Annotated in this window: 50 protein-coding genes and 1 pseudogene (2 of these 51 running past the window's edge); 25 read left to right on the forward strand and 26 right to left on the reverse strand. The window is 73.9% G+C overall.

What is annotated here, in order from left to right; translation table 11 throughout:
• Both hemG and hemQ read left to right on the forward strand, forming a co-directional pair.
• Window positions 1-1,299, forward strand: the 3' portion of a protein-coding gene (gene hemG, locus ACIP9D_RS13025; protein ID WP_350875201.1) for a protoporphyrinogen oxidase. 111 nt of this gene lie to the left of the window's left edge; 1,299 of the gene's 1,410 nt are visible here — the last part of the coding sequence; its start codon lies beyond the left edge, outside the window; its stop codon occupies window positions 1,297-1,299.
• A complete protein-coding gene (hemQ, locus tag ACIP9D_RS13030; protein ID WP_350875203.1) occupies window positions 1,296-1,997 on the forward strand; it encodes a hydrogen peroxide-dependent heme synthase in 702 nt (233 codons plus the stop codon). Before hemG ends, hemQ begins: the two co-directional genes overlap by 4 nt.
• 675 nt (window positions 1,998-2,672) lie before the next feature.
• Here hemQ and ACIP9D_RS13035 read toward each other — a convergent pair.
• The 4 genes from ACIP9D_RS13035 to ACIP9D_RS13050 all read right to left on the reverse strand — a co-directional run bounded on the left by ACIP9D_RS13035 (window position 2,673) and on the right by ACIP9D_RS13050 (window position 5,828).
• Window positions 2,673-3,746: a lytic polysaccharide monooxygenase gene (locus tag ACIP9D_RS13035; RefSeq protein WP_400449850.1), complete on the reverse strand. Its 1,074-nt coding sequence runs from the start codon at window positions 3,744-3,746 to the stop codon at window positions 2,673-2,675.
• Window positions 3,747-3,872: 126 nt separating this feature from the next.
• Window positions 3,873-4,325, reverse strand: a complete 453-nt coding sequence (locus ACIP9D_RS13040) for a GNAT family N-acetyltransferase (protein WP_350875205.1) — start codon at window positions 4,323-4,325, stop codon at window positions 3,873-3,875.
• Between the two features lie 37 nt (window positions 4,326-4,362).
• Complete coding sequence (locus tag ACIP9D_RS13045; protein ID WP_350875207.1) at window positions 4,363-5,388, reverse strand: EamA family transporter; 1,026 nt, start codon at window positions 5,386-5,388, stop codon at window positions 4,363-4,365.
• A gap of 179 nt (window positions 5,389-5,567) precedes the next feature.
• On the reverse strand, window positions 5,568-5,828 hold the full coding sequence (locus ACIP9D_RS13050) for a Prokaryotic metallothionein (RefSeq protein WP_350875209.1): 261 nt from the start codon (window positions 5,826-5,828) through the stop codon (window positions 5,568-5,570).
• Between the two features lie 160 nt (window positions 5,829-5,988).
• On the opposite strand from ACIP9D_RS13050, the gene ACIP9D_RS13055 reads away from it, so the two are divergent.
• The 3 genes from ACIP9D_RS13055 (at window position 5,989) to ACIP9D_RS13065 (ending at window position 7,760) form a co-directional block, all read left to right on the forward strand.
• Window positions 5,989-6,264, forward strand: coding sequence for an isoamylase early set domain-containing protein (locus ACIP9D_RS13055; RefSeq protein ID WP_350875211.1), 276 nt, complete (start codon window positions 5,989-5,991; stop codon window positions 6,262-6,264).
• A 105-nt stretch (window positions 6,265-6,369) separates the two neighbouring features.
• Window positions 6,370-7,107, forward strand: coding sequence for a lytic polysaccharide monooxygenase (locus tag ACIP9D_RS13060; RefSeq protein WP_350875213.1), 738 nt, complete (start codon window positions 6,370-6,372; stop codon window positions 7,105-7,107).
• A 71-nt stretch (window positions 7,108-7,178) separates the two neighbouring features.
• Window positions 7,179-7,760, forward strand: a complete 582-nt coding sequence (locus tag ACIP9D_RS13065) for a DUF305 domain-containing protein (RefSeq protein WP_350875215.1) — start codon at window positions 7,179-7,181, stop codon at window positions 7,758-7,760.
• A 118-nt stretch (window positions 7,761-7,878) separates the two neighbouring features.
• On the opposite strand, the gene msrB is transcribed toward ACIP9D_RS13065, so the two are convergent.
• Entirely contained in the window at window positions 7,879-8,283 is a 405-nt protein-coding gene (gene msrB, locus ACIP9D_RS13070; protein WP_350875217.1) for a peptide-methionine (R)-S-oxide reductase MsrB, read from the reverse strand.
• A gap of 47 nt (window positions 8,284-8,330) precedes the next feature.
• Between msrB and ligD the strand changes: the two genes are divergently transcribed.
• The 5 genes from ligD to ACIP9D_RS13095 all read left to right on the forward strand — a co-directional run bounded on the left by ligD (window position 8,331) and on the right by ACIP9D_RS13095 (window position 17,367).
• Complete coding sequence (ligD, locus tag ACIP9D_RS13075) at window positions 8,331-9,359, forward strand: non-homologous end-joining DNA ligase (RefSeq protein ID WP_350875219.1); 1,029 nt, start codon at window positions 8,331-8,333, stop codon at window positions 9,357-9,359.
• 262 nt (window positions 9,360-9,621) lie between these two features.
• Window positions 9,622-12,762, forward strand: coding sequence for an ABC transporter permease (locus ACIP9D_RS13080; protein WP_350875221.1), 3,141 nt, complete (start codon window positions 9,622-9,624; stop codon window positions 12,760-12,762).
• A 40-nt stretch (window positions 12,763-12,802) separates the two neighbouring features.
• Complete coding sequence (locus tag ACIP9D_RS13085) at window positions 12,803-15,508, forward strand: FtsX-like permease family protein (RefSeq protein ID WP_350875223.1); 2,706 nt, start codon at window positions 12,803-12,805, stop codon at window positions 15,506-15,508.
• Between the two features lies 1 nt (window position 15,509).
• Window positions 15,510-16,505: an ABC transporter ATP-binding protein gene (locus ACIP9D_RS13090; RefSeq protein WP_350875225.1), complete on the forward strand. Its 996-nt coding sequence runs from the start codon at window positions 15,510-15,512 to the stop codon at window positions 16,503-16,505.
• Between the two features lie 76 nt (window positions 16,506-16,581).
• A complete protein-coding gene (locus tag ACIP9D_RS13095; RefSeq protein ID WP_350875227.1) occupies window positions 16,582-17,367 on the forward strand; it encodes an ABC transporter ATP-binding protein in 786 nt (261 codons plus the stop codon).
• A gap of 95 nt (window positions 17,368-17,462) precedes the next feature.
• On the opposite strand, the gene ACIP9D_RS13100 is transcribed toward ACIP9D_RS13095, so the two are convergent.
• Complete coding sequence (locus ACIP9D_RS13100) at window positions 17,463-17,915, reverse strand: GNAT family N-acetyltransferase (protein WP_350875229.1); 453 nt, start codon at window positions 17,913-17,915, stop codon at window positions 17,463-17,465.
• 72 nt (window positions 17,916-17,987) lie between these two features.
• On the opposite strand from ACIP9D_RS13100, the gene ACIP9D_RS13105 reads away from it, so the two are divergent.
• Entirely contained in the window at window positions 17,988-18,503 is a 516-nt protein-coding gene (locus tag ACIP9D_RS13105; protein ID WP_350875231.1) for a potassium channel family protein, read from the forward strand.
• On the opposite strand, the gene ACIP9D_RS13110 is transcribed toward ACIP9D_RS13105, so the two are convergent.
• Both ACIP9D_RS13110 and ACIP9D_RS13115 read right to left on the reverse strand, forming a co-directional pair.
• Window positions 18,430-19,992 carry an alpha/beta hydrolase gene (locus ACIP9D_RS13110; protein ID WP_350875451.1) on the reverse strand — a complete coding sequence of 521 codons (1,563 nt, stop codon included), beginning with the start codon at window positions 19,990-19,992 and terminating at the stop codon, window positions 18,430-18,432. The two genes, ACIP9D_RS13105 and ACIP9D_RS13110, sit on opposite strands and share 74 nt — an antisense overlap.
• 51 nt (window positions 19,993-20,043) lie before the next feature.
• A complete protein-coding gene (locus ACIP9D_RS13115) occupies window positions 20,044-21,159 on the reverse strand; it encodes an ATP-dependent DNA ligase (RefSeq protein WP_350875233.1) in 1,116 nt (371 codons plus the stop codon).
• Between the two features lie 136 nt (window positions 21,160-21,295).
• Between ACIP9D_RS13115 and ACIP9D_RS13120 the strand changes: the two genes are divergently transcribed.
• On the forward strand, window positions 21,296-21,511 hold the full coding sequence (locus tag ACIP9D_RS13120; RefSeq protein WP_350875235.1) for a hypothetical protein: 216 nt from the start codon (window positions 21,296-21,298) through the stop codon (window positions 21,509-21,511).
• 64 nt (window positions 21,512-21,575) lie between these two features.
• Complete coding sequence (locus ACIP9D_RS13125; RefSeq protein WP_350875237.1) at window positions 21,576-22,079, forward strand: DUF1990 domain-containing protein; 504 nt, start codon at window positions 21,576-21,578, stop codon at window positions 22,077-22,079.
• A gap of 10 nt (window positions 22,080-22,089) precedes the next feature.
• On the opposite strand, the gene ACIP9D_RS13130 is transcribed toward ACIP9D_RS13125, so the two are convergent.
• From ACIP9D_RS13130 to ACIP9D_RS13175, 10 genes and pseudogenes are all read right to left on the reverse strand, one after another.
• Window positions 22,090-23,010 (reverse strand): DNA-3-methyladenine glycosylase 2 family protein, encoded by a 921-nt coding sequence (locus tag ACIP9D_RS13130; protein ID WP_350875238.1) that lies wholly within the window; start codon window positions 23,008-23,010, stop codon window positions 22,090-22,092.
• Window positions 23,011-23,137: 127 nt separating this feature from the next.
• Window positions 23,138-23,785: a hypothetical protein gene (locus ACIP9D_RS13135; protein ID WP_350875240.1), complete on the reverse strand. Its 648-nt coding sequence runs from the start codon at window positions 23,783-23,785 to the stop codon at window positions 23,138-23,140.
• A gap of 205 nt (window positions 23,786-23,990) precedes the next feature.
• Window positions 23,991-24,776 (reverse strand): zf-HC2 domain-containing protein, encoded by a 786-nt coding sequence (locus ACIP9D_RS13140; protein WP_350875242.1) that lies wholly within the window; start codon window positions 24,774-24,776, stop codon window positions 23,991-23,993.
• Window positions 24,773-25,459 (reverse strand): sigma-70 family RNA polymerase sigma factor, encoded by a 687-nt coding sequence (locus tag ACIP9D_RS13145; protein ID WP_350875244.1) that lies wholly within the window; start codon window positions 25,457-25,459, stop codon window positions 24,773-24,775. The genes ACIP9D_RS13140 and ACIP9D_RS13145 overlap by 4 nt, the downstream gene beginning before the upstream one ends.
• A gap of 170 nt (window positions 25,460-25,629) precedes the next feature.
• On the reverse strand, window positions 25,630-26,487 hold the full coding sequence (locus ACIP9D_RS13150; protein WP_350875246.1) for a fused MFS/spermidine synthase: 858 nt from the start codon (window positions 26,485-26,487) through the stop codon (window positions 25,630-25,632).
• Window positions 26,488-26,544: 57 nt separating this feature from the next.
• Window positions 26,545-27,535 (reverse strand): annotated as a pseudogene (locus tag ACIP9D_RS13155) (hypothetical protein); the annotation flags it as partial.
• On the reverse strand, window positions 27,532-30,006 hold the full coding sequence (locus ACIP9D_RS13160) for an SMC family ATPase (protein WP_350875250.1): 2,475 nt from the start codon (window positions 30,004-30,006) through the stop codon (window positions 27,532-27,534). The pseudogene ACIP9D_RS13155 and the gene ACIP9D_RS13160, both read right to left, overlap by 4 nt.
• Window positions 30,006-31,154 carry an exonuclease SbcCD subunit D gene (locus tag ACIP9D_RS13165; protein ID WP_350875252.1) on the reverse strand — a complete coding sequence of 383 codons (1,149 nt, stop codon included), beginning with the start codon at window positions 31,152-31,154 and terminating at the stop codon, window positions 30,006-30,008. Before ACIP9D_RS13165 ends, ACIP9D_RS13160 begins: the two co-directional genes overlap by 1 nt.
• 53 nt (window positions 31,155-31,207) lie before the next feature.
• Window positions 31,208-32,959, reverse strand: coding sequence for an ATP-binding protein (locus tag ACIP9D_RS13170; RefSeq protein WP_350875254.1), 1,752 nt, complete (start codon window positions 32,957-32,959; stop codon window positions 31,208-31,210).
• 179 nt (window positions 32,960-33,138) lie between these two features.
• Window positions 33,139-33,885 carry a pyrimidine reductase family protein gene (locus tag ACIP9D_RS13175; protein ID WP_350875256.1) on the reverse strand — a complete coding sequence of 249 codons (747 nt, stop codon included), beginning with the start codon at window positions 33,883-33,885 and terminating at the stop codon, window positions 33,139-33,141.
• 148 nt (window positions 33,886-34,033) lie between these two features.
• On the opposite strand from ACIP9D_RS13175, the gene ACIP9D_RS13180 reads away from it, so the two are divergent.
• The 6 genes from ACIP9D_RS13180 to ACIP9D_RS13205 all read left to right on the forward strand — a co-directional run bounded on the left by ACIP9D_RS13180 (window position 34,034) and on the right by ACIP9D_RS13205 (window position 40,760).
• On the forward strand, window positions 34,034-34,579 hold the full coding sequence (locus ACIP9D_RS13180; protein WP_350875258.1) for a plasmid pRiA4b ORF-3 family protein: 546 nt from the start codon (window positions 34,034-34,036) through the stop codon (window positions 34,577-34,579).
• Window positions 34,580-34,868: 289 nt separating this feature from the next.
• Window positions 34,869-36,179 (forward strand): extracellular solute-binding protein, encoded by a 1,311-nt coding sequence (locus tag ACIP9D_RS13185; protein WP_350875260.1) that lies wholly within the window; start codon window positions 34,869-34,871, stop codon window positions 36,177-36,179.
• 117 nt (window positions 36,180-36,296) lie between these two features.
• Window positions 36,297-37,280, forward strand: coding sequence for a sugar ABC transporter permease (locus tag ACIP9D_RS13190; protein WP_350875262.1), 984 nt, complete (start codon window positions 36,297-36,299; stop codon window positions 37,278-37,280).
• A 104-nt stretch (window positions 37,281-37,384) separates the two neighbouring features.
• On the forward strand, window positions 37,385-38,185 hold the full coding sequence (locus tag ACIP9D_RS13195) for a carbohydrate ABC transporter permease (protein ID WP_350875453.1): 801 nt from the start codon (window positions 37,385-37,387) through the stop codon (window positions 38,183-38,185).
• Window positions 38,182-39,627: a GH1 family beta-glucosidase gene (locus tag ACIP9D_RS13200; RefSeq protein WP_350875263.1), complete on the forward strand. Its 1,446-nt coding sequence runs from the start codon at window positions 38,182-38,184 to the stop codon at window positions 39,625-39,627. The genes ACIP9D_RS13195 and ACIP9D_RS13200 overlap by 4 nt, the downstream gene beginning before the upstream one ends.
• An 86-nt stretch (window positions 39,628-39,713) precedes the next feature.
• Window positions 39,714-40,760 carry a LacI family DNA-binding transcriptional regulator gene (locus ACIP9D_RS13205; protein ID WP_350875265.1) on the forward strand — a complete coding sequence of 349 codons (1,047 nt, stop codon included), beginning with the start codon at window positions 39,714-39,716 and terminating at the stop codon, window positions 40,758-40,760.
• A 14-nt stretch (window positions 40,761-40,774) separates the two neighbouring features.
• On the opposite strand, the gene ACIP9D_RS13210 is transcribed toward ACIP9D_RS13205, so the two are convergent.
• Together ACIP9D_RS13210 and ACIP9D_RS13215 are read right to left on the reverse strand one after the other, a co-directional pair.
• Entirely contained in the window at window positions 40,775-41,998 is a 1,224-nt protein-coding gene (locus ACIP9D_RS13210; protein WP_350875267.1) for an acyl-CoA dehydrogenase family protein, read from the reverse strand.
• A complete protein-coding gene (locus ACIP9D_RS13215; RefSeq protein ID WP_350875270.1) occupies window positions 41,998-43,077 on the reverse strand; it encodes a phosphotransferase family protein in 1,080 nt (359 codons plus the stop codon). Before ACIP9D_RS13215 ends, ACIP9D_RS13210 begins: the two co-directional genes overlap by 1 nt.
• A gap of 202 nt (window positions 43,078-43,279) precedes the next feature.
• Here ACIP9D_RS13215 and ACIP9D_RS13220 point away from each other — a divergent pair, with 202 nt between their 5' ends.
• The 3 genes from ACIP9D_RS13220 (at window position 43,280) to ACIP9D_RS13230 (ending at window position 47,029) form a co-directional block, all read left to right on the forward strand.
• Window positions 43,280-45,004, forward strand: a complete 1,725-nt coding sequence (locus ACIP9D_RS13220; RefSeq protein ID WP_400449914.1) for an alpha-keto acid decarboxylase family protein — start codon at window positions 43,280-43,282, stop codon at window positions 45,002-45,004.
• Between the two features lie 162 nt (window positions 45,005-45,166).
• Window positions 45,167-45,868: an amino acid-binding protein gene (locus tag ACIP9D_RS13225; protein WP_350875274.1), complete on the forward strand. Its 702-nt coding sequence runs from the start codon at window positions 45,167-45,169 to the stop codon at window positions 45,866-45,868.
• A gap of 111 nt (window positions 45,869-45,979) precedes the next feature.
• Window positions 45,980-47,029 carry a GNAT family N-acetyltransferase gene (locus ACIP9D_RS13230; protein WP_350875276.1) on the forward strand — a complete coding sequence of 350 codons (1,050 nt, stop codon included), beginning with the start codon at window positions 45,980-45,982 and terminating at the stop codon, window positions 47,027-47,029.
• 45 nt (window positions 47,030-47,074) lie between these two features.
• Here the strand turns inward: ACIP9D_RS13230 and ACIP9D_RS13235 are convergent, their stop codons facing one another.
• The 6 genes from ACIP9D_RS13235 to bioB form a co-directional block, all read right to left on the reverse strand.
• A complete protein-coding gene (locus tag ACIP9D_RS13235) occupies window positions 47,075-48,640 on the reverse strand; it encodes an aldehyde dehydrogenase family protein (protein ID WP_350875278.1) in 1,566 nt (521 codons plus the stop codon).
• A 336-nt stretch (window positions 48,641-48,976) separates the two neighbouring features.
• Window positions 48,977-49,729, reverse strand: coding sequence for an LPXTG cell wall anchor domain-containing protein (locus ACIP9D_RS13240; RefSeq protein ID WP_350875280.1), 753 nt, complete (start codon window positions 49,727-49,729; stop codon window positions 48,977-48,979).
• A gap of 249 nt (window positions 49,730-49,978) precedes the next feature.
• Window positions 49,979-50,938: a hypothetical protein gene (locus tag ACIP9D_RS13245; RefSeq protein ID WP_350875282.1), complete on the reverse strand. Its 960-nt coding sequence runs from the start codon at window positions 50,936-50,938 to the stop codon at window positions 49,979-49,981.
• A 93-nt stretch (window positions 50,939-51,031) separates the two neighbouring features.
• Window positions 51,032-51,544, reverse strand: coding sequence for a GNAT family protein (locus tag ACIP9D_RS13250; RefSeq protein ID WP_350875284.1), 513 nt, complete (start codon window positions 51,542-51,544; stop codon window positions 51,032-51,034).
• Between the two features lie 5 nt (window positions 51,545-51,549).
• Window positions 51,550-51,771: a hypothetical protein gene (locus ACIP9D_RS13255; RefSeq protein WP_350875286.1), complete on the reverse strand. Its 222-nt coding sequence runs from the start codon at window positions 51,769-51,771 to the stop codon at window positions 51,550-51,552.
• A gap of 11 nt (window positions 51,772-51,782) precedes the next feature.
• Window positions 51,783-52,778 carry a biotin synthase BioB gene (gene bioB / locus ACIP9D_RS13260; protein WP_350875288.1) on the reverse strand — a complete coding sequence of 332 codons (996 nt, stop codon included), beginning with the start codon at window positions 52,776-52,778 and terminating at the stop codon, window positions 51,783-51,785.
• Window positions 52,779-53,037: 259 nt separating this feature from the next.
• On the opposite strand from bioB, the gene ACIP9D_RS13265 reads away from it, so the two are divergent.
• The 3 genes in view from ACIP9D_RS13265 to ACIP9D_RS13275 are tightly spaced (at most 54 nt apart) and all read left to right on the forward strand, a layout consistent with a single transcriptional unit that may run on beyond the window.
• Window positions 53,038-54,174, forward strand: coding sequence for an 8-amino-7-oxononanoate synthase (locus ACIP9D_RS13265; protein WP_350875290.1), 1,137 nt, complete (start codon window positions 53,038-53,040; stop codon window positions 54,172-54,174).
• The gene (gene bioD, locus ACIP9D_RS13270; RefSeq protein ID WP_350875292.1) at window positions 54,171-54,905 is read left to right on the forward strand and encodes a dethiobiotin synthase; all 735 of its coding nucleotides are present in this window, start codon (window positions 54,171-54,173) and stop codon (window positions 54,903-54,905) included. Before ACIP9D_RS13265 ends, bioD begins: the two co-directional genes overlap by 4 nt.
• 54 nt (window positions 54,906-54,959) lie before the next feature.
• Window positions 54,960-56,414, forward strand: partial view of a histidine kinase gene (locus ACIP9D_RS13275; RefSeq protein ID WP_350875294.1) — the 5' portion only. Its footprint extends 105 nt past the window's final position; only the first 1,455 of its 1,560 coding nucleotides appear in the window; the start codon lies at window positions 54,960-54,962; its stop codon lies off the right edge, out of view.

Genomic DNA, 56,414 nt, shown 5'->3' on the forward strand with positions numbered 1-56,414 from the left:
CAGTCCGGCGCCCTCGGCGGCAAGCTGCGCACCGGCGAGCTGGCCGGTCAACCGGTGGAGTTCGGCGCGGAGTCCTTCCTGATGCGCGACCCGGCCGGCGGCGAGTCGGCCGCGGTGGCGTTGGCCCGCCGGCTCGGGCTGGCGGACCGGATCGTCCACCCCACCGTCGGGCAGGCCGCGCTCGCCGTCGACGGCGGGCTGCGGCCGATCCCGGGCGGCACCCTGGTCGGCGTACCCGGTGACCTGACCAAGGTGACCACGGTGGCGACGCCGGACGCGGACGCCGACCGGGACGACGGCCGCCCGCTGCTCGGCCCGGACGAGGACGTGTCGGTCGGCGCCCTGGTCCGGTCCCGGTTCGGCGACGAGGTGGTGGAGCGGCTGGTCGACCCGATGCTGGGCGGGGTGTACGCCGGCCGCGCCGACGATCTCTCCCTGGTCACCACGATGCCGGCGCTGGCCCGGGCGGGTCGGGTGGAGCACACCCTGGTCGCCGCGGTCCGCGCCGCGCAGGCTGCCGCGCCCCGCGCCCCGGGCGCCCCGGTCTTCGGCACCCTGGTCGGCGGGCTCGGCACCCTGGTCGAGGCGGCGGAGCGGGAGAGTGGGGCGACGATCCGCCGGGACGCGGCGGTCCGCGAGTTGCGCCCGACGCCGACCGGTTGGCGGCTCACCGTCGGCCCGACCCGGGATCCGGAGCACGTCGAGGTCGACGCCGTGGTGCTCGCCGTGCCGGCCCGGCCGGCCGCCCGGTTGCTCGGCGGGCCGGCACCGGAGCTGTCCGGCGCCGTGGGCGGGCTGGACTACGCCAGCGTCGCGTTGGTGACCCTGGCACTGCCCGCGCCGGAGCTGCCCGCGCTCTCGGGTTTCCTGGTGCCGGGCACCGAGGGTCTGCTGATCAAGGCGGCCACCTTCTTCACCACCAAGTGGGGGCACCTGCGCCGCCCCGACGGGCTGGCCCTGGTACGCGCCTCGGTCGGCCGGTACGGCGAGGAGGCGCAGCTCCAACGCCCGGACGAGGACCTGGCGGCCACCGTGCACCGCGAACTGTCGGCGGTGCTCGGCGCCCCGCTGCCCGCACCGGTCGACGGGCACGTGCAGCGCTGGGGCGGGGCGCTGCCGCAGTACCCGCCCGGGCACACCGACCGGGTGGCCGGCGTCCGGGCCGCGCTGCGGGCCGGCCATCCGACCCTGGCCCTGGCCGGCGCCGGTTACGACGGGGTCGGCATCCCGGTCTGCGTCCGCTCGGGTGAGACGGCGGCCGACGAGATCATCACTGCACGGGGAGGATCGGCGACATGACGGAGCAGAGCAACGCGGCCCGGCTGCGGGAGCTGAACGAGAGCATCCGCTACACGATGTGGTCGGTGTTCCGGGCCAGCAGCCCGCTTCCGTCCCTGCGGGACAACGTGACGGACGAGGTCGAGGGCCTCTTCGCGGAGCTGGCCGGCAAGGAGGTGGTGGTCCGCGGCACGTACGACCTGGCCGGCCTGCGCGCCGACGCGGACCTGATGATCTGGTGGCACTCGCCGTCCAGCGACGCCCTGCAGGACGCGTACCTGCGCTTCCGCCGCACCACACTGGGCCGGGCGCTGACCCCGGTCTGGTCGCAGACGGCCCTGCACCGGCCCGCCGAGTTCAACAAGAGCCACATCCCGGCGTTCCTCGCCGGCGAGGAGGCCCGCCACTACATCTGCGTCTACCCGTTCGTCCGCTCCTACGAGTGGTACCTGCTGCCCGACGCGGAGCGGCGCGAGATGCTCGCCGAGCACGGCAAGATGGCCCGCGGTTACCCGGACGTGCGCGCCAACACGGTCGCCTCGTTCGCCCTCGGCGACTACGAGTGGATGCTCGCCTTCGAGGCCGACGAGCTGCACCGGATCGTCGACCTGATGCGTGACCTGCGCGCCTCGGCCGCCCGTCGGCACGTACGCGAGGAGGTCCCGTTCTACACGGGCCGCCGCCGCTCGGTCGCCGACATCGTCAACTGCCTGGTCTGACGACGAAGCCGGCCCAGATCGGGACGTGGGCCAGCGCGGCGGTCCGCCTCGCCATGCTGTCGAACTGCTCCAAATATGAACCGCCCGACCCGCCCGACCCGCCCGACCCGCCCGACCCGCCCGACCCGCCCGACCCGCCCGACCCGCCCGACCCGCCCGACCGCCCGACCGCCCGACCGCCCGACCGCCCGACCGCCCGACCGCCCGACCGTCCGGCCGCTGGTCGCTGGTCGCCCGGCCGCCGGTCGCCGGTTGCCCGGCCGCTGGTCGCCCGGCCGCTGGTCGCTGGTCGCCCGGTCGCCGGTCGCCGGTTGCCCGGCCGCTGATCGCCCGACCGCCGGTCGCTGGTCGCCCGGCCGCTGGTCGCCGGTCGCCCGGTCGCTGGTCGCCGGCCGCTGGCCGCCGGCCGCCGGTCCGGACGGGTCCTGGCCCGCTGGTTGGGGCGCTCTGGACCGTTCGCGGCCCGGTTCATATCTGGAGCAGTTCGACAGCGACCGGAGGACGTCCGCTCGGGCGGGGAGCCGGTCGTCGCCGTCGAGCCGCCCTCGCGTCATGACCGCCAGCCGCGGCTGGTCGGCGCCGCCCTCCGCCGTCCCGTTTCGCGCCGGCACCGGGCCGGCCGGGGCCGCGCCCGGAGGGAGTGGGACGCGACCCCGGACGGGGACCCGATGGAGGTCAGCCGGTTCCGGTGCAGGTGAGCGCGGGTGCCGGGTTGCTGCCGTTCCACGAGCCGAGGAAGCCGAAGGTGGTGCTCGCCCCGGCCCCGAGGCTGCCGTTGTGGCCGACGTTGCGCGCGGTGACCAGTGACCCGGTGGTCGAGACGGTCGCGTTCCACGCCGAGCTGATCTGCTGGCCGTTGCCGTACGTCCAGCTCACCGACCAGCCGCGCAGCGCCGAGCCGCCGGCGGTCACCTGGACCTCACCCTGGAAGCCGCCCGTCCACTGCCCGGTGACCCGGTACGTCGCCGTGCAGGCCCCCGCCGGCGGCGGGGTGGTGGGCGGCGGCGTGGTCGGTGGGGGCGTGGTCGGTGGGGGAGTCGTCGGCGGCGGGGTGGTCGGTCCGCCGGAGAAGTCGACGTCGCTGCACAGGTAGTAGGACTGGTCCAGGTGGCTGGCCTGCCAGATGGTGTAGACGATGTGCCGGCCGGTACGACCCGGCGCGCTGGCCGGAATCTCGATCGACACCCCGCCCGTCTCCGGCTTCCACTGGGACGCCGGGGTGTTGCCGATCTGGCCGGCCAGTTCCAGGTCGTCCCAGCCCAGTGGCTCGGTGAGCGGGTTGAAGCCCTGCCGGGTCACGTACACCCGGATGTAGTCGGCGCCGTGACTGGCCTGGTCGAAGAAGCGGACCCGGAAGTTGCTGGCGACCGGCGTGGTCTTCCAGGCGCCGACCGTGTCGAGGGCGTTGTAGCGCCCGCTGGCGGTGCGGCCGCCGCTGCACAGCTGGCCGTTCGGGATGGCCGCCTGGTGGTTGCCGGCGACGCCCTCGCGGAACAGGCCGTTCCAGTTCCACATGGCGTTCGGGTCGGCCTGCCAGGCCTGCCAGCACATCGGATCCTCGGTGGCCATCCGGGGATTTTGGAAGTCGCTGCCCCAGCGTTGCCAGCAGCCGTAGTTGCGGGACGCCGGGTCGACCACCGACCCGTGCGCGGAGACGGGTCGGGCCAGGGCGGTGGTCAGCAGCAGGATGGCGGTCGCCGCGACGGCGAGCAGCCAGAGAATGCGGGGTGATCGGAGTGCAGTGGACACGAGGGCCCCCGGGGGAGAGGTCGGACGACGACGCCCGGACGGCCGGGAGTTGCCCCTCCCGAGCCCGCGCTCACGCGGCTCTCATGCTGGCTCCGCTGGGCAGACTCCCACATCTATCGGCATCGGTCAATGGCCGGGCTCCCGGCGCATCGGAATGTGCGGGATACCGTCCTCGACGTACTCCGGGCCGGCGACGGTGAAGCCGTGCCGGGCGTAGAAGTCGACCAGGTAGGACTGCCCGTCCAGCACGCAGGGACGCTCGCCCACCACGGCCAGCGCCTCGGCCATCAGGCGGCCGGCGTGCCCGCCGCCACGGGCCCGCGGGGCGACCACCACCCGACCGATGCGGGCCACGCCGCCCGGGTCGGCCAGGATGCGCAGGTACGCCAGCGGACCGTCGCCGCCGGTGAGCCAGAGGTGCCGGGTGCCGGGCTCGACGTCCCGCCCGTCGAGTTCCGGGTAGGGGCAGTCCTGCTCGACCACGAACACGTCGATCCGCAGTTTGAGCAGGTCGTGGAAGGTGCGGGTGTCGAGGTCGGCGAAGGCGGCGGTGCGTACCTCGATCGTCTGCGACGGCATCCTGCGATGGTAGGCCGCCGTCGCGGACGACCCGACGCTACGTCGCGACGCCCGGGCCCTCGCCGCCCTCGCGCCCCACGGCGGCGAGCCGGCCGGGCGGCGTGGCCGGCGACGGCGGTGGCGCCGCGGGTCGCTCCGGCGCCAGGTACGTCGCCGCGACCGCGGCCAGCAGCAGCACCCCGCCGATGATCACCGGGGCCGGCAGTGGCTCGTCCAGCAGGGCGACGGCGAGCGCCGCCGCGGTCAACGGCTCCACCAGCGTCAGCACCGCGGCGACGCTGCCCTCGGTGGTGCGCAGCCCGGCATAGAAGAGCGCGTACGCCAGCGCGGTGGTGACCACCCCGAGGTAGAGCAGTTGGGCCACGACCTCGGGGCGGGCCGGAACGGTGAGGCCCACGGCCAGGGCAGGTGGTGCCAGGGCCAACGCGCCGACGGTGGTGGAGATGGTGGTCAGCGTCATCGGCGCGGTGTGCTGCGAGACGTGCCGGCTGACGATGGTGGTAGCGGCGTAGCCGAGCCCGGACCCGGCCGCGGCGAGCAGTCCGAGCAGCGGTCGGGGCGCCGCCGCGGTGGGCTGCGTGGCGGCTCCGGTGATAAGGACCAGACCGGCGACCGCGGCCAGCAGCGTGCCCAGCCGGAGCGGCCCGGGCATCCGCCGGGCGCGGACGGACTCCCACGCCGCGGTGAGCACCGGGGCCAGGCCGAGGCTGACCACGGTGGCCACGCCGACCCCGGCCAGCGCCACGGCGGCGAAGTAGAGCGCCTGGTAGAGGCCGAGCCCGACGCCGGTGAAGAGCAGCGGTAGCGGTGCCGCGCGCAGCGCGGCCAGCATCGGCCGCAGCCGGGTCGCGGCGAAGGCCGAGAGTACGAGCGCGGCGATCGCGAGGCGATGGAAGCCGATGGCCACCGGGTTCAGCCCGGTGCCGTGGTGGACGAGGTGCACGACGATCCCGGTGGTGCCCCAGAGCACTCCGGTGACGGTGATCTGGATCAGGCCGGTGCGGACGTGCGCGCCGGGGGTGGCCGCCGAGCGACGGGCGGACGGCGTACGACGAGAGGACATGCGGGCGCTCCGAAAGGGGTGAACCGCGGACTGGGGACCACGTCGGCGGAGCGCGTACGGCGAGGTGACCGAGCCGGGTCAACCGGTCGGTCGGAGGCGCGGCGCTCCGGTCAGGAGCGCGGCGGGGGCAGAACGCCCGTGAACGGCCGCATCGGACGACCGTACCCCAGGCTGCCGTCTCAGGCGGGGCGGGCGCCGACCGCGTCGCGGATCTCGGCACCCTGGGCGCCCTCGACGGCCCGGGCGCAGTGCCCGGAGCAGAAGAACCGGCCGGAGACCTCGACGCCGTGCCCGACGATCTTGATCTCGCAGTGTTCGCAGATCGGCGCCAGCCGGTGGATCGCGCACTCGAAGCTGTCGAACGTGTGCACGTCGCCGCTGACGGTGCGCACCTCGAACGACATCCAGTAGTCGTTGCCGCAGCTCTCACAGGTTGCCACGAGAAACCCCCCGAATCAGTACATGTGCCCCCAGCCTGCGCCACTCCTGGTCTCGGGCGGGCGAAATGCCGTAAGCCGGTCCGGCCGGTGCGGCGTGTCGGCACCGGCGTGTCTGCCGTTAGGCCTGGTGACGACCCCGAAGCCCGCTGGAGGTCCCCCCGTGATCAAGCGCAACAAGCTCTTCGGCAACCTGACCCGGATCACCTTCTGCCTGCCCCGGGACACCCCGCCCGGCGCGGTCAGCGTGGTCGGCTGCTTCAACGACTGGGAGCCCGGCCGGCACGAGCTGGTGGCCCGCCGGGACGGCACCCGGACGGTGACGGTGCGGCTCCGCCCCGGCGTGTACCGGTTCCGCTACCTGGCCACCGGCGGGGTCTGGCTCGACGACGACACGGCCGACCGGGTCGACGAGCGCGGTTGCACCCTGGTGCTCTGACATCGCATCTGTGATTACCGATGTCTTTTATCGACAGGGGTCTTTACTGTTAATAAAGTTTAATTTATGTTGGGGGCATCGTCACCAGGCAACGGAGGTGCCACCATGCGTCGAAGAATCACCGTCCCGCTCGTGGCGGCGGGTGCCGTCGTGTCCTCGCTCGCCATCGCCGCCCCGGCCCAGGCACACGGCTACGTGTCCTCGCCGGCGAGCCGGCAGGCGCTCTGCGCGCAGAACCGGGTTCCGGACTGCGGCCAGATCAAGTACGAGCCGCAGAGCGTCGAGGGCCCGAAGGGGCTGCGCAACTGCCACGCCAACATCGCCCACTTCGCCGTGCTCAACGACGACAGCCGGGGCTGGCCGGCCACCTCGGTCGGCAGCACCGTGACCTTCACCTGGGTCAACACCGCCCGGCACGCCACCAGCAACTGGGAGTACTACATCGGCAACACCCGCGTCGCCGTCGTCAACGGTGGAGGCCAGCAGCCCGGCGCCACCGTGTCGCACACCGTGAACCTGGGCGGCTTCTCCGGCCGGCAGAAGGTCCTCGCCATCTGGAACATCGCGGACACCGCCAACGCGTTCTACTCCTGCATCGACCTGCAGATCGGCGGCGGTGGGTCGACGCCGCCGCCCACCACTCCGCCGCCGCCCCCGCCCACCCCGACGCCGACGCCCACGCCGACGAACCCACCGGCCGGCGGCACCTGGACGGCGGGCCGCGCCTACCAGGTCAACGACCAGGTCACCTACGGCGGGCGGAGCTACCGCTGCCGGCAGGCGCACACCGCCATCGCCGGCTGGGAGCCGCCGAACGTACCGGCGCTCTGGAGCCAGCTCTGACCGTACGGGCGCGGCTCGTCCCGGCATCGGGCCGCGCCCCCGTTCCCTCCCGCCGGAGTTCGGAGGACGGCATGACCCGCCGCTGGGTGCTGCCGCCGCTCGTCGCCCTGCTGCTGTCCGCCGGCTGCGCCGCGGGCCCGGCGTCGCCGCCCGCGGTGTCGCCGCCACCGACGTCCGCCACGTCCGCCCCGTCCGCCGTCGCGACCGCGCCGAGCGGCCTGGACGTGCTCTTCCTGACCATGATGGTGGCGCACACCGAGCAGACCCTGGAGATCGTCAGGCTGGTCCGTGACCGGCTCACCGACGCGCAGCTGCGGACCCTGGTCGCCGCGATCGACGCGACCGAGGCGGACGAACTGGCCACCATGCGCGCGTGGCTCGCCGCCGCCAGCCCGCCGGCCGGTTCCGGGCGGCACGTGCACGACGGGCACGGGGTCTCCGCTGACGAGCTCGCCCGGCTGCGGACGGCCACCGGCGCCGACGTCGACCGGGTGCTGCGCGAGGTGCTCACCGCCCACCAGCGGGCGGCGGCCGACCTGGCCCGCGCGCACCTGGCCGGCGGCACCGACCCCCGGATCCGCGACCTGGCCCAGCGCATCGAGCAGTCCCGCAGCGCCGAGGTGCGGTTGATGGCGGCGCCCACCGCCGGCTGACCGGCGCTGCGGTGCCGGTCAGCGGCGGCCGGTCAAGCAGCCGGTGTCAGCGGCGGCCGGTCAGCGGCGGCCGACGACGACGACGCCGACGGACGGCCGACCTCGGCGAGCCCTACGGTCAGCGCGGCTCCAGCCGGATGGAGACCGAGTTCACGCAGTGCCGGGTGTCCTTCGGGGTGAAGCCCTCACCGTGGAAGACGTGCCCCAGGTGGCTGTCACACCGGGCGCAGCGGATCTCGGTGCGAGCCATACCGAGGCTGCGGTCCTCGATCTCCTTGACCCGCCCCGGGATGGCGTCGTCGAAGCTCGGCCAGCCGCAGTGCGAGTCGAACTTGGTGTCGCTGGAGAAGAGCTCCAGCCCGCAGGCCCGGCAGTGGTAGACCCCCGGCGTCTTCGTGTCCACGTACTCGCCGGTCCACGGGCGCTCGGTGCCGGCCTCGCGCAGCACCCGGAACTCCTCCGGGGTCAGCCGGACCCGCCACTCTTCCTCGGTGCGGGGCAGTTCAGTGTCGTCAAGACTCACCCGCCAACGGTACGCCCGACGTCGCACCCGTCGCATATGGTCGCCAGATGGGCGGCACCACAAAGGCAAGCGTCACCGAGATCGAGGTCGCCGGGCGCACCGTCCGGCTGACCAGCCCGGACCGGGTGATCTTCCCGCAGCGGGGCTTCACCAAGGCCGACGTCTTCCACTACTACCTCGCCGTGGGCGACGGGATCATGCGCGCCCTGGGCGAGCGACCCACCACCCTGCAGCGGTTCCCCGAGGGCATCGAGGGGGAGATGTTCTTCCAGAAGCGGGTGCCCACCCGGGGCACGCCCCCGTGGCTGTCGACCGCCGAGATCAGCTTTCCCAGCGGCCGCAAGGCGGCCGAGCTCTGCCCGGCCGACCTGGCGCACGTGGCCTGGGCCGCGCAGATGGGCACCGTCGTGTTCCACCCGTGGCCGGTCCGCGCGGCCGACGTCGACCGCCCCGACGAGCTGCGCATCGACCTCGACCCGCAGCCCGGCACCGACTTCGCCGACGCGGCACAGGCCGCCGGTGAGCTGCGTGCCCTGCTCGACGAGCTGGGCGCCACCGGCTGGCCGAAGACCTCCGGCGGTCGGGGCATGCACGTCTACCTGCGCATCCACCCCCGCTGGACGTTCGTCGAGGTGCGCCGGGCCACCATCGCGCTGGCTCGCGAGCTCGAACGGCGCCGGCCGGAGCTGGTCACCACCGCCTGGTGGAAGGAGGAGCGCGGCAGCCGGGTCTTCGTCGACTACAACCAGATGGCCCGCGACCGGACCATCGCCTGCGCCTACTCGCTGCGGGCCAACGCCCGGGCCACCGTCTCCACCCCGGTCAGTTGGGACGAGCTGCCCGACGTCGACCCGGACGACTTCGACCTGGGCAGCGTCCCCAGCCGGCTGGCCGAGCGGGGTGACCCGCACGCCGACATCGACGAAACCCCGTGGGACATCACCCCGCTGCTCGAGTGGGCCGAGCGCGATGCCGCCGCCGGCCAGGGCGACCTGCCCTACCCACCGGATCACCCCAAGATGCCCGGTGAACCGAAGCGGGTCCAACCCTCCCGGGACCGCGACCGCCCCCGCTGACACCCCGCCCGCTCACCAGGCCGGCTGCCGGTTCCCGACCGAGTGGCCGACCGTCGCGCCGACGCCGCGCGGCCGGTGACGCCGGTTACGCACGGCCGCCCGCCGGCTCCATACCGGAATAACGATCAAGTAACGGGCGCGAACCTTTCCGGGCGCGTGACCGCTCTCCCTGATCGTCGGCCCGACCGGGGCCAGGGGAGGGCGTCGGATGAAGCTGGTGTGGAGGCGGGCCCGCGAGGCACGGGGGTTGCTTGCAGCGGCAGTGGTAGCCGCATTGGTCGCGGTCGCGTTGGTCACCGGTCTCGCCGACTACAGCCGCCGCTCGGTGACGGCCGGCCAGAAGGCGTTGCTCGCCGGCGCCCCGGTCGAGGAGCGCAGCCTGCTGGTGAGCGGCTCCGGCGGCCAGGACGCGGCCGAGTTCGCCCGTCGTGACCAAACCGTCCGGGACGGCTTCACCGCCGGCTTCGGCGGCACGCCGGTCGCCGTGGACGGCGCCCGCTACGGCAGCGGCCGGGAACTCACCGGCTCGCTGGGCTCGGTGAGCCGGAGCGGTGACGACCCGATCTTCGCGAACCTCGCCACCCTGGACGACCTGCCGGCGCACGCCGAGCTGACCGCCGGCGCCTGGCCCAGCCCGAAGGCGACCCCGCTGCAGGTCACCCTGCCGGAGAAGGTCGCCGGCGCGCTCGGGCTGACCGCCGGCGACCGGGTGCCGATGCTCGACCGCCGCTCCGGTCGGCCCAGCCAACTGCTGCTCGCCGGCACCTGGCGGCCGCGCGACGCCGCCGACCCGTACTGGCGGCTGGCGCCCGGCGTGGGCGCCGGCAGCGCCGCCGAGTCCACCACGTCGTACGGACCGTTCGTGCTGGACCCGGCCGACTTCGCGGTGACCTTCCCGGGTTCGGTCTCCGCGGCCTGGGTCGTCGAGCCGGACCTCACGGCTGTACCGGCCGACCGGCTGCCCGACCTCTGGGCGACGGTCAACACCGCGATCGCCGACGTGCCCGAGGCGGCCGGTCTGGGCTCCTCGGCGCAGGCCGTCACGGCGATGAACCGGCTGTTCGACCGGACCGCCCGGGCCGACCTGGTGGGACGCTCGTCCCTGGCCACCCCGCTGCTGCTGATCGTGGTGCTCGGCGGGTACGCCCTGGTGCTGGTCGCGGCGCTGCTGCACGAGGACCGGCGCAGCCAGACCGCGCTGCTGCGGGCCCGGGGCGCGGCGCGCCGGCAGTTGGCCGGACTCACCGCGCGGGAGGCCACCCTCGTCGTGCTGCCGGCCGCCCTGCTCGGGCCGCTGCTGGCCGGCGAGGCGCTGCGGCACGTCGACGCCGGCTCGACCGAGGGCCTGACCCTCGCCGGTGGTGACCCGACCCTGCTCTGGGCGGTGGCCGTGGCCACCGCGGCGGGCTGCCTGGTCGCGATGGTCGCACCCACCCTTCGAGGGGCGGGAACCTACGTGGCCGACATGGCGGCCCGGTCCCGGCCCAACCGCGCGGCGGCCGTCCAACGGGCCAGCTTCGATCTGGCGCTGGTCGCGCTCGCGGTGCTGGCCTGGGTGCAGCTGCGGCAGTACGACTCACCGCTGGCCGGCGCGGGGGAACGCCTCGGCCTCGACCCGCTGCTCGTCGCCGCGCCCACGCTCGGCGTGCTGGCCGGCGCGGCGGTGGCGCTGCGGCTGCTCCCGCCGGCCACCCGCTTCGCCGAGCGGTTCGTCAACCGTCGGCTCTGGACGGCGACCATGTTCGGCATGTGGCAGGCCGGCCGGCGCCCGCACGCCGGGCCGGTGCTGCTGCTCGCCCTCGCCGTGGGTGGCAGCACCCTCGCCTGGTCGCTGGTGAGCACCGGGGAACGGTCCCAGGTCGAGCAGGCCAGCCACAGCGTCGGCGCCGACCTACGGCTGACCGAACGCGCCGGGGTCGCGCCGCTCGGCCGGGCCGGCGAGCTGGCCGCGCTGCCCGGCGTGCAGCAGGTGCTGCCGGCCTGGCGCGACGAGATCCGCCTCGGCCGCGACAGCCTGTCCACGACCGTGGTCAGCCTGGACACCGCGAACGCGGCCGGGCTGGTGCGGCTCAGCGACCGGCTGGCCGATGAGCCGGTGTCGGCGCTGTACCAGCGGCTGGCCCGAGAGCGCGGCGCCCTCGCCGGGGTCGAACTGCCGGCCGGCACCCGGGCGTTGACCGGCACCGTGCGTACCCCCGTGCGGGACGCGGTGCAACCGCAGCAGATCGCCGTCTCGATGCTGCTGACCCGGGCGGACGGCCTGGCCTTCCGACTGCCGGCGGTCACCGCCCCGGGCAGCGGCCGGGCCGTCCCGTTCCGGGTCACGCTGCCCGAGGTCGGTGGCCAGCTGCGGTTGGCCGGGTTCGAGGCGGACGGCGGCGTCGCGGCCGGCACCGCGTACCAGCTCGACGTGACCGACCTGCGGCGGGTCGGCGCCGACGGCGCGGCACAGCCGCTCCAGCTCGGTGACGCGTGGACGGCGACCGACGGCGACCCCCGTAGCGTCACGAAGCTGTCCGCCACGCCCACCGGGCTGAGCGCCCAGTACCAGGTCAACCTGATGGCGGGCGGCCGGTTCGCGTTCCAGCCGCCGTCCCGGTTCGCCGTCGTGCCCACCGGCGAGAGCCCGCCGGTGCCGGCGCTGATGACCCCGGCGGTCCGCGACGCACTGAGCCTGCGCACCGGAGACACCGTCAACCTCGCCCTCTCCGGCGCGTCGGTGCCGGTGAAGCTGGTCGGGGAGATCGAATCGGTGCCGACCACCGCCGGCAACGGCATCCTGCTCGACCTGCCCGCCGCGGTGGACTGGCTGATCCGGGCCGAGGGCACCGTCCGGCCGGTGCCGGAGTGGTGGCTGGGCACCGACGACGGCGGGCACGCCGCGGCGCTGCGCGCCGTCGCCGAGCTGCCGCAGACGACCGTCGTCGACCGGCACGAGGTGGCCGAGGCGTCCGCCCGGGACCCGTACTGGCGGGGGGCGCGGACCGCGCTGCTCGCCGCCGCGCTCGGGTCGGTGCTGCTGGCCCTGGTCGGGCTGATGGTGGACGTGTGGGCCACCGCCCGGCACCGGCTGTCCGAGTTCGCCGTGCTGCACACGCTCGGCGCGACCCCGCGGCTGCTGGCCCGGGCGCTGCTGGCCGAGCAGACCTTCCTGGCCGGGATCGGGGTCGGCGTCGGGCTGCTGCTGGGTGCGGGGGTGGGCGCGACCATGGCACCGCTGGTCATCCTCACGCCGGCCGCCGGCCGGCCGGTGCCCGAGGCGGCCTTCACGCTGCCCTGGACGCCGATCGGGCTGACCGCCCTCGGCCTGCTGCTGGCGGCGCTCGCCTGCAGCGCGTTCATCGCAGTCGGCATCCGGCACCGGGTGGCGGCGGCACAGCTTCGGATCGGGGGAGAACGGTGACCGGGTGCAGCGGACGGACCGGACGCGCGGGGGTGGCGCGATGAGCATCGGCGCGGTCGCCCGCCGGGTCCGGGCGTACGGCGGGCAGTTCCTGCTCCTGGCGGCGCTGACGGCAGTCGTCACGCTGCTGATCAGCGGCGTGCCCCGGGCGGTGAACCGGCTCGCCGAGCAGGGCCTACGCGAACAGTTGGCTGCCGCGCCGCCGGCGCAGCGTGACCTGACCTACTCCACCGAACCGCTCACCGCGGCGAACAACGGCACCTCCCTCATCGAGGCCCAGCAGCGGGAACTCACAACGCTGCAGTCCCGGATGCCACCGATCGTGGGGGACCTCGTCGACGAACGGTGGTACGTCGCCGACGGCGAGCCGGGCCGGTTGACCGGCCCGGACCTGGCGGCCCAGAACCTCCTGGTCGACCTGATCCCGCGTGCGATGCCGGGGGTCGAGGAGGCCGGCACGCTCCTCGACGGTCGGTGGCCGCAGGGTGGGGCGGCCGGGCAGCCGGTGCAGATGGCGCTGGCCGACGACGTCGCCCGCAAGCTCAACCTGCGGGTCGGCAGCCGACTGCGCCTGGCCTCCCTGCAACGCCTGGCCGGCGGCCCGGCCACCGCGATCACGGTGGTGGGCGTGTTCCAGCCCCGCGACCGCGCCGCCGGTATCTGGGACACCCTGCCGCAGACGCTGCGGGTCACCGAGCCGCGGGGCGACGGCGAGCCGTTCGACGCCGTCGGGGTCGTCCACCCGGCCGCGCTGGACCGGCAGGCCGCCGCCGGATGGCCCACCCGGTTCAGCTGGCGCTACCGGCTGGGGGTGGACGGCATCGACGCGCGACGACTGGACCAGCTCATCGACGGCATCGGGGAGATGTCCCGGACCGCCCCGGAGGGGCGGAACCTGGTGCAGGGCGTGGACGTGCCGCTGCGGGCGTTCGCCGCCGCGCTCGCCTCCGCCCGTACCATCCTCGCGGTCGTCGGGGCCGGCGTCCTGGCGACGCTGGCCGGGCTGGTCGTGCTCGCCGCCACGCTGGCGGTGCGCCGCCGACGCCACGAGTTCGTCCTGCTGCGCGCCCGCGGCGGGGCGACCACCGCCGGTGTGCGCCGCAGCCTGGCCGAGTCGCTGCTGGTCGTCCTGCCCGCCGCCGCGATCGGGTGGCTGCTCGGCGGGCTGGTCCCGGGCCCGTCCGGCGGCACCCTGCCAGTCGCGGTGGCCGCAACCGTGCTGCTCACGTCGGCCCTGCCGGTGGCGGCCCTCGCCGTCGGCACCGGGGACACCGGCCGGCGCGACCTGATCCGGCTCCGCCCCTCCGCGCGCCGGGTGCTGGTGGAGGTGTGCCTGCTCCTGCTGGCCGGGCTGGCGGTCGTCCTGCTGAGGCGCCGGGGCCTCACGCTCGGCGAACTCGACCCGCTGCTGCTCTCGGTGCCGGTGCTGCTGTCGGTCGCGGCGGCGGTGTTGGCGCTGCGTGCGTACCCGTGGCCGCTGCGGCTGGCCAGTCGGCTCGCCGCCCGGACCCGCGGCAGCGTCACCTTCCTCGGCACCGCCCGGGCGGGCCGGTCGGTCGCGGCCACCCCACTGGTCGTGGTCGTCCTGGCGATCGCCACCGCGGCGTTCTGCGCGGTGGTGGCGGCCGGCGTCGAGACGAGCCGGGACCGGGCCGCGACCCGGTCGGTCCCCGCGGACGCCCTGATCCAGGGCGACCGGCTGGCCGCGGACACCGGGACCCAACTGGAGGAGCTACCCGGGGTGAGCGCCGCAGCGGCGGTCGCCTACCAGCCGGGGCAGCGCCTGCTGACGGACGCGAACGGTACGGACGCTCAGCTCGGCGTGGCCACCGTGCTGCTGGTCGACGGTCCGGCGCTGCAACGGCTGGCCCGGCAGAGCGGCACCGATGTGTCGGTGCCCGAGGCGCTGCTTACCCCGCGCGGTCCGGGCGGCCCGGTGCCCGCACTGGTCTCTCCGGCGCTCGCCGCCGACCTGGCCCACGAGGGTCTGGACGGCTCCGCCTTCATCGGCATACAGAGTCTGCGCTACGAGTTCCGGGTGGCCGAAGCGGTGGCGGACTTCCCGCTGCTCGGACCGGAGACCAACCGCTTCGTCATCCTGCCCTGGCAGGCGCTGCCCGAGCGGAGCAACGCCCCGGCGCCGACCGGCTTCCTGGTCGCCGGCGACGATCTCGACACCGAGACGCTGCGGCGGGTCGGCGACGAGGGCCAGTCCCGGTTCCAGAACAGCGGGATCGTCACCGGCGGCGAGCGGCCGCTCGGCGTGGAGGTGCTCACCTGGGAGCAGGCGCGGCGGCAGGTGGGCGGGGGCGGCGTGAACGGTCTGCTGGTCTTCGCCTTCGTCGCCGGGGCGGCCGGCGGAACGGTGCTCGGCCTGCTCGCCATCGCGTTCACCGTGCTCGCCGGGGCGCGAGCCCGCGGGCAGGTGCTGTCCCGGCTGCGTACCCTCGGCCTGTCCCGCCGGCAGTGGCGGGGCCTGCTGCTGGTCGAGTTGGCCCCGCTGGTCGGTGTCGCGGTGCTCACCGGCGCGGTGGTGGGTGCGCTGCTCCCGCTGCTGCTCACCCCGCTGCTCGGCCTGTCCGCCTTCACCAGCGGCATCCCGGTCCGGGTGGCGTTCGAGCCTGGTCTGGTGGCCGCGGTGGTCGTGCTCGGGGCCGTCGCCCTCGGCTTCGCGATCGCCGTCGAGGCCCTGAACAACCGCCGGCTGCGCCTCGGTGAGGTGCTCCGGCTCGGAGAGGAGAGCTGAGATGACCGCTACCGCCGAGACAACGGCCGTACCGGACCTGGCCGCCCTGCAACAGCGGGCCGCGCAGCGCGCGGCCGAGCGGGCCGGCGGTCGGGACCGGCTGCGCGGCCACATCGTCTGTGACGGGTTGGTCCGCATCTTCAAGACCGAGGGGGTGGAGGTGGTCGCCCTGCAGGGACTCGACCTGGTCATCGACCGGGGCGAGCTCGTGGCGATCGTCGGCGCCTCCGGCTCCGGCAAGTCCACCCTGCTCAACATCCTCTCCGGGCTGGACACCCCGACCGCCGGCATCGCCCGGGTGGCCGACTACGACCTGCTGAACCTCTCCGCCCGCCGGCGGCTGAGCTACCGCCGGCAGAAGGTCGGCTTCGTCTGGCAGCAGACCGGCCGCAACCTGCTGCCGTACCTGACCGCGTTGGAGAACGTGGAGCTGCCGATGCAGTTGGCCGGCCGGCGCGGCGGCCGGGCCCGGCGGCAGCGGGCCCGGGAGCTGCTCGACATGGTCGGGGTGGGCTACTGCGCCGACCGGCGGCCGGGGCAGCTCAGCGGTGGCGAGCAGCAGCGCTGCGCGGTGGCGGTCGCGGTCGCCAACGACCCGGAGGTGCTCTTCGCCGACGAGCCGACCGGCGAGCTGGACGAGGCCACCGGCGCGGAGGTCTTCACCGCGCTGCGCACCATCAACGCCGAACTGGGCGTCACCATCGTCGTGGTCACCCACGACCAGGCGGTGGCCGGCCAGGTCCGGCGGACCGTCGCGATCCGCGACGGCCGGACCGCCTCGGAGGTACGCCGGACCGCGCGGATCGGCGCGGACGGCAACACCGAGCTGGTCAGCGAGGAGTACGCGGTGCTCGACCGGACCGGACGGATGCAGCTGCCGGCCGCCTTCGTCGAGGCGCTGGCGATGCGGGACCGGGTTCGGCTCAACCTGGAGCCGGACCACGTTGAGGTGCGGCCCGGTGACCAGGCCCGCGCCGAACGGGAGGCGGAAGCATGAGCGTGCGTAGCGAGCGAATCATCAGGCGCAGTGCGGTCGAGCCTCTTGCCGGCACTCACCGAGGGGAGGTGTCGGCATGAGCGCGCGGAATGTGGCGGCGACCGGGCAGGCCCACCCCGGGATCGGCACGGCGACGTCCGGGGCGGCGGGGCCGTCGACCGGTTTCGTCGGCGAGGCCGGGCACCACGACGAGGTGCTCCGGGTCGAGGGGCTGAACCGGACCTTCGGCCGGGGTGAGCGCGCCGTGCACGCGGTGCGGGACGTGTCGTTCGTCGCCCGGCGGGGCGAGCTGCTCGCCGTCCGGGGCCGCTCGGGCGCGGGCAAGACCACTCTGCTGAACCTGGTCGGCGGGCTGGACCGGCCGGACAGCGGCCGGGTGGTGGTGGCCGGGCACGATCTGACCGACGCGGGCGAGCAGGAGCTGCTCGAGCTGCGCCGCGGCACCGTCGGCTTCATCTTCCAGACCTTCGGCCTGGTGCCGATCCTCTCCGCCGCGGAGAACGTCGGGGTGCCGCTGCGGCTGGCCCGGGTGCCGGCGGCGGAGCGGGAGGAGCGGGTGGCGATGCTGCTCGAACTGGTCGGGCTCGGCCGGCACGCGGCGCAGCGGCCGTACGAGCTCTCCGGCGGGCAACAGCAGCGGGTGGCCGTGGCCCGGGCCCTGGCCAACGAACCGGACCTGCTGATCGCTGACGAGCCGACCGGTCAGCTCGACTCGGAGACCGGCCGGTCGATCATGGATCTGCTCCGGGCGGTGGTACGCGCCCGGGGCACGACCGTCCTGGTCGCCACCCACGACCCGGCCCTGATCGAGCTGGCCGACCGCACCCTCACCCTCCGCGACGGCCGTCTGGTCGACGCCTGACCGCTTCCATCGTCGATCATGCAGTTGTGGTGGGCGGTGCACACCGTTTCGCGGCTTGTGCGCGGCACCACAACTGCATGATCGACGCGGGTCAGTCAGAGCGGGAGCTTCATGCCTTCGTGGCTGGCGACGAAGCCGAGGCCCAGATAGAAGCGGTGCGCGTCGTGGCGGGACTTGTCGGTGGTGAGCTGGACCAGGCCGCAGCCGCGCTGCCGGGCCTGGTCGATGGCCCAGGTCATCATCTGCCGGCCGATCCCGGCGCCGCGCAGATCGGAGCGGACCCGGACCGACTCGATCAGTGACCGCTCGGCGCCGTGCCGACCGAGGCCGGGAATGTAGGTGATCTGCAGGCAGCCGACCAGCTCACCGTCCGTCTCGGTCAAGATCAGGTGGTTGCGCGGATCGGCGGTGATCTCCGCGAACGCCCGCTCGTACGCGGCGTCGACCTCGGTGACGTCGCGGGTCCTGCCGAGCACGTCGTCGGCGAGCAGGGCGAGCACGGCGGGCAGGTCGGCCCGGACGGCCTCCCGGAAGATCACGTCAGCCATCCGCTGAGCCTGGCACAGCGGCCAGGGTCGATGGGTACACGCCGGTTGCCCTGAGCGGGCAGCATGACCGGCATGGACGTCCTGCTGCTGCCGTTCCGGTGGGTCTACCGGGCGCTGGTCTGGTTCGCCAACTCCCCTCGGACGCTGATCACCTCGTACCTGCTGATGATCGTGGTGGCCGGGGTGATCTACGGCGAGGTGGAGGCGCGCAGCCCGGCCGACGCGGTCTGGTGGGCGGTGGTCACCGCCTCCACCGTCGGCTACGGCGACATCTCACCGACGACCTGGCAGGGACGCACCCTCGCCGCACTGCTCATCTCGACCATGGTGCTGCTGGTCATCCCGCTGATCACCGCGCACTTCGCCAGCCGGCTGATCGTCGACGACGACGCCTTCGAGCACGAGGAGCAGGAACAGCTCAAGGCCGACGTGCGCCGGATGCGCGCCCTGCTGGAGCAGTTGGCCAGCCGGCACGGCATCGAGCTGCCGCCGGAGCCGCCAGCCAACCGGCCGGTCAGCGGGCCGGGCAGCGCAGCCCCTGTCTGGGAACGGTCAGCTCGATCACGTAGGCGTCGACCGCGTTGGTGATGCACGCCGTCTGCGGGTAGGCGGTGTGCCCCTCACCCTCCCAGGTGAGCACCCGGCCGACGCCGAGCATCGAGGCGAGCGCCCCGGTCTGCTCGTAGGGGGTGGCCGGGTCGCCAGTGGTGCCGACGACCACGATCGGCGGCGCGCCGGCCGCCGCGCCGGTCGGGTAGGGGTCACGCCCGCCGGGCCACTCGACGCAGCTGAGCATCCCGACCGCCAGGGCCGGCCCGAAGAGCGGATATTTCTCCCGCCACTCGGACTGCAACTGGCGGATCCGCGCCAGGCTCGGCTTCTCGTCCTCGTCCGCGCAGTTCACCGCGAGGTTGGCGTCGAACAGGTTGGAGTAACGGCCGTCGTCCTCGCGCCCGGCGTACGCGTCGGCGAGCCGGAACACCTCCGCCGGGTCGCCTCCCTCGAGCCGGTCGATCGCGCGGGCCAGCTCCTGCCAACCGGTCTCGGTGTAGAGCGAGGAGATGATCGCGTAGAAGACCCAACCCGAGGTGGCCTCCCGCCCGTTCGCGCCCCGGACCGGTGAGACCCGGGCCTTGTCGATCGCGGAGGTCACCGCGGCCCGGGCGTCGGGGGCGATCGGGCAGCGCCCGGCGTTCGCCGCGCACCAGCGGCTGAAGTTGCCGAATGCCCGCTCGAAGCCCTTGGCCTGGCTCTCCGAGCCGGCCACCAGCCCCTGCCGCGGGTCGACCGCGCCGTCGAGCACCAGCGCCCGGACGCGCTGGGGGTAGAGCTGGGCGTAGGTGGCGCCGAGCAGGGTGCCGTAGGAGTAGCCGAGGTAGGTGAGCTTGTCGTCGCCGACCGCGGCGCGGACCGCGTCGATGTCGCGGGCGGCCTGCTCGGTGGCGTAGAGCGGGAGCTGGTCGCCGTAGCGGTCGCCGCAGCCCTGGCCGATGCGGCGGTTGAGCGCGACGAAGTCGTCGAAGGTCGACTGACTGCGCGGGTCGGGGTCGGAGCCGAAGCTGGCGTCGAGGTCGGCGTCGGGGATGCACTTGACCGGGCTGGACCGGGCCACCCCGCGCGGGTCGAAGCCGACGATGTCGAACCGGTCGGTCACGGCGGCGGGCAGCCCACCGAACGCCGGCCCGAACGAGAGGTAGACGGCGGTGTCGACCCCGGACCCGCCGGGGCCGCCGGGGTTGATCACCAACGAGCCGATCCGGTCGCGCTGCTTCGTCGAGCGGGCCCGCAGCAGGGCGATCTCGAACGTCTCGCCGGCGCCCGGGCCGGTGGTGGCACCGGTGCCGGCGCCCCAGTTGCGCGGCACCGCGATCCGGGCGCACTCGTAGCGCATGTCTGGCGCGCCACGCCCGACCAGGTCGTTGGCGACCTCCGGACAGGCCTTCCAGGTCGGCGCGGTGCCCGGGGCGGCCGCCGCGCCGTCGGGCTCGGTGCGCGGCGCGAAGGTGGGCAGCGTGCAGCCGGCGGTGAGCAGGAGCACGACGGCGAGGCCGGCGATTATGCGGCGGACCCGGCGGATCCGGTCGGCAGTGCGGGACACGTGGGCCTCCGTGATCGTCTCGCCGACAGGCTACGCGGGGCCGGCGGTGGCCGGTGTCACGGTCGCCGTCGGGTCGCCGCGCAGCACCTGGTCGACGTCGAACCGGATTGGGCGGTCGAGCTGGTCGTAGCCGCAGGAACGGGGGTCGCGGTCGGGCCGCCAGCGCACGAACTGGGCGGTGTGCCGGAACCGGTCGCCCTCCATCGCGTCGTAGCCGACCTCGAGCACCAGCTCGGGACGGATCGGCTCCCACTCGAGGTTCTTGGTGCCCGTCCACCGGCTCACCCCGCCGGGGATGCGCTGGCCCCGCTCGTGGTCGCCGTGCACCCACGGGTGCTCCCCGCCGGTGTCCCGGTAGGGGGCCAGCTCCTCGAGCAGCTCGGCCCGGCGGGCCATGCTGAACGACGCGCTCACCCCGACGTGGTGCAGCAGGCCGTCGGCGTCGTAGAGGCCGAGCAGCAGCGAGCCGACCACCGGGCCGGACTTGTGCCAGCGGAAGCCGGCGACGACCACGTCGGCGGTGCGGGCGTGCTTGACCTTGAACATCAGCCGCTTGCCCGGCTCGTAGGGCAGGTCGGCCGGCTTCACGATCAGGCCGTCGAGGCCGGCGCCCTCGAAGACGTCGAACCAGCGGTGCGCGGTCTCCGGGTCGGTGGTGACCTGGGTGACGTGCATCGGCGGGCGGACGCCGGCCAGCGCCGCCTCGAGCCGGGCCCGGCGCTGCGGGTAGGGCTGGTCGATCAGGGTCTCGTCGTCGATCGCCAGCAGGTCGAAAGCGACGAAATCGGCCGGGGTGGTCTCGGCCAGCAGCTTCACCCGCGACGCGGCCGGGTGGATGCGCTGGCCCAGCAACTCGAAGTCGAGCCGTGGCTGCCCGCCCGGACCGTCGCGGCGGATCACGATCAGCTCACCGTCGACCGCACAACGCGCCGGCAGCTGCCGGCGGGCCTGCTCGACGACCTCGGGAAAGTAGCGGGTCATCATCTTGCCGCCGCGGCTGGACAGCTCCACCTCGTCGCCGTCGCGGAAGATGATGCAGCGGAAGCCGTCCCACTTCGGCTCGTAGGTCATCCCGGGTGCGGTGGGGATCCGCGGGACGCTCTTGGCCAGCATCGGCTCGACCGGCGGGTTGATCGGCAGCTCCACGGCGACCAGTCAACCAGACGGTACCGACAACCGTGAGGCAGATCACCGCCCGGCGCCTGGCGTGGTGTCCGCCGCCGTCCCGCCTCGTCACCACCGGGCGAATCAGGAAACCGCAGGTCAGAGCTACTTTCGCGGAATGTCGGAGTGGACGTGCGGCTGCTGCGGGCGCTACCGGGTCAGCGTGGAGTTGATCCGGGGCCGGTACCGCTACCGGCTGGTGCACCGGTATCCCCGACACTTCGGCGGCGGCAAGAACGTGCTCGGCGAGGTCGGCTCGATCGCCGAGCTGGCGGAGCTGCTGCGCCGTCGTACCCCGCTCACCCTCGCCGACCTGCGGGAGGCGGCCGCCTGACCCCGCACGGGCCGCGACCCGGCGGCCGTACGCTGGCCGGCAGGCGAGCGCGGAGGTAACCGGTATGCCGGCACTGACCTATCCGAACGTCGGCGCCACCCGCACCGGTGCGCTGCCGAGTGGCTGGCGGCACGTCCGCCACCGGACCCGGCTGCCGGACGGGTGCTTCGCGGCCGCGGCCGCGGCGGTGCTCGGCTGGCGGCTGCACCGGGCGGCCGGGATCCGGATCGAGGCGGACGCGCCCCGCGCGGCCCCCGGCGTGCGGGTCGTCTCCGGGCTGGGCCTCGGTCCGCTGCGCCTGCCCGCCCCGTGCGAGGTGGTCTGGGCCGCCGACGACGGGCAGCGGGCCGGCTTCGGGTACGGCACGCTGCCGGGGCACCCGGCGCGCGGTGAGGAGGCGTTCGTGGTCAGCCGCGACGACGCCGGCCGGATCTGGTTCGAGGTGATCGCGTTCAGCCGTCCCGCCGGCTGGCTGATGCGGGCGGCCGGCCCGCTCGGCCGGGCCTTCCAGCACGGCTACGCCTGGTGGCTCGGCCGGACCCTGCGCCGGCTCTGCGCCGCATCCTGATCCTGCCCGGTCAGAACCGGGCGAAGGAGCGGATCGGGGCGCGCGGCCCGTACTTCGGCGCCTGAATGCCGGCGGCCTCCAACAGCACGCAGACCCGCCCGCGGTGACCCCGGAACGGCTCCAGCAGCGTCAGCATCCGGGCGTCGTCGCCGCGCGGCTCGCCCGCGAGCGCCCAGGCGACCGTGTTCGGGACGTGGTAATCGCCCACGCTGACCGCGTCCGGGTCGCCGTACGCCACCCGGACCACCTCGGCGGCGGTCCACGCGCCGATGCCGGGCACGGCGGTCAGCCGGCGGGTCGCCTCGGCCGCGTCCGCGCAGCGCTCCAGCCGGTCCGCGACGGCGGCGGCCCGGCGCAGCGTGTCGGCCCGGCGCTGCTCCACCCCGAACGGGTGGAAGACCCAGTAGGGCGCGGCGGCGATCGCGGCCGGCTCCGGCGGAAGCAGCAGCGGCTGCAGGGGCCCCGGTGCGGGCTCGGCGAAGTGCCGCACCGTCGCGGCGTACGCGCGGTACGCCTCCTTGCCGGTGACCTTCTGCTCGAAGACCGCCCGGAGCACCCGGGGGAAGACCAGTCCGGTGGCCGGCATCCGCAGACCGTGGTGCTCGCGGGCCAGCCGGGCGACCAGCGGGTGCGTCGCGGCGAGGTCGGCGAAGCCGGTCAGGTCGTCGCGGAGCCCGGCCACCGCATCGGCCTGCGCCACCACCCAGTCGGCGCCCGGGCCGTACCCCTCGGCCAGCAGATCACCGGCGACCGGCCGCAGCGTGAGCGTGGCCGGGCCGTCCGGGGTGCGGGTGGCCCACCAGAACGTGCCGGCCGCGATCCGGGCGCAGGGATCGTACGGGCTGAAGGTCAGGGCGCGGACCGAGCCGGCGAGGCGGTAGCCGGCGGGCGGGTGCAGCAACCGCCGCGCGGTGGGCTCGGTCCCGGTCATCCCGCAACTGTGCCAGAGCGACGACCGGGGCGGGCCCCACGGGCCGCCCCGGTGTGTCCGGCATCCCGGCATGACGATGGCCGGCCGCGCCCTCCCCGGCTACGACCGGCCACCGTGTCTCGCGGGATCAGTACGAGTAGTCGGAGCTGCCCGCGTCCGAGCCCGCCTCGCTGTCCGACGGCGGGGCTACCGGCTTCGGGGTGCCCTTCGGCAGGCAGGACAGGTTCTTCTTGCCGTCCGGCGCGACCACGAACCAGGTGCCGCCGACGCCCTGGCCCTTCCACTGGCCGGGCTTCTTGTCGCCGATGTAGCGGTACAGCGGCCAACCGGCGAGGGTGAGCTGGCGGGTGCCGTCCTGCCGGGTGACCGTGCCGACCTTGTCGTCGGAGACGCCGCTGAGCTGCGGATCGCCGTCGGTCAGCGCCGGCGGCCACACCTCGGCGCACTTGTCCACGCAGTTCGACGACGGCGGGTCGGCGGTGTCCTTGTCGAACCGGTACAGGACCCAGCCGTCCTGGTCGGTCACCACCTTGCCCATCCGGGCCACGCTCTTGCCGACGAGCTTCTCGGTGAGGTCCACGTCGGCCGGCGGCGCGTCGGCGACGGGGGCCTCCGCGGAGGCCTCGGGTTCGGCCGACGCGGTGGGCTCGGCCGCGGCGACGGCGACCGGCTCCGCCGCGCTCTGGTTCGCTGGGTCATAACCCGCGGGAGCGCAGGCCGTCAGGGCGACCATCGCGCCCGCGACGACGATGACCGTCCGCTTCATCTGTGCCACGTGCCCTCCTCGTTTCTCGGCAGTTCGCCCATGAGTACGGAAGGGAGGGTGTCAAGGTTGAACCACTAACAGTGGTCAATTTCATAAGATTTCGTTGAACCGTTTCGCGGGCCGCTGCGTGGGCTCTTTCCGAGCAATGTCCGTCGCGAAACGAGTTATCGGCGCCGGTCTTTGTCGATGACCGGCGCCGATGCTACGGGGAGCGCTACCTCAACTCCACCGTGACCAGCGGGCTCGCCACCCCGTTCGCGTCCACCGACTCGACCTGGAACTGCTTGATGTCGGTCAGCCGGGCGGAGGTCGACGCGCTCAGTTCGAGCCCCTGCGACCGGGCGTTGGTGCCGTATCCTTCGTCCGGGACGGACCAGGTGGAAATCACCTCGGTGGTGGCGTTCTTGCGTACCACCACGAGCCGGCAGACGCGTGGGCCGGGCAGTTTCCGGAGACTGAAGCTGACTTTGGTGCCGTAGTCCTTGGTGGCCAGGAACATCGTGGTCTGCACGCCCGTGGTCGGATCGGTGGCGTCGAACTGGTCGCCCTCCTCCTCGTTGCCGCCGACTCCCGGCCCGGTCGGGGCGGTGGGCGCGGCGGTGGGCGGCTGGTCGATCGGCGCGTCGCGCGTCGGCTCGGCGACCACGTCGGTCGGGCCGGCGTCGCTGATCACGTTGCTGAAGCCGATCCCGGTCAGACCACCCAGCACCACCACCGCGGCCGCCGCGGCCAGCAGCTGCCGGAACCGGGTCCGTCGCCGGTCGGCGCGGACCGCGACCAGCGTGCGGTCCAGCAGCCCCGGGTCGGTCGCCGTCTGCTCCAGCGCGGTCATCGTCTCGCCGTCGATGCCGGAGAGCAGCCCGACCACCGGCACCATGGTCTCCAGCTCGGCCGCGCACGCCCAGCAGGTGGCGAGGTGCTCCTCGAAGCGCTCGGTGTCCTGCTCGTCGAGCACGCCGAGCGCGTACGCGGCGACGTCCATGTGATCTGGCCGGCTCATTCCGTCACCCCCCGTTCCTGCAGAGCCGTGCGCAGCGCGCGCAGTGCGTAGTAGACCCGCGACTTGGCGGTGCCGAGCGGGAGGCCCAGCTCCTCGGCCGCCTCGGGCACGGTCCGCCCCCGGAAGTACGTCGCGATCAGGATCTCGCGGTGCGACTGGCTCAGCGTACGTAGCGCGTCAGCCACCGTCATCGTGCGTAGTACCTGGTCGGTGCTGTCCGACTGGGCGAACGCGGTCAGGTCCCGGTCGTACGTCTCCGCCGGTCGGGCCTGCTCGCTGCGGTGCTCGTCGATGGCGATCCGGCGGGCCACGGTGACCAGCCAGGGCCGCAGCGACCCCTGGCCCTGGGTCCCCAGCCGGTGGGCGTTGCGCCAGGCCCGCAGCAGCGTCTCCTGGACGATGTCCTCCGCGCGCTGCCGGTCCCCCCCGGTGAGCCGCATGACGAACATCAGCAGTGGCCCGGCATGCTCGGCATAGAGCTGCCGGACCAACTGGTCGGAGTGGCTGGCCTCGGTGGACGTCGCCTGGTGGCGTCCGGGCGCCGGTCGCGGCGTCACCGGACCATTCTGGCGAGGCGCCGGGCGGCCGTCGACCCCCCGTGAAGTTGGCCGCGACTGGGATCGCGCGGACATCCAGTCCGCCCGCACCACATCGCCGTGCCAACCGGCCGCCACCGCATGCATGCAGACCTCCGGGTTGTCCTGTGACCACAACGGCCCACCCAGGCGGGCCGCCCGGTGGTACGCACCGCCGGCGCGAGCGGATCAACAACGAGCGAAGAAATTTCGGCGGCCGGCGCGGCGGGCGGTCGCCGCCGGTCGGTGGCCGCGGAGCAGGGGCCGGTCGGCGGTGGTCAGTGGCCGGTGGAGAAGAGGCCCGGCGGCGGCGGAGCGGAGCCGGTGGCGTCCGCGTCCCGGACGATGCTCGCGCCGCCGGCGAACCGGTCCAGGTCCCCCCCCGCGACCACCCGCCCGGGGAACCAGTCACCGGCGGCCCGCCGGGTCAGCTCCGGCACCGGCGGCTCGACCCGGCCGGCCAGCAGCACCAGGTTGCCGTACCGGCGTCCGCGCAGCACCGCGGCGTCGCCGACCATGGCGGCGCGGGGAAGTACCGCACGGACCGTGGCGACCTGCCCGCGGGCGTGCCGCAGCGGTGGGCCGTCGGCCAGGTTGGCCAGGTACCAGCCGGCGGGGTGGAGCACCCGGGCCACCTCGGCGGCGTACTCGACCGAGGTCAGGTGCGCCGGGGTGCGGGCACCGGCGAAGACGTCGGCGACCACCACGTCGTAGCTGGCGTCCCGGCTGCCGGTCAGCACGGCACGCGCGTCGGCCACCCGTACCCGCAGCCGGGGGTCGGCCGGCCAGGGCAGCACCCGGCGCACCAGCTCCACCAGCGCGCCGTCCACCTCGGCCACCCGCTGGGTGGAGCCGGGTCGGGTGGCCGAGACGTACCGGGGCAGGGTGAGCGCGCCCCCGCCGAGGTGCAGCACCCGCAGCGGGGCGCCGGCCGGGGCGATCAGGTCGACCGCGGCGGCCAGCCGCCGGACGTACTCGAACTCCAGGTGGGTGGGGTCGGTCAGGTCGACGTGCGACTGCGGCGCGCCGTCCAGCAGCAGGGTCCACGAGCCCGGCCGGTCCCGGTCCGGCACCAGCTCGGCCCGCCCGGTCTCCACCTGCTCAACCACCCGGTCGGCGGCCCGCTTCCGTCCCACCCGCCCAGTATCCCGCCCCGCCCCGAGCTGCCCGCCCGCGCCCGGCCGCACGCGCATGCCGGATGGTGGACGGTCAGCCGCGCAGGGTGCCGGCGCGGGCGGCGGCGGTGAGAGCCCGGTGCAGCAGCCGGGAATCGCCGAGCAGCGCCCGTAGTCGGCGCTCCAACCCGGCGATCGGGATCAGGTTCTGCGGGGCGCGCGGATCCTTGTACGGCGTGGAGGCGAACCGGGGCAGCGTCACCAGGGACAGGTCGGCCAGCTCGACCGCCTCGGCGATGTCGAGCTCGGCGGAGCACTCCAGCCGGACGATGCCGGCCCACGGCGCGCCGGCCGCCACCGGCAGCCGCAGATACCAGGACCAGCCGCCCCAGGCGGTGCCGACCCGGAACACCGGGCAGCGCTGGCCGGCGGCCAGGCCGGTCACCACCGCGGTCAGCCGGGCGTCCAGGTACTGGCTGTGCTGGGTCTTGATGTAGCCCAGGGTGCGCGGCAGCTGCCGGCGGCTGCGCAGCGGACCGTCCACCACCAGCAGGTCCCCGTCGGTGCGGGCGGCGTCGGAGACCGCCACCTCCAACGCGGTCAGCGGCCCCTGCACCGCCGCCGGCAGCTTGGCCAGCTCGCCGGTGCCGCCCACCCGGTGCACCGGGTAGCGGATCGTCCCGGCGACCACCTCCTCGGCCGACGGGCTGGCGGTGAAGAGGCCCCGCCCCACCCGGGTGCCGGCCAACTGCGCCGCGCCCCGCTCGAGGTCGCAGCGGACCACTCCGGCGGCGTAGGAGGCGGCCAGGCCCGGGAAGGAGCCACCGTCGGACTCTGCCGTCCAGATGCTGGCGTCGATCCGGCGGACCCCGTCGACCAGCAGCACCACGTCGGGCGCCCGCACCCCGGCCCGTACGTCGATCGCCCGCCACTGCGCCGCCGGCAGCTCGGCGTCCGTCTCCACCTGCGCGCTGCTCGGCGCGGCCGGGCCGGTGGCGGACGCCTCGAACGAGGCACCGTACGACGGGTCCCAGGCGTCGACGAAGAACCGCCCCGCCGGCGTGCTCACCGGCCGGTCCGTTCGACGCGCGCCGAACGGGCGTCCTTGCGGACCTCGAACCGGACCGGGATGCGTTCCGCCAGCGCCGGTACGTGGGTGACCACGCCCACCATCCGGTCACCCCGGGCGGCGAGGTTCTCCAGGGTGGCGGCGACCGTGTCCAGAGTGGCCGCGTCGAGCGTGCCGAAGCCCTCGTCCAGGACGATCGACTCCAGGCTCGCCGCCGTGGTGGACATCCCGGCGAGCTGCTCGGAGAGGGCCAGCGCCAGGGCCAGCGACGCCTGGAACGTCTCGCCGCCGGAAAGGGTGCGCACAGCCCGGCGCAGCCCGGCGTCGTGGTGGTCGACGACGAAGAACTCACCCTTGTCGTGCATCAGGTCGTACTGGCCGCCGGAGAGTTCCCGCAGGATCCGGGACGCGCCGTCGACGAGCAGATCCAACGCCTCGGCCAGCAGCCACCGCTCGAAGTTGTTGGCCCGCAGGTGACTGGCGAGCGCCCGCGCCACCTGCGCCCGGCGCTCGTGCCCGGCCCGCTGTTCACGCAGCTCGGCGGCCTGTTCGCGGCGCTCGACCAGTCGGCGCCGGTCGGCCTCGGCCCGCTCGAGCGCGACCGCGGCGGCACGCACCGGGTCGTCCGGGGCGGGCAGCCCGGCGTCGGCGAAGATGCCGCCGATCCGCTGCGCCACGGTCCTGGCCGCGCCGTCGGCCTCGGCGACCGCCGCCGCCAGCCCGTCCCGCTCCGACCGGCGGCGCCGCGCCTGCGCGTCGGCCCAGTCGGCCAGGGTGCGCCACGCGCCGGCGACGTCGTCCCGGTCGGCGGCCGGCGGCCCGAACCGGGCCAGCCCGTCCCGGGCCGAATCGAAGCGCCGCCACGCCGCCCGCAGCCGCTCCTCGGCGGCGTCCACCGCGCCGCGGGCCCGCCGCGCGGCGTCCCGACCGGCCCGGACCATTGTGGCCGCCTCGTCCAGCGCCCGCCGTAGCCGGGCGTGCTCGGCCAGCTGATCACGCAGCGCCTCGGCGGTGGCGGCCCCGGCGAGCTGCCCGTCCAGCTCGGTGAGCCGGGCGTCCAACTGCTCCTGCCGGGTCCGGGCCTGCACCAGCACCCGCTCCAGCTCGCGGGCGGCGGTGTCGCGCTCCTGCATCACCCGCTTGGCCGCCTCGCTGGCCACCCGGGCGGCCTTGCCGGACTCGACCGCCTCGGCCACCGCCGAACCGGCCGGCACCGCCGGCACCCGGGGGACGACCTGCTCGCAGACCGGGCAGGGCCCGCCGTCGACCAGGTGCGCCCGCAGCGCCACCGCCTGATCGGTGGCCTTCGCCTCCTCGTGGGCCCGGAACGCCGCCGTCAACTCCTCCTCGGCCCGCTCGGCCGCGGCCCGCGCCTCGGCCAGCGCCCGTACGGCGGCGTCGTGCTCGGTGGCGGCCGCGCCCATCGCCGCCCGGACCACCTCCGCCTCGCCGGCCAGCTTCTCCCGGTCGGCGTACCCGCGCAGCTGCAGCCGCAGGGCGCTCTCGTCGCCGGCGGCGGCCAGCTCGCCGCGGAGCTTCTCCTCGCGCTCCTCGGCCAGCGACACCGCGTTCGCCGCCGCGTCGGCCTCGGCGCGCGCGTCGGTCACCGCCCGGGCCACCTCGGCGACCCCGGCCGGCGCCCGGACCGCGTCCAGCACGGTCAGCTCGGCGTCGAGGGCGGTCAGCGCCGCTGTCGCCTCCCGCGCCGCCGCCCGAGCCGCCTCCAGCTCGGGTACGGCGGCGGTCACCGCCGCGGCCAGCTCGCTCATCCGCCCGACCTGACCGGTCGCCCGGTCGAGCGCCTCGTCGTCGACGTCGGTGAGCCCGGCCAGCAGTTGGTCGACCCCCTCCAGCTTCGCCTCGGCCTGCGCCGCGCGGGCGGTGGCCTGCTTCTGCACCTCCTCGTAGACGCCGAGGCCGAGCAGGTTGACCAGGATCTGCTGCCGGGTGGCCGGCTTGGCGTGCAGGAAGTCGGCGAACTGGCCCTGCGGCAGCACCACGCAGCTGGTGAACTGCTCGTAGGGCAGCCCCACCGCCTCCAGCACCGCCTCGTCCATCTCGGCGGGGGTGCCCGCCACCACCTCGCCGAGATCCTCCGGGCTCAACCCGGTCTCCAGCTTGGTGACGTCGAAGCCGGGCGGCATCAGCTGCAACCCGGCGTTGGCGGTCTTCACGTTGCCCCGGCTGTCCCGCCGCACCACCCGGGTGGCCACATAGCGGGCCCCGCCGGACTCGAAGACCAGCCGCACCCGGGCCTCGGCCGTCGACGGCGCGAGCGCGTTGCCCAGGCCGCGGGTGCCACCCCAGCGGGGCACCGTGCCGTAGAGGGCGAAGCAGATCGCGTCCAGCACCGTCGACTTGCCCGAACCGGTCGGGCCGACCAGCGCGAAGAAGTCGGCGTCGGTGAAGTCGACGGTGGTCTCCTCGCGGAAGACGGTGAAGCCGGCCATGTCCAGCCGTATCGGTCGCATCAGCGGTCGACCTCCTCGAAGAGCTCGTCGAAGAGCTCCTGGACGCCGTCGTCGGCGTGGCCCCGGCTCTCCAGGTAGTCGGCGAAGAGCTCGCGCGGTGAGCGCCCGGAGCGTTGTGCGACGCGGGTGCCACTGCCCGGTGCGGGCACCAGCTCGGGATCGATCCGGATCTCCAGCGCCCGGGGCAGCAGCTCCTGCACCTCCTCGCGCAGGCCCGCCCGGGGCTGCTCGCGGACGAAGACCCGCAGCCAGGCGTCCGGCTGCTCCACCTCGGCGAGCTGGGCGAGCGTGCCACGGACGGTGCGCAGCGTGGCCGCCGCGCTCACCGGCACCTCCCGCACCCGGGCGGCGGTGCTCGCGGTGACCTCGACGAGGGTCACCGACGGGACGTTCTCCTGCTCGCCGAAGTCGACCGCCAGCGGGCTGCCGCTGTAGCGCACCGGGCAGGGGCCCTCGACCCGCTGCGCGCGGTGCAGGTGGCCCAGCGCGACGTAGTGCGCGGTGGCCGGAAAGACCGTCGCGGGCACCGCGTAGCCGAGCACGGTGTGCGCGTCCCGCTCGCCGCCGCCGGCCGCCGCGCCGGTCACCGTCAGGTGTGCGGTCACCAGGTGCACCCGGTCCGGCTCGTTGAAGCCCTCGGTGAGCCGGCCGAGCACCCGGCCCAGGTGGTCGGCGTACGTCTGGTTCGCCTCGGCGGCGGTCAGCTCGTACATCTCCACCGCGCGGACGGCGTAGCGCTGGGACAGGAACGGCAGCGCGGCCAACCGCCACCGCTCGCCACCGGCGGTGCTGCCGTCGATCACATGCTCGTCCGGACTCTCCCGGACGCTGCCGCGCAGGGTGATCCCGGCGGCCTCGGCCCAGGGGCGCAGCGCGTCGAGCGCGGCTCCGTTGTCGTGGTTGCCGCCGATCGCGACCACGTCCGCGCCGGTGCGGCGCAACGCCGTCAGCGCCCGGGTCACCAGCCGGGTCGCCTCCGGCGTCGGCGCGGCGGTGTCGTAGAGATCACCGGCGACGATGACCAGGTCGGGTCGTTCGGCACGGGCGATCTCGATCACGCCGGCCAGCACCGCCTTGTGCTCCTCGGCCCGCGACTGGCCCTTGAGGACCTTGCCGACGTGCCAGTCCGAGGTGTGCAGGATCTTCACCGTGCCCGCCCTTCGTTCGCGCTCACCGGTGCCCGCCCTCCGCTGATGCTCACCTAGAACGGGATGTCGTCGTCGCTGCCGCCACCGGTGCCCACCACCGCGAACGGGTCCGCGGACTGGGTGATCGAGCGGAGGGTCTGCGACGGTGCCCGGCCCGCCTCGCTGACCCGGGTCGCCCAGGCCGGGAACGGGAACTCCAGGCAGAGCGGCACCGGGATGTCCGGTTGGTTGACGAACATGGTGCCCGGCTTGGCCAGCAGCGCCCGCTGACGCTGGGCCGGCGGCAGGAAGCCGTATTCCGGTCGGGATGCCTCTGCCGGGTCGAGGCGGCCGACCACCCGGATCGCCGAGTTGGTCACGATGCGCCGCTCGACCTCGCTCGCCGTCTGCTGCGCGCCGACGAGGATCACGCCCAGTGAGCGGCCCCGCTCGGCGATGTCGAGCAGCACCTCCTTGATGGGGGAGGAGCCCTCGCGCGGGGCGTACTTGTTCAGCTCGTCGAGGACGACGAAGAGCAGCGGCTTGGCGGTGCCCGCCTTCTCCTTGCGCTCGAACTCGCTCTTCAGCGTCACGCCGACCACGAACCGCTGGGCGCGGTCGGGCAGGTTGTGCAGGTCGACCACGGTGACCTGGGCGCTCTCGGTGGTGTTGATGCTGTGTGGGCGGCGGGTGGCCAGGTCACCCCGGATCAGCCGGCCGAGGTCCTTCTTGCTGCCGATCAGCCGCCGGGCGAACGCGTTGACGGTGCCGAGCCCGACCGCGCTGCCGGCCCAGTCGGAGCGGGTCTCGTCGTCGTTGAGCTGCTCGACGACGTGGTCGACCAGGTCGGCGTAGGTGCCGAGGCGAACCCCGTCGATGCTCACCCCGCCGTCGGCGGGCTGGGCGTAGCGGGCCAGGTGGGCGGCGACCGAGTGGACCACCATCGTGTACTGCTGGCGTTCGTCGTCGGCGTCGGCGAAGACGTAGGGCAGCAGCCGGTCGGCGCAGAACTCGGTGAGCGTCCAGTAGAAGCTGTCGACGCCGGTGAGCCGGCTGCTCACGTCGGGGGTGCCCGACGAGTCGCCGACCCGGGGCGGGGCGTAGACCCGGACGTCGGGGAAGGCGCCGGCGTCGAGGCCGAGCTTGGCGTAGCTGGCGCGGGTGGCGTCGTCGAGCCGGGTGTTGGGGTGGTCGAGGAAGAGCAGGTCCTCGCCCTTGACGTTGAAGATGAGCGCCTTGGCGTTGACCGCGTCGCCGCCGAGCACGCCCGAGCGGAAGACCGAGTAGAGCAGGAAGGTGGCGAAGCTGGTCTTGGTGGCCACGCCGGAGATGCCGGAGATGGAGACGTGCGCGCCGCGGCTGCCGTCGAGGAAGTCGGCGTTGAGGTAGACCGGCACCCCGTCGCGACCCATCCCCATCGGGATCCGCCGCTCCATCCGGTCGAAGTGCAGCGCCCGGGCCCGGGCGTCGCCCTCGGCGCGGTGCACCACCGCACCCGGCGTCGGCGGTACGTAGAACTCCGGGTCGACCCGGGTGGTGGTCACCTCGGCCGCCTCCTGCACCTGGGCGGGCAGGGTGCCGTCGGCGATGGCGAAGACGTCGGAGTCGAACTGGGCGCCCTCGTGCCGGGCCCGCACCTGGGTGACCACTCCGGCGATGGTCACCGGCTCCCGGTCGGGCAGCTCGCGCCGGGTGACCACCACGTCGTCGAGCTGGAGGTAGCTGCCGGGTGCCACGGCCGTCCAGAACTGCAGCGGGGTGGCGTCGGCGGTGCCGAGCACGCGGCCGACCACCTCGCCCGGACCGTCGAACCCGTCATCGGTCATCAGGCAACTCCGGTCGGCTGGTCATCACGGTCGGGGCACACGTCCTGCATCCTGCCCGAGTAGTACGACAGGTTGCCACGCGACGCGGCGGACGCCACGCCGGTGGGCGGCCCCGCCGGTCGCAGCGTCACGAGGCCGGCACCGTGCGTGCCGATCCGGGTATGGCGACCGACGCGCCGTCAGTCCCGGGCGTAGCGCAGCATCAGCACCCCGTCGCCGGCGGCCAGGACGTGCCGCAGCGCGAGGCTGCGCGGCGGGGATGCCTCGCCCGCGGTGATCCGGCCCGGGCCGGGGCCGGCGAGCAGCGGCGCGACGGTGAGGCACAGTTCGTCCACCAGGTCGGCTCCGGTGAGGGCGCCGAAAAGCTGCGGCCCGCCCTCGCAGAGCAACTGGTCGAGGCCGCGCCGGCGCAGCTCGGCGAGGCCGGCGGCGAGGTCCACCCGGTCGGTGCCGCAGCGCACCAGTTCGGCCACCTCGGCGAGCCCGGGCGGAGGTACGGCGTCGGCGCGGGTGAGAACCACCGGCCGCACCGGCGCGTCGGCGAAGACGGGCTGGGTCGGGTCGAGGTCGAGCCCGCCGGAGACCACCACCAGCGTGGGGTAGTCGGGCAGGTCGTGCTCGCGGCGCCAGGCCCGGCGCCGCTCGTCCAGCCGCAGCGCGCGGTAACCCTCGTGGCGCAGCGTGCCAGCGGCCACCACCAGCGCGTCGCAGAGCATCCGCAGCAGGCCGAAGACCCGCTTGTCCGGCTCGCCGGAGAGCCCGGCGGAGTAGCCGTCCAGGGCCACCGCGCCGTCGAGGCTCGACACGAAGTTCACCCGAAGGTGCGGCCGGTCGGCCCGGCCGTAGAGGGTGGTCAGCGCGGCGTCGTCGAGCGGCTCCGAGGCGCCCGCCGGCCAGATCCGGTCGATCGGGATTCCGACGCTCATTCGCTGGCCGGACCGGTGACCGGAGGGGTCGGTCGGGGGGTACGGTGCTGGCAGTCGCACCAGTTCCGACCCCGACAGTCGCCGTGCCGCCTCGCCCGGCACGCTCCGCAGATCATGCTCGCAGCTTAGCGAGGGGGGATGAGACAGCATGCCGCGTCAGATCTTCCAGCTGAGGATCTCCCTGGCCGGGGTCCGTCCGCCGGTGTGGCGCCGGGTGCTGGTTCCGGCCGGCTACACCCTCGACCGGCTGCACCGGGTCATCCAGCACGCGATGGGTTGGCGCGACTGCCATCTGCACTCGTTCGAGATCGACGGGCTCCAGTACGGCGAGCCCGACCCGGACGGCGAGCTGGCGCTGCACGACGAGCTCGACGTCCGGCTCGACGCGGTGCTCGGCAAGGGCAGCCGGTTCCAGTACACCTACGACTTCGGTGACTGGTGGGAGCACGACCTGGTGGTCGAGGACGCGGTCACCGCCGACCCGGACGAGCGCTATCCGACCTGTCTGGACGGTGAGCGGGCCGGCCCGCCGGAGGACGTCGGCGGACCCTCCGGCTACCAGGCGCTGCTGGTCGCGTTGGCCGACCCGGAGCACCCGGAGCACTGGGCGATGCGCGACTGGACGGGTGGCCACTTCGACCCGGGCGCGTTCGACGCCGGGCGTGCCGGCACCCTGCTGCGCCGCTTCTGCTGATCCGTCGAGCATGGCCGTCCCGGTGGCGGCCGTTCCCGCGTGCCCTCGGCCGCTCACCGCGCGCGGCGGGTGCCGGTAACAAATTGGGAACGCTCCCAAGCGTCTATTGACACTCCCGACACGCGCCCGCAATCTCATGGGAGCGCTCCCGATGCGTGGGCGTCAGCACTGCCCGGTGCGCGACTTCGGGGGCGGGCAGGTAGCCGCCACGACGGTTCAGCGACCGGAGAGCCCGCATCGCCAGGCACCGGAACCACCACACGAATCACCCACCTGAGAGGGGTCAGGGATGAGCGTCATCAGGCGCCGGCTCCGCACTGCCGCGGTCGCCGCGATCGCCGTGGGCGTGGCCCTCGGCAGCACCGCGTGCAGCAAGAAGAACGACGACGAGGCAGGCGGTGAGAACGGGCAGGTCAAGCTCGTCCTCCAGACCTTCTCCAACTTCGGGTACGACAAGGCCATCAAGGACTTCGAGGCGGCCAACCCGAACATCAAGGTCGAGCACCAGAAGATGGGCGAGCTGCGGGACTTCCAGCCGAAGCTGGTGCAGTGGCTCGCGGCGGGCAGCGGCGCCGGTGACGTGGTCGGTCTGGAAGAGGGCGTGCTGCTCCAGTACGTGCAGAACCACGACAAGTTCACCAACCTGCTCGACCTCGGTGCCAGCGAGGTGAAGTCCAACTTCCCGGAGTGGAAGTGGAACAACGCCATGACGCCGGACGGCAAGAAGCTGATCGGGCTCGGCACCGACGTCGGCGGCCTCGCCATGTGCTACCGCAAGGACCTGTTCCAGCAGGCGGGCCTGCCCACCGAGCGGGACGCGGTCTCCCAGAAGATCGGCACCTGGGACGACTACGTCGCGCTGGGCCGTCAGTTCAAGAACAGCGGCAAGGTCAAGGCGGCGTGGCTGGACAGCGCCACCAGCCTGATGCAGCCGTACGTCATGCAGAACTCCGAGACGTTCTTCTTCGACAAGGAGAACAAGTTCATCGGTGACACCAACCCGGTCGTCCGCAGGGCGTGGGACCTGGGTCTGCAGATGGCCGCCGACGGGCTGACCGCCAAGGCGCAGCGCTGGAGCGCCGACTGGGACGCCGCGTTCAAGAACAACGCCTTCGCCACGATCCCCTGCCCGGCCTGGATGACCGAGGGCATCATCGCCCAGCGTTCCGGCCCGACCAACGCCGGCAAGTGGGACATCGCCAAGATCCCGGGCGGCGGCGGCAACTGGGGCGGCTCCTACCTCGCCGTCCCGGCGCAGACCAAGCACCCGAAGGAGGCGTACCTGCTGGCCAAGTACCTGACCAGCAAGGAGGGCCACCTGGCGGCGTTCAACGAGGCCGGCGCGATGCCCTCCAGCATCCCGGGCATCGAGGACCCCGCCTTCAAGGACAAGACGAGCGAGTACTTCAGTGGCGCCCCGATCGGTCAGATCTTCGGTGACAGCGTCAAGAACATGAAGCCGGTCTTCCTCGGCGCCAAGCACCAGCAGGTCTGGGAGACCATCGTCGAGCCGCAGATGCAGGCGGCCGAGCGCGGCCAGACCAGCTCGGACGCCGCGTGGACCAAGGCGATGAACGAGGCCAAGAAGGCCGTCGCCTGATCCGCCGGTGACCCGCCGGCTCACGGACACGACGTGCCGTGAGCCGGCGGCGGCGCTCGGTCCCGGCAGGGTGTGGGCGCCGCCGAGGCCGCTCCCCTTTTCCCGGAAGGACCTGCCATGAGCTCCACTGTCGGCGAGGCGCCGCCACGGCGGACCGCCACGCCACCCCGCCAGCGACCAGAGCCCCGCCGCTCCTCGTACCGGCTCGGCCGCTGGGACCTCAAGTACTCGCCCTACCTCTACGTCGCGCCGTTCTTCGTCCTGTTCGGGATCTTCGGCCTCTTCCCGCTGCTCTACACGGTCTACGTCTCGCTCTTCGACTACGAGCTGCTCAGTGGCACCCGCGAGTACGCCGGGCTGGAAAACTACCGCGAGCTGCTCGTGGACGCGCAGTTCTGGAACGCCGCGTACAACACCGTCGGCATCTTCCTGCTGAGCACGGTGCCGCAGCTCATCGTGGCGCTCCTGCTCGCCAACCTGATGAACCGTCAGATGCGCGGCCGCACGCTGCTGCGGATGGGCATCGTCGTCCCGAACATCACCTCGGTCGCGGCGGTCGGCATCATCTTCGCGCTGATCTTCGCCGACCGGTACGGCCTGGTGAACTGGCTGCTCGGCAGCGTCGGCGTCGACCCTGTGGCCTGGCGCGACAACCGCTACGCCTCCTGGCTGGCGATCGCCTTCATGGTCGACTGGCGCTGGACCGGCTACAACGCCCTTATCTATCTCGGCGCCATGCAGGCCATCCCGAAGGACCTCTACGAGTCGGCCTCGTTGGACGGCGCCTCGGCGTGGCGGCAGTTCTGGCAGATCACCGTGCCGCTGATCCGCCCGACCATCGTCTTCACGGTCATCATCTCCACGATCGGTGGCTTCCAGATCTTCACCGAGCCGCTCATGTACGGCCACGGGATGGTACGCGGCGGCGCGGAGCACGAGTTCCAGACGTTGGCCATGTACATCTACGAGCAGACCTTCACCGGCAACGCCGAGTACGGCTACGGCGCGGCGATGTCCTGGCTGCTCTTCCTGATGATCGTCATCTTCGCGCTGATCAACTTCGCGCTGGTCCGGCGCTCGGTGAAGGGGGAGAAGAAGTGACCACCACCCAGGCCCTCCCTCGCTCTGTCGCGCCGCCACCGGAGAACCGGACGCGTCGTCGGCGGCGCGGTACGCCGGGCGGCCGGCTCTGGCAGGCCAGCCCGCTGACCTACTTCGCGCTGATCATCGGTTGCGTACTGTCGATCTTCCCGATCGTCTGGTCGTTCATCATCGCCTCGCGGGACAACAGCGCCGTCTACGAGATGCCGCCCACCCCGGGCGGAATGCTCTTCGAGAACATCGAGCGGATGCTCGCCAACGAGGACGCCGCGTTCCTCTACGGCCTGGTCAACTCGGCCGTGGTGTCGAGCATCGTCACCATCTCGGTGATCTTCTTCTCCAGCCTGGCCGGCTTCGCGTTCGCCAAGCTCCGCTTCCGCGGCCGCAACGGTCTGCTCCTGGTGATCGTGCTGACCATGATGGTGCCGACCCAGCTCGGGATCATCCCGCTCTATCTGATGATGGTCGAGCTGGAGTGGACCGGCACCCTGCAGGCCGTCATCGTGCCGTTCCTGGTCCAGGGCTTCGGCGTGTTCATGATGCGCCAGTACGCGATGTCCGCGATCAGCGACGAGCTGATCGAGGCGGCCCGCCTCGACGGTTGTTCGACCTGGCGGATCTACTGGAACGTGGTGCTGCCCGCGCTGCGTCCGGCCGCGGCGATCCTGGGACTGCTGACCTTCATGCAGACCTGGAACGAGTTCCTCTGGCCGTTCATCGTGCTGACCCCGGACACCCCGACGGTGCAGTACTCCCTCAAGATCCTCTCGTCCGGTCTCTACCAGACCGACTACACCGCGCTCTTCGCCGGCACGGCCCTCGCGACCCTGCCGTTGCTGATCGTGTTCGTCCTGTTCGGCCGCCAGATCATCGGCGGGATCATGGAAGGTGCCGTCAAGTCGTGAGCAACCCCGCCAGCCCGCCCGCCGTCGACGTTCTCGACCACGGGCCGGCGCTGAGGTTCCCGCCCGGCTTCCGGTGGGGCGCGGCGACCGCGGCGTACCAGATCGAGGGGGCGGCCGCCGAGGGCGGACGCACGCCGTCCATCTGGGACACCTTCAGCCACACCGCGGGCCGGGTGGTCGGTGGGCACACCGGCGACGTGGCCTGCGACCACTACCACCGGCTCGGCGAGGACGTCGGGTTGATGGCCGAGCTGGGCCTCAACGCGTACCGGTTCTCGGTCTCCTGGTCCCGGGTGCAACCCGGCGGCGCCGGCCCCGCCAACCCGGCCGGGCTCGACTTCTACCGCCGGCTCGTCGACGAACTGCTGGGGCGCGGGATCGAGCCGTGGCTGACCCTCTACCACTGGGACCTGCCCCAGCCGCTGGAGGAGGCCGGGGGATGGCCGGCCCGGGACACCGCCGCCCGCTTCGCCGACTACACCGCGCTGGTCGCGGAGGCCCTCGGCGACCGCGTGCGGCACTGGACCACCCTCAACGAGCCGTGGTGCTCGGCGTTCCTCGGCTACGGCTCCGGGGTGCACGCGCCGGGCCGTACCAACGGCGCCGAGGCGGTCCGGGCCGGGCACCATCTGATGCTCGGGCACGGCCTGGCCGTGCAGGCGCTGCGCGCGGCCAGGCCACAGGCCGAGGTCGGTGTGACGGTCAACCTCTACCCGGTCACGCCGGCCAGCGACGCGCCCGCCGACCGGGACGCGGCGCGGCGGATCGACGCGCTGGCGAACCGGTTCTTCCTCGACCCGCTGCTGCGCGGGACGTACCCGGCGGACCTGCTGGCCGACCTGCGCGGGGTGACCGACTTCGGCCACGTGCGCGACGGTGACCTGGCCACCATCGCCAGCCCGCTCGACCTGCTCGGCATCAACTACTACAGCCGGCACGTGGTGGCCGCGCCGGCCGCCCAGGACGTGCCGGCCTCGCCGGCCGAGCAGGACGTGCCGGCGGCGTCCTGCTGGCCGGGGAGCGAGGACGTCCGGTTCGTCCACCGGGGCGTGCCGGTCACCGACATGAACTGGGAGATCGACGCCCCCGGCCTGGTGGAGACCCTGCGCCGGGTGCACGAGGAGTACACCGACCTGCCGCTCTACGTGACCGAGAACGGCTCGGCCTTCGTCGACGAGGTGGTGGACGGGCGGGTCGACGACATCGACCGTCTGGCGTACTTCGACGCCCATCTGCGTGCCGCGCACGCCGCGATCGGCGCCGGCGTGCCCCTGGGCGGCTACTTCGCCTGGTCATTGATGGATAATTTCGAGTGGGCCTGGGGTTACACCAAGCGGTTCGGCATGATCTACGTCGACTACGACAGCCAGAACCGCATCCCCAAGTCCAGCGCCAGGTGGTACGCCGAGGTGATCCGACGCAACGGTCTGGCCGCACAATAGGCGAGGGCCAGCCACCAACGGGCGGCCCCGACGTCCGCCCCCGCGCGGGTGGGCGTCGGGACGACCCGACGTCGGAGGAGCAGACGATGACAACGCAGCGCACCCGGTCGCTCGGGCGCCCGACCCTCGACGCGGTCGCTGCCCGTGCCGGTGTGGGGCGCGGAACGGTCTCCCGCGTGGTCAACGGCTCCCCGCAGGTGAGTCCGGAGGCCCGGGCCGCGGTGCAGCAGGCCATCGCCGAGCTGGGGTACGTGCCGAACCGGGCGGCCCGGGCGCTGGTCACCCAGCGGACCGACTCCGTCGCGCTGGTCGTCTCGGAGTCCGGCGAACGGATCTTCACCGAGCCGTTCTTCGCGGCGATCGTGCGCGGCATCAGCTCCGCCCTGCTGGAGACGCCGATGCAGCTCTGGCTGGCGATGGCCCAGTCGCCGGTGGAGCGGGAGCGGGTCGAGCACCACCTGACCAACCAGCACGTCGACGGCGTACTGCTGCTCTCCCTGCACGACTCCGACCCGCTGCCCACCCTGCTCGAGGAGCGGGGCCTGCCCACGGTGCTCGGCGGCCGGCCGGCGCGGATGCTGCAACCCGAGGCGCAGCCGGCCTGGTTCGTCGACGTCGACAACGTCGGCGGCGCCCGGCACGCGGTGGAACACCTGGCCGGCCGCGGCCGGCGGCGGATCGCCACCATCGCCGGCCCACAGGACATGGGCGCCGGCCTGGCCCGCCTGACCGGCTATACCGAGGCCGTCCGGGCCGCCGTGGGCACCGTCAACCCGGACCTCATCACGTACGGCGACTTCAGCGAGGAGAGCGGCGCGGCCTGCATGCGCCGGCTGCTGGAGGTCTGTCCGGAGCTGGACGCGGTCTTCGTCGCCTCCGACCTGATGGCCTTCGGCGCGCTGCGCACGCTGCGCGAGGCCGGTCGACGGGTGCCGGAGGACGTCGCGGTGGTCGGCTTCGACGACGCGCCGATCGCCCGGCAGGCCGACCCGCCGCTGACCACCGTCTTCCAGCCGGTGGAGGAGATGGGCCGGCAGATGGCCCGGCTGCTGGTCGCCCGGATCCGCGGCGACGAACTCCCCGCCCCGCACATCCTGCTCGACACCCAACTGATCGAACGCGCCAGCGCCTGACCCCCGCCTCCGGGTCAGGCGGGGGTGGGGGACCAGCGGCGGAGTTCGCGGCGGGCCAGGGAGGCGCGGTGGACCTCGTCGGGGCCGTCGGCCAGGCGGAGAGTGCGGGTCTGCGCCCAGAGGGCGGCGAGCGGGGTGTCCTGACTGACCCCGGCGCCGCCGTACCCCTGGATGGCCTTGTCGATCACCCACTCGGCCATCGCCGGCGTGGCGATCTTGATGGCCTGGATCTCGGTGTGCGCGCCCTTGTTGCCGACGGTGTCCATCAACCAGGCGGTCTTGAGCACCAGCAGCCGGGCCTGCTCGATGCGAACCCGGGACTCGGCGATCCACTCCCGGACCACACCCTGCTCGGCGAGGGGCCGGCCGAACGCGATCCGCTCGAGCGCCCGCTTGCAGAGCAGCTCCAATGCCCGCTCAGCCATTCCGATTAGTCGCATGCAGTGGTGGATCCGGCCCGGGCCGAGCCGGGCCTGGGCGATGGCGAAGCCGCCGCCCTCGGCGCCGACCAGGTTCTCCACCGGCACCCGTACGTCGGTGAAGTCGATCTCGGCGTGCCCGCCGTGCGACGCGTCTGAGTAGCCGAAGACCGTCATGCCCCGCCGCACCGTGACGCCCGGGGTGTCCCGGGGAACCAGCACCATGCTCTGCTGGCGGTGCCGCTCGGCGTCCGGGTCGGTCTTGCCCATCACGATGAAGATCTCGCAGCGCGGGTCCATCGCCCCGGACGACCACCACTTCCGCCCGTTGATCACGTAGTGGTCGCCGTCGCGGGTGATCCGGGTGGCGATGTTGGTGGCGTCCGAGGAGGCGACGTCCGGCTCGGTCATGCAGAACGCCGAGCGGATCTCCCCCTCAAGCAGGGGCAGCAGCCAGCGCTCCCGCTGCTGCGCGGAGCCGAACTCGGCGAGCAGCTCCATGTTGCCGGTGTCCGGCGCGGCGCAGTTGAGCGCCTCGGGCGCCAGGTGCGGGCTGCGTCCGGTCAGCTCGGCGAGCGGGGCGTACTGGAGGTTGGTCAGCCCGGCACCGAAGCGCCGGTCGGGGAGGAAGAGGTTCCACAGTCCGCGCTTGCGCGCCTCGACCTTCAGCTCGGCGAGCACCGGCGACCGCGCCCACGGGTCACCGGCCGCGGCAACCTGCTCGGCGTGCACCGGCTCGGCCGGGTAGACGTGCTCGGTGAGGAAGGCGGCCAGCTCGGCCCGCAGCTCCTCGGTGCGGCTGTCGTACGCGAAGTCCATCAGCGCTCCCCGGCGGCGGTCAGCCCGTACGCGACCAGCGGTGCCACCATCTCGCCGATCCGGTCGAATCCCTCGCCGAGCGTCTGCCCGAGCGTGTGTCGGTAGTGGATCCCCTCGCAGATCACCGCGAGCTTGAAGCAGCCGAGCGCGATGTGCCAGTGCAGCGGGCCGACGTCGACGTCGCTGCGGCCGGCGTAGCGCTCGATCAGCTCGGCGCCGGTGGGGAAGCCGGCTCGCGGGCCGAGCCCGTCGGCGACCGGGTTGCCGGCGGCCGACTCGCTGCCGCCGAGCACGTCCCAGTAGGTCAGCAGCAGGCCCAGGTCGGCCAACGGGTCGCCGAGGGTGGCCATCTCCCAGTCGAGCACCGCGCGGACCGCCACCGGGTCGACGGTGGCGAGGAGGTTGTCGAGCCGGTAGTCGCCGTGCACGATCCGGCCCGCGTTGGCGCCCTCGGGCACGGTCGCCGCGAGCCGGTCGCGCAGCTCGTCGATGCCGGGCAGCGGCCGACTGCGGGAGCGGTCGAGCTGCCCGGCCCAGCGGCGTACCTGCCGGGCCAGGTAGCCCTCGGGGCGGCCGAAGTCGCTCAACCCGACCGCGGCCGGGTCGACGGTGTGCAGCGCGGCGAGGGTGTCCATCATCGCCATGGCGAGGGCCCGGCGACGCTCGTCGCCCAGCGGGTCGGTCTGTGCCCGGGTGCGGAAGACCTCCCCGGGCATCCGTTCCATCAGGTAGAACGGGGCGCCGATCACGTCCGGGTCGGTGCAGAGCAGCAGCGCGCCGGGCACCGGCACCTCGGTCGGCGCCAGCGCGGAGATCACCCGGAACTCCCGGCCCATGTCGTGCGCGGTGGCCAGCACGTGCCCGAGCGGCGGGCGGCGCAGCACCACCTCCCGGTCGGCGGCGCGCAGCAGGTAGGTGAGATTGGACTTGCCACCCGCGATCAGGTGGGCGCCCAGCGGCCCGCCGGCCAGCTCGGGTCGGTGCTGGGCCAGATAGCCGGCGAGCCGGTCCAGGGCCAGACCCGCGGGTGAGGCGGGGACGGCCTCCGGCCGCGACGCGGCGACGGCCGGGTCAGTCATCCGACTAGTTGATGGCAGCCCGTTCACGTTGTCAAGGTCGGGCTCACCTGACGCCTCGTCGGGAGGGCTTCGGCCCCTCGGACGCAGCGCCGCCGCCGGTTGAGCCGACATGGCGGACAGTCCACATTATTCCGACAATTGTCTGGATATCGTCTTTGATGGCGGGCCGTGGAGGCGGTCTCCGGAGCGACGGGGGTCAATCGTGGTGAAGGCGAGCAGGGACACGACGGCGGTCGGCGAGCTGTTGCTGAGCCGGCTCCACGACCTCGGGGTGCGCCATGTCTTCGGTTTGCCAGGGGACTACAACATGGATTTCCTCGATCAGATCGAGGCGTTCGAGGGGATCGAGTGGGTCGGCAGTTGCAACGAGCTCAACGCCGGCTTCAGCGCCGACGGATGTGCCCGCCTCGCCGGCGTGGCCGCGATCCTCACGACGTTCGGTCCCGGTGAGCTGTCGGCGGTCAACGCACTGGCCGGCGCCATGGCTGAGTCGGTACCCATCGTCTCGATCGTCGGCGGCCCGACCGCGGAGATCATGCGGCAGCGTACCTCCATGCACCACTCGCTCGCCGACGGCGATTTCGAGCACTGGGTACGGGTGGCACGCGAGGTGACGGTCGCCCAGACCTCGCTGACCCCCCAGAACGCTCTGGAGGAGGTCGACCGGGTGCTCACCGAGTGCTGGTCGCAGCAGCGTCCGGTCTACATCCGGATACCCGGCGACGTGGCCCACGCCGAGGTCGCCCGGCCGGGGCAACGGTTCACCCGCCCCGAGCCGGTCGTGGCGCCCGGGCAGCTCGACGCCTTCGCCGCGGCCGCCCGGCGGCTGCTCGCCGGTGCCGAGCGGCCGGCCATGCTGGTGGGAAACCTGCCGATCCGCTTCGACCTCAGCCGTGCCGTCACCGCCATGGCCGCCGAACGGAACTGGCCGGTCGCCGCGCAGTCGCTGGGACGGGGACTGCTCGACGAGTCCGGCCCCCACTACGTGGGCATTTACAACGGCGGTGACAGCGTCGATGAGGTCCGTGAGGTCGTGGAGGGCGCGGACGCACTGGTCTGCGTGGGCACCACGTTCTTCGACTGGGACGGCCTGTTCACCGCCGACCTGAAGGTGGACCGGGTCATCAGCCTGCACCGGGACGCCGCCGTCGTCGCCGGCACCCGCTTCGCCCCGGTCGCGTTGCCGGCGGCGCTGCGGTGCCTGCACGAGATCGCCCCGAACCGTACGGCTGGGTGGTCACGCGCGCCGCTGCTGGCGGGTGACCCGCCCGTGCTCGACCCGTCGAGCAACGAACCGATCCGGCAGGCACGGCTCTGGCCGGCGATCCAGAGCATGCTGCGCCGGGGGGACATATTCGTCCCGGAAACCGGCACCCCGTCCTTCGGCGCAGCGACGATGCGCCTGCCCGCCGGGGTCACCGTTGTGGAGCCGCCCATCTGGGGCTCGATCGGCTACGCCACCCCGGCAGCCTTCGGTGCCGCGGTGGCGGCACCGGATCGGCGGACGGTGCTGGTCACCGGCGACGGATCACTTCAACTGACCGTGCAGGAGATCAGCCGGATGCTCGCCACGAACCAACGTCCGATCATCATCGTGGTCAACAACGGCGGCTACACCGTCGAACGGGCAATCGACGGACGGCACCAGCCTTACAACGACATCGACAACTGGCGGTACACGGAACTGCCCGCGGTGTTCGCACGGGACAGGAGCTTCACCGCACACGTCGCCCGTACCGAAGGCGAGCTCGCCGCTGTCCTGGCCGGCATCGACGGACCCCCGGCCCAGTTGACCCTCATCGAGGTGGAAACCGACCCACTGGACCTGCCCGCCGGGATGCCCCAGTGGGGTCGGGAGACCTCCGCGGCCGACTACCACGCACAGCTCGCCTCCACACCGATCCTGCCCCTGGGCGGGCTGCCCTGAGCGTCGGCGTCCGGGTCCCCACCTGCCGAAACCAGCCCTTCGCCGGTCACCGGCCGGCAATTTCCGCTCGGGACATGCCCCTGCAACAGGGACGAAATGGTCAACGGCCAGGCTGTGACCAGCCTGCCGGCTGTCGCCGGCCCGCCGAGCGGAGGGACAACCATGCTGCTGCGTCTTCGGGTCACCCTGCCGGACCGTCCCGGCACGCTCGGTCAGGTGGCCCGCACCCTGGGCGTCTCCGGTGCGGACATCGTCCAGGTGGTGGTGCTGGAACGGCTCGGCGGGCGGGCGGTCGACGACTTCACCGTGGTCTGGCCGGGCGCCGCCCGGGTGGAGCGGATGCTGGCCGGCCTCGGGGCGATCCCGGGCGTCCGGGTGGACGGGGTGTGGCGGGCGATCGGCGCGCCCACCACCACCGGCCAGGACGCCGAGCTGCTGGCCCAGGTCGCGGCGAACCCGGCCGACGGGCTGGCCACCCTGGTCGACGCGGTGCCCGGACTGCTCGCCGCCGACTGGGCGGTCGCCGCGATGGTCCCGGTGGACTGGGCGTCCCGGGCCGGTGGCGGGGACGCGACCGTCGGGCACGCCAGCTGGCGGGCCCCCGTACCGCCACCGCTGCCGGAGGTGACGCCGCTGCGCGCCCGGTCGATGACGGCGCCCGACGGCACCCACTACGCGGTCGCGCCGTTCGGGCGGGCCGGCCTGGTCCTGGTGGTGGCCCGCGAGCACACCGACCCGCTCACCGCCGCCGCGTTCCACTCCACCGAGGTCGACCGGCTGGCCCAGCTGGTGCGGGCCAGCGCGGTGATCCTCGGCGACCGGCTCGACCTGGTGGGCACGCCGTCGGTGACCGCCGGCTCCTGAGCCGGTTCGCGCCCGCGGCGTGAGCTGTACCACCGGTCGGCAGCCGTCACCCCGGAGCAATCGGCCGGCAACAGCCGGCGGCCATGGTGGTAGCGGGGAAGGGAGCCAACCATGACGTTGTGGCGGATCCGAGCGACCGTGGACGACCGACCGGGCTATCTGTCGGTGCTCACGGCGAGCCTGGCCCTGCGCGGGGTCAACATCCTCGCCGTGCAGGTGCACACCACCGAGCGGGGCGCGGTCGACGACTTCCTCGTCGACGCGCCGGACGCGCTCGGCGAGGCCGAGCTGGTGGCCGCGGTCGAGCGTGGCCGGGGGCGGGACTGCTGGGTGGCGCGCAGCGAGGCGCGCGGGCTGGCCGACCAGCCCACCCGGGTGCTCGGCCTGGCCAACCGGCTGGTCCGCGACCCGGACGCGACGGGTGAGGTGCTGCGCGCGCTGCTCGGCGCGGACACGGTCACGTGGCGGCCGGACGAGGCGGCCCTCAGCGCCGGGATCACCGACACCACGATGCGGCTGGCCGACCCGGGCGGCGGCACGTTCACCCTGCGCCGGGCGGCGCCGGAGTTCACCCCCGCCGAGTACGCCCGCGCCCAGGCGCTGGTTGAGCTGGCGGCGAGCGTGGTGCGCCGGGCCGCCGAGCAGGTCACCCTGGTCCTGCCCGACGGCGCCGAACTGGCCGTACGGCCGGCGGTCGCCGACGACCTGCCGGGCGTGCTCGACCTGCACGACGGCTGCTCGGCGCGCAGCCGGCAGCGCCGTTACCTGGGCGGCGCCGCGGTGCCCGCGCCGGCCCGGCTGCGCCGGCTGCTGGAGCCGTCCCGTGGGTTGACCCTGCTCGCCACGACCACCGGCTCCGACCGGGCGGCGGAGTCGGTGGTCGCCATGGCCAACCTGCTCGGCGAGGGGGACGAGGCCGAGGCGGCGCTGCTGGTGCGTGACGACTGGCAGCGGCGCGGGCTCGGCTCGGCGCTGTTGCGCCGGCTGGTCCGGCACGCCGACCGGTCCGGGTACGCCGCGCTGGTGCTGCACGTGCAGGCGGAGAACGGGCCGATGCTGCGGACCGTACGCCGGCTGGACCGGCCCACCGCGACCGACCGGGACGGCTCGGTGGTCACCCTCACCGTTGCGCTGGCCGCGCCGGCCCCCGTCCGCCGTTGACCCACCTCGGCCCGGGGCGCGCGCCCCGGGCCGGGCCCGTCGGTGTCAGGTGGTGGGGTAGCTGCTGTAGTCGGGGAAGTTGCCGTAGAGGCGTCCGGCGCCGCCCTGGGTGACGGCGTGCACCAGCAGGTCGCCGCCGACGAACGCGCCCTTCCAGGAGGCGCCCCGGCCGCCGAAGGGCTCGTCGCGGTCGCCCCGGGAGCGGGGCTTGTTGATCCCCACCTTGAACGCCTGGAGGTCCACCGCCAGCTTCGCGGCCTCGTCGGTGTCGTCGCAGGCGAGGCTGGCCACCAGCGCGCCGTTGGAGGCGTTCATCGCGGCCAGCAGCTCGTCGGTGGTGTCCACCACGACGATCGTGTCGACCGGGCCGAACGGCTCGGCGTGCATCAGCCGGGACCGCCCGGGCGGTGCGAGCAGCACCGACGGCGCCACGTACGCCGAGGTGTCCTGCCCGTCCAGGAACGGTGCGCCGGTGAGCTTGCCCCGGTGCAGCGGCACCGCGCCACCGCGGACCGCCTCGTCCACCTTGCGGCGCAGTTCGTCGGCCTTGGCGGCGCTGATCAGCGGCCCGAAGTCCAGCTCGGGCAGCGGGTCGCCGGCCGACCAGTCGTCGCCGACCGCGAGGGGGTGTCCGAACCGGACCGAGCGCACGACCGGCAGGTACATGTCGAGGAACTCGTCGACCAGGTCGCGCTGGACCACGAACCGGGGGTACGCGGTGCAGCGCTGCTTGCCGTACTCGAAGCCCTTCTTCAGGTGCCCGGCGAGCAGGTCCCACTGGGAGAAGTTCCAGATCCCCCAGGCGTTGAGCCCTTCCTGCTCGATGAAGTGCCGCTTGTCGGAGTCGAGCAGCGCGGCGGCCACCTTGCCGCCGTTGGACCGGCCGCCGACGAAGGCCACCGCGCCGATCTCCGGTGCCCGGACCAGCACCTCGGAGAGCTCCTCGCCGCCGCCGGAGACCAGCGTCGCGGGCAGCCCGGCCCGGCGCATCAGCGCATGCGCGACGCTCAGGCAGACGGCGCCGCCCTGCGACGGGGTCTTGGCGATGACCGCGTTGCCGGCCAGCAGCTGCACCAGCTCGGCGTGCACCAGGACGCTCATCGGGTAGTTCCACGAGGCGATGTTGCTGACCGGACCGGGCAGCGGCTCGCGTCCGTCGGCGAGCATCCGGTCGATCTCGCCGACGTACCAGCGGACGCCGTCCAGCGCCCGGTCCACGTCCGCGCAGGCGAGCCGCCACGGCTTGCCGATCTCCCAGACCAGCAGCAGGGCGAGCAGGTCACGGTGGTCGGTGAGCGCGTCCAGGGCGTCGGTGACGCGGGCCTTGCGCTCGGCGAGCGGGGTGTCGGCCCAGTCGCGGTGCACGGCGGTCGCCTGCGCGACCGCGGCGCGGGCGGTGCCGGCGTCGATCCGGGCCAGGTTGATCAGGACGGTGTTGTCCACCGGGGTGCGGACCGGCGTCGGTACGCCGACCGCCCGCCACTCGCCCTCGATGAGATTGTGCAGGGTGCTGACGCCGTCGACGGGGGCGCCGAACGCCTCCGGGGTGGCGGCCACCGCGCGGGCGAGGGTGTCGGACCAGGCGGTGCCTTCGGCGAGTCGTAGGGCCATCGCGTCCTCCTCAGGGTTGACCGGGGAGCGGCGGCGTCGATGGCACCGCTGGTGTCGGGTACTGTCCCGCGTCGCGTGACGGCCCAGCAACCGTACGTTCGTACGGCGGGACACGTCGCGCTGCCGCCGGTGCGGCTCCCGGCCCAGCTCGTTCCGTGCTGACCTGGGCGGAACGCGGCGAGCCTATCTATACCCGTCGATGATGTGAGCTTTCCCCGGGCGTCGTCGGCCAGTTACCCGTCAGTACGGATCACCGGTCGCGGCGGATCAACCCGGCCCGAGAGCGGCAACCGGCCGCCGGACCGATGTCCGACGGCCGGAACCCCGATGGTCGGCTCAGCTGGTGAAGGTGATCCGGTCGCGCCGGCGGCGCAGCCAGGTCAGCGCGAAGCCGCCGCCGATGAGGGCGAGACCGGTCAGCGCGATGCTGGTCGCCGCCACTCCGGTGATCGGCAGGCTGCCGCCGCCACCCCCGCCGCCGATGCCGCCACCACCGTCGTTGCCGCCACCGCCGCCGCCTCCGGGCGTGGTGGGCGGCGGCGTTCCGGGCGTGGTCGGGGGCGGGCCGTCCGGCGTCTCGCACGGCTGGAGCCAGAACACCTTGTGCTTCGCGTCGGAGGACCTGCCGTCCACCAGGTCCACGTCGAGCTTGAGGTGGTAACCCTGCTTGGGGTGGGCGGTGAGGCCGCCGAGCGCCAGGTCGGTGGCGGAGAGGCGGATCACCTCGTCGTGGTCGTTCTCCGCGCCGCCGGCGGCGTCCGTGCTGATGACGCGGTTGCGGACCGACCAGACCACGATGTCCTTCCCGGACGGCGGCTGGGCGGTCAGGGTGATGTCGGCGGCCTGGTTGGCGTCGAAGTTGAAGAACTCCAGTTCGAAGTCGCACGTCACGTGCGGCTGGTTGTCGACCTTGTCGCTGAACGGAGCGCCGTCGATCTTCACCGTGCCGTTGTCGCCCGGGGGATTGTGACCGCCCGGCGCCTGGGACAGGGCCGCGGCGTTGGCCCACCCCGGCGCGGCGACGGCGAGGCAGGCAGTGGCGGCGGCCGCGGTGAGGGCGGCGCGCGCCACATGCCGACGTTGAGGCATGAGGAATCCTCCGAGATCGGTAGAGGGGACGGCACATGATCCCATGAGCGGGATCGACAGGCGACATCGGACGATCGGTCTGACCTGGGACAACGCGCGGACCCGACGGCAAGATAGGGCCGAACTTTCCGCCGATCCTGGGTGTGTCGGTGTAACGCGTACGAGCCGTCAGACGCTGCGCCGGCTCCGAGCCGACGAGTCGAGATCTTGGACAGTTACCGTCCGCCGCGAACGGTAACTGTCCAAGATCTAGTGCTCGGGCTGCCAGCCGGCGGCGATCAGCGCGGCGCGGACGGCGGCGGCGACCTCGTCCGGGCGGGCGCGGACCAGCCCGGCCGGGAAGCGCAGGATCCGGTCGCCCGACGTCCACACGTCGTTCTGCCGTCGCATGTCGGCCGCCCACTGTCGTACGTCCATGTGGTGCGCCCCGTCGATCTCCACCTGCAACCGCCACTCCCGCCAGTACGCGTCGAGCCAGCGGGTCCGGCCGGCCGCGTCGACCCGGTGCGCCTGCAGGTCCGGCCGGGGAAGTCGGTGTCCGCGGCAGAGCCGCACGAAGTCGATCTCGGACAGGGCCTGGGCGCCGCCTGCGATGTCGGCGACGGTCTGCCGGATCAGGGCCCGTCGGGGCGCCCGGGGCAGCGTGTCCAGCACCTCGTCGAGTTCTTCGGGCAGCACCCGACGCTGTTGACAGCCGGCCGCGAGCAACACCTGCGCCGCCCGGTCGTCGGCCGCCCAGCCGGCCGCGTCCACCAGGGCTCGGGCGGTGGTGGTGCGGGGCGGCCGGGCGATCTGCCGGTGCGCGTCGGGAAGCACCGAGGTGCGGTGCACGACGACCGCCGCCATGTCGATCGGCAACCGGCGCAGCACCGTACGCCCGGCACGTCGGGCCGCCGGCACGAGGACGTGCACCGGCTCCGGTCGCAGTCCGCGAACACCCGCCTCGGCGGCGGCGGTGGGCCCGCCCAGCACGGCGTCCGGGCCGGCGGCCAGCACCGCCACCCACAGCTGCTGGTCCCGGGTCAGTCGGCCGTTACCGGCCAGCAGGATTCCCCGGCAGATCGAGCGCCATCGTCCGGACCGGACCATTCCGCGTACCGCGCCGTCGGTCAGCAGCCGGGTCGCCTGGGCCGTGGTCAGGACGCCGGCCTGCTCGAACGCCAGCCAGTCCAGCGCGCCCGCGTCGTCGGCGGGGATCCTCGGCAACACCGGCCGAGTCTGGGCGCCGTGCCGGGCGTGCGGCGAGCAGATCTTGGACAGTTACCGTTCGCCGCTAACGGCAACTGTCCAAGATCCAGGGATTCAGTCCACGAGTTCGTCGGCGAGCAGGTCCATCAGCAGGCCGTCGTGCCAGCGTCCGTCCGCACCGCGCTCATAGCGGCGCAGCACCCCGACCGGGCGGAAGCCGACCTTGGCGTAGCTGCGGATCGCCGGGGTGTTCGCCGCCGCCGGGTCGATGGTGAACCGGTGGTGGCCGTACGCCTCGATCAGGTGCCGGACCAGGGTGCGGATCGCGTCCGGGCCGAGGCCGCGGCCCTGCACCGCCGGGTCGAGGAAGACGTCCAGGCTGGCGTGCCGGTAGTCCGGGTCGTCCTCGGCGTACCACTGGATGGCGCCGACCACCTGCCCGTCGTATCCGATGGTGTAGACCGTCAGCGACTCGTCGGTGAGGTCGGCGCGCACCGCGGCGGCCAGGTCGTCGTCGCCGCGCCACCAGCGGCGGACCGTCGGGGTGGCCCGGATCGCCGAGAGGGCCGGCACGTCGGCCGCGGTGGCCGGCCGCAGTGTCACCGCGCGGCCCCGCAGCTCCGGCATCCGGCTCAGCCCCGGATCTCGCCGTGCTCGACGCAGACCGCCGACCAGCCGACCGGCAGCACCTGCACCTTCATCCGGCGACGGCAGTGCGCGCAGAACCGCGGCGGCTCCAGCGCCCGGGCCCGTGCGCACGCGCCGTGCGCGCCGACCCCGGCCGCTTCGCCGCAGCGGTCGCACCAGGTCGGCGCCGTGCCGTTCGTCACCGCCAACCCCGCAGCGTCCGTCACCGTCGAACTCCTCACAGCGTCGCGGAGAGCGCCTTGACCGGCATCTTCAACTCGTCCAGCATGGCCAGGTCCTCGGTGGCCGGCCGGCCGAGCGTGGTGAGGTAGTTGCCGACGATCACCGCGTTGATGCCGCCGAGCAGGCCGTCGCGGGTGCCCAGGTCACCGAGGGTGATCTCCCGGCCGCCGGCGTACCGGAGGATGGTGCGCGGCATGGCCAGCCGGAACGCGGCGATGGCCCGCAGCGCGTCCTTGCCCTCGACCACCGGCTGGTCACCGAGCGGAGTGCCGGGGCGCGGGTTGAGGAAGTTCAGCGGCACCTCGTGCGGGTCCAGTTCGGCGAGCTGCGCGGCGAACTCGGCCCGCTGCTCGACGGTCTCGCCCAGGCCCAGGATGCCGCCGCAGCAGACCTCCATGCCGGAGTCGCGGACCATCCGCAGCGTCTCCCACCGCTCCTCCCAGCTGTGCGTGGTGACCACGTTCGGGAAGTAGGAGCGGCAGGTCTCCAGGTTGTGGTTGTAGCGGTGCACGCCCATGTCGACCAGCTCGTCGACCTGCTCCTTGCTGAGCATGCCGAGCGAGGCGGCGACCTGGATGTCGACCTCGGCCTTGATCGCGGCCACGCCCTCGCGCATCTGCTTCATCAGCCGGGCGTCCGGGCCGCGCACGGCCGCGACGATGCAGAACTCGGTCGCCCCGGTCGCCGCGGTCTGCTTCGCCGCCTCGACCAGCGAGGGGATGTCCAGCCAGACGGAGCGCACCGGCGAGGTGAAGAGCCCGGACTGCGAGCAGAAGTGGCAGTCCTCCGGGCAGCCGCCGGTCTTCAGCGACACGATCCCCTCGACCTCGACCTCCGGGCCGCACCAGCGCATCCGCACCTCGTGGGCGAGTTGGAGGGCGGCGGGCAGGTGCTCGTCGGGCAGGTTCAGCACGGCGAGGACGCCGGCCTCATCGAGGCCGACGCCGTCACCCAGGACCTGGGTGCGGGCCTGGTCGAGGATCTCTGGCATGGCTCGTACCCTACAAGGCCGGCTGGGCAGCGGACACGAGCGCGCCCGCCGGCGCCCCGGCCGTCGAGGCGGCGAGCCCGGTCCGCGCCCGCCGGGGCCGGTCGGGTCGGCGGCGCCGTAGCCGGGCGGTGGGCAGGCTGAAGTTTGGTTGAGGTCAACCACACGTACCGAGTGGATGCGCCGGCCCGCTGGTGGCGGGTGGTAATTTCGCCCGGCGGGACGGTCGGCTCGACCGGCGCGGGCGTTGGGGAGGGTGACGGTGGCGGACTGGCTGGCGGCGCTCGACCGCCGCGCCGAGCTGCGGGCGAAGGCCGGGCTGACCCGGCGGCTGCACCCGCGTCCGGCCGGGGAGGCGATCACCGATCTCGCCGGCAACGACTACCTCGGCCTGGCCACCCACCCGGAGGTCGTCGCCGCGGCCGCGCGGGCGCTCTCGGCGTACGGGCTGGGTGCGACCGGCTCACGTCTGGTGCGCGGCTCCACCGACGCCCACCACGCGCTGGAGGACGCGCTCGCCGACTGGCTCGGCGCCGACCGGGCGCTGGTCTTCTCCTCCGGTTACCTGGCCAACCTCGGCGCGCTGCGCGCCCTGGTGCAGCCCCGTACGCTGCTCGTCTCCGACGCGCACAACCACGCCTCGCTGATCGACGGCTGCCGGATCTCCGGCGCCGAGACGGTGGTCACCCCGCACGCCGACGTGACCGCGGTGGCCGCCGCCCTCGCGGTGGCACCGGGCCGGCCGGCCGTGGTGGTCACCGAGTCGGTCTTCTCCGTCGACGGCGACCTCGCCCCGCTGGCCCGGCTGCACGCGGTCGCCCGCCGCTACGGCGCCCTGCTGCTCGTCGACGACGCCCACGCGCTCGGCGTCACCGGCCCGGCCGGCGCGGGGGCGGTGGCCGCGGCGGGGCTGGCCGGCCAGCCGGACGTGGTGGTGACCGCCACCCTGTCCAAGGCGCTCGGCGGCGCGGGCGGCGTGGTCACCGGTCCGGCCGAGTACGTCCGGCACCTGGTCGAGACCGGGCGGACGTTCATCTTCGACACCGCGCTGCCGCCCGCGGTCGCCGCCGGCGTGCACGCTGCGGTCGCCCTGGCCCGCGCGGGCGACCCGCTCCGCGCCGAACTGGCCGAGCGGGCCGCGCTCGCGGTACGGCGGCTGCGCGACGGTGGTCTGACCGTCTCCACGCCCGACGCCGGGGTGGTCTCGGTGACCGCGCCCGGCCCGGAGGCGGCGACGGCGTGGGCCGCGCACTGCCGGGACCGGGGCGTGGCGGTCGGTTGCTTCCGGCCGCCGTCCACCCCGGACACCCGTTCGCGCCTGCGGCTGACCATCAACGCCGGGGTGCCCCGGGCCGACTTCGACCGGGCCCTGGACGTGATTCTGGAGTGTGCGCCATGAGCGCGGGTGTGCCGTGGCGGGGGACGGTCGTGGTGACCGGCACCGACACCGAGGTGGGCAAGACGGTGGTGACCGCGGCGATCACCGCGGCCGCGCAGGCCGCCGGGCTGCGGGTGGCCGTGGTCAAACCCGGCCAGACCGGTACGGCGACGGGTGAGCCCGGCGACGTGGACTCGGTGCAGCGGCTGGCCGCCCCGCTCACCGGCCGCACCCTGGCCAGCTACCCGGACCCGCTCGCCCCGCTCACCGCGGCCCGGGTGGCCGAGCTGGAGCCGCTGGAGCTGTACACCGCGGTCGACGCCGTCCGTGAGGAGGCGGAGAAGCACGATCTGGTGCTGGTGGAGGGGGCCGGCGGTCTGCTCGTGCCGATGGGGCTGCGTCCGTCCGGTGAGCCGTGGACGGTGGCCGACCTGGCCGTCTCGCTCGGTGCGCCGGCGGTGGTGGTGGCCCGGGCCGGGCTGGGCACGCTCAACCACACCGCGCTGACCATGGAGGCGCTGGACCGCCGCGCGGTGCCCGCCGGGGTGGTCATCGGCGCCTGGCCGAACGCTCCGGAGCTGGTGCACTGGACCAACCTCAGCGACCTGTTGCCGAACCTGCTCGGCGCCCTGCCGTCCGGCGCCGGCGCGATGGACCCGGGAGTGTTCCGGCGCTCCGCGCCGGGCTGGCTCACCCCGGCGCTGCACGGCGTGCTGGACGACTGGCGCGCCTGGGCCGAGGAGATCGGCTGAACACCTGACTTTCGTCGGTGTCCGCCCCGCCCGACCGTGGGTAGCCTGGCCGCCGTGACCAGCTGGCGGTGGGTGCGCGAGGCCCGGCGCGCGACGGCCGACCGGCCGCGCGTGGCGCGGGACGTGCTGCTCTGGGTGGTGCTCGCCGCCCCCGTCGGATACGCCCGGATCACCCCGCCCCACTCGTGGCGATCGCTGTGGCTGCTGGTCGGCGGGCTGCTGCTGCTCACCGTGGCGGTGGCGGTGAGCCGGCGGCGTCCGCTGGCCGCCCTGGTGCTGGTGGTGCTGGGCTCACTGGTGGACGGCAACTTCGTGTTCGCCATTCCGGTCTTCAGCTACCTGACCGGGCGGCGCAGCGCCGGCGCCGGCCCGGCCGCGGTGGTCTTCGCCCTGATCGCGGCCGGCGGTACGGCGCTCAACCTCGGCCTGCTCGGCTCCGGAGCGGCGACCTGGTTCCTGCTCGCCTCGGTGCTGCTCTTCGCCGGGGTGTTCCCATGGCTGGTCGGCCGCTACCGGCGGCAGCAGCACGAGCTGGCCGAGGCGGGTCGCCGGCACGCCGACGCGCTGGTTCGCGAACAGCGCGGCACCGCCGAGCGGATCCGGCTGCGGGAGCGGGCCCGGATCGCGCAGGAGATGCACGACTCGCTGGGCCACGAACTCAGCCTGATCGCGTTGCGGGCCGCCGCCCTGGAGGTCGCCGCCGACCTCGACCCGCGGCACCGGGGCGCGGCGGGGGAGTTGCGGGCCAGCGTCGCCACCGCCACCGAGCGGCTGCACGAGATCATCGGTCTGCTCCGCGAGGAGGGCGGCGCCAGCTCCACCCGGCCGTCCGACGAGACGGTCGCCGACCTGGTCGACGGCGCCCGCGAGGCGGGCATGGTGGTACGCCTCGACGACGCCCTCGACTCGCCGCGGCTGCCGGCGCTGACCGGGCACGCCGCGCACCGGGTGGTACGCGAGGCGCTGACCAACGCGGCCCGGTACGCCCCGGGCGCGCCGGTCGAGGTGCGCCTCTCCCGCGCCGGTGACCGGGTCGAGGTCGCGGTCGTCAACGCCCCGCCACCGGCCGGGCCGCCGCCCGTCGGGCCGTCGCACGGCAGCGGGCTGGTGGCGCTCGGCGAGCGGGTACGCCTCGCCGGCGGGACCGTGGCGGCCGGTCCGTCTCCCGACGGTGGCTTCGCCGTGCGGGCCTGGCTGCCGGTGACCGGCCCGACGCCGAGGCCCGCGACCGGTCCGGCGGACGGGCGGGTGGACTCACCGGTGCTCGCCGATTCGCCGGGACCGGAGCTGCGCGAGGCCCGCCGGCGGGTCCGGCGCAGTCTGCTGGTGGCGTTCGGCGCGCCGGCGGGCCTCGCGCTCGCCCTGTCGCTGATCTACTACCCGATGGCGACCGCCGGCACGGTGCTCGACCGGGCGACCTTCGACGGGATGCCACTCGGCGCGCCCCGGGCCGACCTGCCGGGGCTGCCCCGCCGCCAGCTCGACCGGCCGACCGGAGCCGACCGGGCC

The organism is Micromonospora sp. NPDC093243, from assembly GCF_044753725.1.
GTDB lineage: Bacteria > Actinomycetota > Actinomycetes > Mycobacteriales > Micromonosporaceae > Micromonospora.

Bases quoted from the DNA above. Each gene is read 5' to 3' on its own strand.
- hemQ (WP_350875203.1), top strand. From the start codon at position 1,296: ATGACGGAGCAGAGCAACGCGGCCCGGCTGCGGGAGCTGAACGAGAGC.
- ACIP9D_RS13040 (WP_350875205.1), bottom strand. From the start codon at position 4,325: ATGCCGTCGCAGACGATCGAGGTACGCACCGCCGCCTTCGCCGACCTC.
- ACIP9D_RS13045 (WP_350875207.1), bottom strand. From the start codon at position 5,388: ATGTCCTCTCGTCGTACGCCGTCCGCCCGTCGCTCGGCGGCCACCCCC.
- ACIP9D_RS13060 (WP_350875213.1), top strand. From the start codon at position 6,370: ATGCGTCGAAGAATCACCGTCCCGCTCGTGGCGGCGGGTGCCGTCGTG.
- ACIP9D_RS13065 (WP_350875215.1), top strand. From the start codon at position 7,179: ATGACCCGCCGCTGGGTGCTGCCGCCGCTCGTCGCCCTGCTGCTGTCC.
- ligD (WP_350875219.1), top strand. From the start codon at position 8,331: ATGGGCGGCACCACAAAGGCAAGCGTCACCGAGATCGAGGTCGCCGGG.
- ACIP9D_RS13085 (WP_350875223.1), top strand. From the start codon at position 12,803: ATGAGCATCGGCGCGGTCGCCCGCCGGGTCCGGGCGTACGGCGGGCAG.
- ACIP9D_RS13090 (WP_350875225.1), top strand. From the start codon at position 15,510: ATGACCGCTACCGCCGAGACAACGGCCGTACCGGACCTGGCCGCCCTG.
- ACIP9D_RS13095 (WP_350875227.1), top strand. From the start codon at position 16,582: ATGAGCGCGCGGAATGTGGCGGCGACCGGGCAGGCCCACCCCGGGATC.
- ACIP9D_RS13100 (WP_350875229.1), bottom strand. From the start codon at position 17,915: ATGGCTGACGTGATCTTCCGGGAGGCCGTCCGGGCCGACCTGCCCGCC.
- ACIP9D_RS13105 (WP_350875231.1), top strand. From the start codon at position 17,988: ATGGACGTCCTGCTGCTGCCGTTCCGGTGGGTCTACCGGGCGCTGGTC.
- ACIP9D_RS13120 (WP_350875235.1), top strand. From the start codon at position 21,296: ATGTCGGAGTGGACGTGCGGCTGCTGCGGGCGCTACCGGGTCAGCGTG.
- ACIP9D_RS13125 (WP_350875237.1), top strand. From the start codon at position 21,576: ATGCCGGCACTGACCTATCCGAACGTCGGCGCCACCCGCACCGGTGCG.
- ACIP9D_RS13130 (WP_350875238.1), bottom strand. From the start codon at position 23,010: ATGACCGGGACCGAGCCCACCGCGCGGCGGTTGCTGCACCCGCCCGCC.
- ACIP9D_RS13140 (WP_350875242.1), bottom strand. From the start codon at position 24,776: ATGAGCCGGCCAGATCACATGGACGTCGCCGCGTACGCGCTCGGCGTG.
- ACIP9D_RS13145 (WP_350875244.1), bottom strand. From the start codon at position 25,459: ATGCATGCGGTGGCGGCCGGTTGGCACGGCGATGTGGTGCGGGCGGAC.
- ACIP9D_RS13160 (WP_350875250.1), bottom strand. From the start codon at position 30,006: ATGCGACCGATACGGCTGGACATGGCCGGCTTCACCGTCTTCCGCGAG.
- ACIP9D_RS13170 (WP_350875254.1), bottom strand. From the start codon at position 32,959: ATGACCGATGACGGGTTCGACGGTCCGGGCGAGGTGGTCGGCCGCGTG.
- ACIP9D_RS13175 (WP_350875256.1), bottom strand. From the start codon at position 33,885: ATGAGCGTCGGAATCCCGATCGACCGGATCTGGCCGGCGGGCGCCTCG.
- ACIP9D_RS13180 (WP_350875258.1), top strand. From the start codon at position 34,034: ATGCCGCGTCAGATCTTCCAGCTGAGGATCTCCCTGGCCGGGGTCCGT.
- ACIP9D_RS13185 (WP_350875260.1), top strand. From the start codon at position 34,869: ATGAGCGTCATCAGGCGCCGGCTCCGCACTGCCGCGGTCGCCGCGATC.
- ACIP9D_RS13190 (WP_350875262.1), top strand. From the start codon at position 36,297: ATGAGCTCCACTGTCGGCGAGGCGCCGCCACGGCGGACCGCCACGCCA.
- ACIP9D_RS13205 (WP_350875265.1), top strand. From the start codon at position 39,714: ATGACAACGCAGCGCACCCGGTCGCTCGGGCGCCCGACCCTCGACGCG.
- ACIP9D_RS13210 (WP_350875267.1), bottom strand. From the start codon at position 41,998: ATGGACTTCGCGTACGACAGCCGCACCGAGGAGCTGCGGGCCGAGCTG.
- ACIP9D_RS13215 (WP_350875270.1), bottom strand. From the start codon at position 43,077: ATGACTGACCCGGCCGTCGCCGCGTCGCGGCCGGAGGCCGTCCCCGCC.
- ACIP9D_RS13225 (WP_350875274.1), top strand. From the start codon at position 45,167: ATGCTGCTGCGTCTTCGGGTCACCCTGCCGGACCGTCCCGGCACGCTC.
- ACIP9D_RS13230 (WP_350875276.1), top strand. From the start codon at position 45,980: ATGACGTTGTGGCGGATCCGAGCGACCGTGGACGACCGACCGGGCTAT.
- ACIP9D_RS13235 (WP_350875278.1), bottom strand. From the start codon at position 48,640: ATGGCCCTACGACTCGCCGAAGGCACCGCCTGGTCCGACACCCTCGCC.
- ACIP9D_RS13240 (WP_350875280.1), bottom strand. From the start codon at position 49,729: ATGCCTCAACGTCGGCATGTGGCGCGCGCCGCCCTCACCGCGGCCGCC.
- ACIP9D_RS13250 (WP_350875284.1), bottom strand. From the start codon at position 51,544: ATGCCGGAGCTGCGGGGCCGCGCGGTGACACTGCGGCCGGCCACCGCG.
- bioB (WP_350875288.1), bottom strand. From the start codon at position 52,778: ATGCCAGAGATCCTCGACCAGGCCCGCACCCAGGTCCTGGGTGACGGC.
- bioD (WP_350875292.1), top strand. From the start codon at position 54,171: ATGAGCGCGGGTGTGCCGTGGCGGGGGACGGTCGTGGTGACCGGCACC.